The following is a 57,671-nucleotide window of genomic DNA, read 5'->3' as shown; positions in this document are numbered from 1 at the left end:
TCAGCAGGTTGCCATTGCCGTCGTAGGCGAAGGTTTCGACCTCCCACACCTTGCCGCCACGGGCACCGGCCCGGCGTTCCACCAGGCGGCCCATGGCATCGTAGGCGAAGCGGGTGATGCGGTCGCCGTCGAGGCGGCGGGTGGGCTGGTTGTCGCGGTTGTAGGTGTACTGGGTCTTGTGCTCCAGCGGATCGAGGGTTTAGAAAAGTTTGATGCAATGATCAAGACAACGCTTAGGCGAATTTTGTCTCGACAATCCGTCGACCCACTGAATCGTAAGTTTTTAAAGAGCTGTTAAGTTTTCAGAGTTTGGATGTCTGATCACTCGGCGTGAGTTAGTGTTGAGCGTTTTTTGTTAGTGCGAATAGTTGCAAAGGTTAAGAGTTGTGCAAGGATTAAGATCAGGTGTCGCGATTTTGGTTGAATATCTGGCTTATTGTTTTTGGATTTCCCAAGGCGATTGCGCCTCCTGCTAGATCATCAAATTCTCCAGTAGGTAGTATCAGAATGTTCTTGCTGTGCTCGCTTTTGGGTAGTAATTCAGATGGGTATCTATAGCCCCTATATTTCCAGCCATTCGCAAGAAGATTTTCTATCGATTTTTTATCGCGTGACATTAGCAGGTGAAATTTTGGCCTGAGCTTTAATATGTGTGCAATTTTTGAAAAATCAGGGTTGAGAATTTTTAAGGAACCAAAAAACTGTATGTTATTGCCTTCGCGTAATTGAAACTCCTCGGATCGTATTCCCTCCGGGAGGCTGATTCCATTTTTTTTAAGGCCTTTCCAAAGTCCATAGTATTCAATTATTCTGTTCGATTCCACCATGCCTCCGTTACTAATTAATAACCAAGCTTCGTATTTTGGGTGTGACTCAGTTATGCGATCATACAGCTTTTTCATGGCGGTGGCGTGAGCTAATGTTAAGGGTGTTGGATGGTGAAGTGAAAGCACTCCTGATAAAGCAGGGCTGGTGTGCTTTTGGTTTATCTTTAAATTAAATACTTCGTTTTCAATGAAAACATTTTTGGCTATTTCAAATTCTTTGTCAGTAGTCATAGTGGCCATTGTTCTCATCGTTGAAGTGAGGTCCACGGTTTTGTGAGTTATTCTTGCCAAAATAGTGACCGCCTGCGTCATCCCTAATTTTTACTGTCACGTCTTCCCCAGCAGAGTTTCGTCTGTCGAACTCATAATTTTTTCCTGCTTGTACATTTCCGCGTTTGTCGATGTTTTCTGAAGTTCTGCTAGGACATGTGCAGACCGGGATGTCGCTGTTACGTTTTGCTTCTCGAAATGCACCACGGCGTCCTGCTCCTGGAGGTGTCAAATTCGGAGGGCGCTTGCCGGTCAGGCCAAGTGGGTCGGTCCATTCGATAGGGTTGAGTGCATAAGCATAAACGTTCAGCCCATCCTCGAATCCAATTGGATCCTTCCCTATAAACCGTCCGATCTGCGGGTCGTAGTACCGATACCGGTTGTAATGCAGCCCCGTCTCAACATCGAAATATTGCCCCTGAAAGCGTAGCGGATTCCGGATATCGGCCCACATCGCCTTTTCGCTGCGCTTTTCCTCCGCCAACCCCCAGGCCTTGTACGTCCCGCTCCAGGCAATCTCCCTATCCTCACCCGTCAGCTCCATCGGCGTGCCCAGGTGGTCACACTGGTACCAGGCCAGCGCACCAAACGGCTTCGGTTTCGGCTTATGCAACCACACCGGATCCTTGTCGATGTCATACGGAAACACATACACCGGCTGCGGTATCAGCTCGACCACGTGGTTGGACACCGCCTGTGCCACCGGCACAAAGGTCCCTGGTTCAAACACGTAATGGGTACTGTGGCCTTTTCCGTCCCGGTCCCGGCACTCAAACGCCAGCGTGTCGCCTTCCCACACGTACCAGGTGAATCCGCAGCCCAGTTCCTCATCGCGTTGCCGCCGCGCGTTCTGGTTCCACACCGGCCCGGCCTGGGGCCGGTCGCGGTATTTGGAGCGGGAGTATTTGTACAGCCGGCGCCCCAGCGCATCGTAGTCAAAGCTGGCAGTCAGGCGGTCATCTTCGTACCGCCGCAGGCGGTTGAAGAGGTCCCAGACAAAGTGGCCGCGCTTGCCGTTCTCGCTCCGCTCCAGCAGGTTGCCGCGTTCGTCGTAGCGGTACTGCGTGCCGCAATAGCTGCGCAACACGTTGTCGTTCAGCCGTCGCGGCGAGTGCGGATTGGGACCGGGCGGGGCCTGTGGGTCCAGCAGGTTGCTGGCCGGGTCGAAGGCGAACAGCTCTTGCTTGCGGCGGTTGCCTGCTTCCAGCAGGCGGCCGAGGGGGTCGTAGCGGTAGAAGGTATTGTCTCGCTGCAGGTCCTTGATGTGGGTGAGCTGGCCGCTGGCGTCGTATGCATAGTCGCGTACCGCGATTCGGGTGGTGGCCCCATGCCGGGCCAGGGTTTGCTGCTGCAACTGGCCGTTAGGCGTCCAGCGCTGGCGTTGAATCAGGCCGTTGCCTTGCTCCCGGCCGATTTCCCGGTGCAGGTCGTCGCGCTGGTAGCTGAGCAGTTCGCGGTCGTCGAGCTTGAGGCTGAGCAGGTGGCCGCTGCCATAGGTCAGCCAGCTGACGCGGTGGCCGTCGGGGCGGGTGGTGGCGATGCGCAGGTTGAGGGCGTCGTACTCGTGGGTGAAGACCGCGACCGTTGGTTGCTTCGCGTACTTGAAGTGCTGGTGCTCGCGGGTGTTGTTGCCGGCCTTGTCGTAGAACCATTGCAGTTTGCAGGCCTGGTTTTCGGCGATCAGCAGGTTGCCATTGCCGTCGTAGGCGAAGGTTTCGACCTCCCACACCTTGCCGCCACGGGCACCGGCCCGGCGTTCCACCAGGCGGCCCATGGCATCGTAGGCGAAGCGGGTGATGCGGTCGCCGTCGAGGCGGCGGGTGGGCTGGTTGCTGCTGTGGTCGTAGAAGTAGTCGGTGGCCTGCTGGTCGAAGCCGGTTTCCCGGGTCAGGCGGCCTGCGGGGTCGTACTTGAAGCTGGCTTCGCTGTTGTTCTCGTTGCGCAGGCGTTCAAGCTGGCCGAGTTTGTCCCAGTGGTAGGTGAGGGTGGTGTCGTCGGGGTGGTGGCGCTGGCGGATCAGCCCGGCTTCGTTGTAGTCCCAGCGGGTGCGGCGGTGCAGGGCGTCGGTGTAGCTGAGCAGGCGGCCTTCGGCGTCGTGCTCGAAGCGATCTTCGGTCTTGTCGGGGTAGACCAGGCGGCTGAGGTGACCGGCGTTGTAGTGGTACTCGGTGGCTTCCCCGGCGCATTGACGGTTTTGCTCAGTTGGCCGAGCGCGTCGTACTTCAACAGCGTGGTCTTGCCCGAGCAGTCGGTATAGCTGGCCAGCTGGCCGTCGCGGGTGTAGCTGAGGGTTTTCTCGCCGCCGTTGGCGTCGAGGATGGCGGTGGGCAGGTTGTCGCGGTTGTAGGTGTACTGGGTTTTGTTCTCCAGCGGGTCGAGGGTTTCGATGATGTTGCCGCGTTGGTCGTAGTCGTACTTCCACAACCCGCCCTCGGCATCGAGGGTCTTGAAGCGCTGGTCGAGGTCGTCGTAGGCGTGGTGCACCATCGAGCCGTCGGGGCGGGTGTGTTGAAGCAGGTTGCCGCGCTCGTCATGGATGTAGCGGTCGATGCTGCCGTCGGTATGCACATGCTGGATGACGTTCTTGGCGTCGTCGCGCAGCAGCCATTCTTCGTTGCCGTCCGGGTGGATGATGCGATAGGTGTAGCCCAGGTAGTCGTAGTAGTGGCGGGTTTCCTGGCCGAGGGCGTCGGTGACGGTGGTCAAGCGGATATGCGGGTTCCATTTCAGGCGTGTGTCGAAGCTGCCGTCATCGGCCCATTCGCGTACGGCCTTGGCATCCGCGCCGTCGCCCAGCCATTCAAGGTTGATACCCCGTTCGGTGCGGTCGGTGTAGCGCGTCACCAGGTGGTGCTGGTACTGGTAGTTCCACTGCGCCCCGTGTTCATCGCGTGCTGTGCGCAGGTCGCCGTGCTCGTCGTGGTCGTAGCCGGCCAACTGGCGCGCCTGGCGGCCATCCTGCATTAACCAGAGGGCATGAATGCGGCCTTGCTCGTCGAGCTGGGTCTGCACATGCCGGTGCTGGTGTTCATCCTGATAGGTGATCAGGTCGGAGAGCACCGCCTTGCCCGCGTGCTGATGCTCGTAATGCAGGGCAATGCGTGCACCGCCGCGCTCGATGATGCCGACCAGGCGGAAACCATCACCCTCGCGCACGTAGTGTTCATGGCGTCGATGACCGTGGGCCAGGGCCAGGCGGTGTTCATCGACTCGGATCAGGAGTGTTTTTTCCACCGGGTCGTAGACGGGTTTGCCCTCCTTGGGCAGGGCGTAAAGGTGCGTGCGGCCATCGTCGGCGTGGTACAGCACACCCTCGTCGACAACATCGAAACGCATCGAGAACGGTGTGATCCAGCGCGCACCGAACTCGCCGCTGTCATAGGCGTCCAGGCTGGAGCGGTAGGTGCGCGCCCAGGTGATGGGAAACACGCCCGGCAGGTTGAAGTCGGTGTGCACGAGGGTTTCGGTACCGCGGGCATAACTGATGCTCTTGCTGGTGCCGGGGCAGGTGCCGTTGAGGTTGCAGCGCGGGTCGTTTTTGGGGCGGGCTTCGTGGTGAGTGGCCTCGATACGGCTTTCCGTGCCTGTGTGCCTGGCCACTACCGAGCCGTGTGCGGGGGTGTTGACCGAGATCCGGCGCGCGGGCCTTCGCTTGCTCAGGCCGGCATTGAGCTGAGCCAGCAGCCAGGCGATGCTGTTTTGTGTGGCCGGGTTGGCGAGTGCAGTGAGCATTTGCCGGATCAGTTGGGCAAGCCCCCTGAGCACGGCGGTATGCGGCTGAACCCGTCTCAGGACCCAGCCACCGCTGTTGCTCGCAGCGGCCTTGTAGGCCTCCGTAGCCCCGTACTGGATTGCACCGGCTGCGGTGCTGATGACGGCGCCCGCCCGCGTCAGCAGGTCCCAGGCGGACGGCTCTTGAATGGGGGCGTAAATGGCCTGGGCGCTGTTGACGATGGCCTTGCGTTGCTGGGTAGTGTCGATCTCACCCTTGGCGATGCGTTCGATCGTGTCCGCCAGGCTGTTGAGGGTCTGGAAGCCGGCGTTGGCGGCATTGTTGAGGATGCCGGGCAGTTCGGTTTCGGCCCGCGCGACGAAGGTTTCGATTTCGCCCATCAGCGTGGCGCTGAGGTGGCCGACCATGATGCTGATCACGGCCTCGGCGAAGTCGCCCTTGTTTTTCTTCAGCTGCTGGCGGGTGAGGAACAGCACCGGGCGCAGGGTCATCCGTGCGGCGGCCATGGTCGGCGGGACGGGCACCACGCCGATCAGGTTGATGCCCAGGCTGGCCCAGTCCAGCGGGTCGCGGGAGCCGGTTCTGCTCAGGTGAATGATGTCGCCCAGTGCGTCGAACAGGGCGACGATGTTGCCCACGATCGGCACGGCGCCGGCCCAGGCTTTGACGGTGGCCAGGTCGATCTGGTTGGCACTGAGGTCCAGTAGCCACTCGTTGACGATGTTTTCGCCTTGGCCCAGGTCTTGCGCGACCAGGTTGTTGAGGGGGACGAGGGCGACTTCGCGTTCTTCGATGGCTTTTTTGTCCTGTGCATTCATGGCATCAGCTCCCTTCCTGGATGGGTGTTTTGGCCAGGTGGCCGGCAGTGCCGAGCTGGGAGATGGGTGACGCAGAAAGGGCGGTGGTATCTAGCGAGGCGTTCAATAGCTGTGCCCCATGCTTGGCGAAGCCCTCGTTACCCTGGAATGCCCGGGGAGCTTCAGGTGCGGCAACTGAGCCTGAAAAATCCTTTTTCAGGTTGTCGAAGTAGCTGCCGGCGCCCCATGGGTCAGCTGGGTCTTTCTCCAGTTCAACAGCGGTGGGACCAGGGCTGACAGCGGCTACCGCCGCGAACCCGTTAGCGTCCAGCGTGCCTTTGAGGACTTGGCCCAGTGCGTCCTCTACCTGATAGGCCGCACCTTTCAAGGGGCGGTTGTTGGCGTAGTTTCGGAACAGGTCGAGATTGCCCTTGTCCGTTTTGAGTTCGGTCGGGAAGGTGGCTGTCTGACTTTGCGCAGTGGTGTAGATGAAATCGGTCGCATGCGCGGTGTATTGCCCGGCGGTGGCGTGCACTATCCCGCTGGCGTTGTAGGTCGTGCTGCTGCCACCGGCCTGGATCACCAACTCCTCCTTGGCACTGAGGGTGATGCGCTCTGCCGTGACGCTGACCTTGAGCTTGGCCAGCAGATTGATGTTGTCCTTCAGCGCCTTCAGGTCGATATCGCCCGTAGCCGCGACCAGCCGCCAGCCCATGCTCTGCACGAACTGCCGAACCCCGCGGCTGGCACTGATCAGCAAGCGCTTGCCGATGGCCATGCTGGTGTGGCCCCCGGTGCTCAGCCCCAGGTGCTCGCCACTGGCGATGTGGGTGGACTCCGGCGTGGTGGCGGCGATGCCGGTGGGGCTGGCCAGCACCAGCTGCGGGTCGACCAGTTCCGGAAAGTGGTTGCTTTGCGGGTTGCCACGATGCCCGCAGATGGCGTCGTGCTGCGCTTTCAGCGCTTCGCCCACTTCATCCTGATCGCCGCTTTCCTGGGCCTGGTGATCGCGGGCGACCCTGGCGAAGGTGGTGTGGTATTCCTGTGCGGTTTTCAGGCGTTCGGCGGTTTCGCCCAGGTCGGTGTGGTGCTGCACGGCGCGGGCGCGCAGTTCGGTGGTCAGCAGCAGGCCGCCACCGGCGCGGACCACGCCGTGGGTGTCGGTGCGCAGCTCGAAGCCTTGGCCACGGGGCTGGCCGCCGAAGTGGCGGGGGTGGGTGAGGTAGCCCAGGTGCAGCGCGGTGTGGTCATGGTCGCTCATCAGCGCCGCGCTGATCTGCCCGGTGGTGTCGTCCAGGCGCAGCTCGTTGTGGCGTTTACCGTGGTGCTCCTTGCTGCGGATCGGGCTGACTGCCTTGAACTCGGGCAGGCGATACGGCGTGCGGTTGACGATGTGGTAGCTGCGCCCGGTGATCATCGGCTGGTCGGGGTCGCCGTTGAGAAAGCTGACCACCACTTCCTGGCCGATGCGCGGAATGGCCACATGGCCCCAGCTGGCGCCGGCCCAGGCCTGCGTCACGCGTACCCAGCATGAACTTTTGTCGTCGTCCTGGCCCAGTCGGTCCCAGGGGAACTGCACGCGCACGCGGCCGTGCTCGTCGCAGTAGATTTCCTCGCCGGGCGGCCCGACCACCTTGGCCATCTGCGGGCCTTCGATCACCGGTTTGCGGCAGGCCGGTGCATGCCACTCGACCTCGGCGGGAATCAAGGTGGCGGTGAGCGTGTAGGAGGTGCCTGTTTCGGCCTCGGCGGCATCCTCTTCCAGCGCAGTGAACTGGCGCCCCACATGCTTGATGTGCAGCGGCCGCCAGAGGGTGTTCATGTCCTCGTGGGCATGGCCCGTCAGCTCGAAGGCAATGCCTGGCTGCAGCCGCGCATCGTCACCTTCGACTTCCGCCACGCGGGCATCCGCGAACAGGGCGTCGACGCGGGTCTGGGTGAACGGCTTGCCGGCGTTGTCGTGCTTGTAGCGGCCGGGGTAGTGGTAGCGCTCGTAGTCGTTACCCTGGTTGCCCATACGCTTGGGGTACATCGTGTGTTCAAGGTTGTAGCGCGGGTGGGTGAAGGTGTAGTCGCGCTGCACCTGCACGCTGGTGCGAACCTGCTCTCGGTAGGTGAACTGGTGCAGGCAGGGTTGCGGGGCCATGCCACCGCGGTTGGCGACGTACAGCACCGGCTCGCCGTCCAGGGCGCCGAACTGATTGACCTTGTCGGCTTGCACCACGGCATGGCTGCCTTCGCTGTGCTCGAAAATCGACACCAGGCCTTCCTCGGCGGACAGGCGCCAGAAGAAGTCCAGGTCCAGATCACCGGCCTGCACACAGTATTCGCGGCTTTGATGCGGATTCACCAGGTACTGGGTCAGGGTGCCCCACTGGCGTTCGCGGAACAGTTCCTCCAACAGTTGCGGGACCGGGCGGTGCTGGAAGATGCGCCAGTCCGATTGCAGCCCGGCGCGGGCCAGTTGCGGTTCGATCACGGCGCGGTAGCGGGTACGGCGGTGGCCGGTCTTGCCTTGTTCGAAGCTGCTGATCAGGCCGTGTACGTGACGCACCGGTTGTTCCTGTTGCCAGATCGTCAGCACGGCGGGCTGGTCGAGCAGGTTGGCGAAGTCGGCATTGTCGAAATCGCTGACCAGTTCAACTTTCAGGCAGTACAACTGGCAAATCCCTTCGGTCAGTTCGAATGACACCACATCGAACGGGGTTGTTTCGTCTGCCGGTGTACTGAAGGTAAAACGCACAGCGTTCAAGTTGCTCATGCGAACTCCTGTAAAGGCCTCCTAAGAACTTGTAGGAAGTTTCCGAAGATTCAGTTCCATGGCTTTAATGTGCAAAGCCGTACTTGCCGCGCTATTGAGCGCGGTGACTGTTGAGTCATATCAAAACAGCGTCGATTGATTTATTGCTGGAGCATGGTTTGCAGTGATGCCAATACCTGCTGGGTCATGCCGTTGAGTTTGGTGGCGAAGTACAGATAGATGCCCGTGCAGCAGACGCCCATGATCGCCCAGGGCGTCCACCAGGGCAGTTGACGGTTCATGCGGTAGTGCCGGGGCGCCACGTTGGTAAACGGATCGGTCAACCGTTCGGAGGTGGGCCGGGTGCCGCGCAGCTCAACGATGCGGTCGCGCAGGCGCTTGATCCAGATCTCCAACTCCTGATCGCCGTTGGTCTGGTTGGCGTACTTGCCGCGGTAGCCCAATGCCAGGCACCAGAACAGGAACACGAACAGGTCGTAGCGTTTTTCAGGGGCCTCCAGCAGGCGTTCGAGCACGCTGAAGAACTTCTCGCCGCCCCAGGTTTCCTGGTGGATGGCGCTGAGCAATGACTGCGCCTTCCAGGGCGAGTCGCGTCCCCACGGCGTGGCCATCACGGCTTCGTCGACCACGCAGCACAGGCAGTAGGAGAACACCACGCGGTCGCCTTCGTCGCAGTGCTCAAGTTGGCGCACTTCCTCGACCATCCCATGGATCATGGTTTTGACATGGGCGTACAGCTGCTCCATGTGGTCATACTGCTCGGTGCCCTCCAGGCGAATGACAAGACCGAGCAGCGGTGAGGCGATGTCGTGGAGGGGATTGCCTGTATTTGAGCGGGTGTCGAAGCCCAGGGCATCAACCCGTGGGAATAGCTCGCTCAATGAACGGGATTGACGGGCTTGGGTCTGGCTGTTTTCGTAATCACCGTCAGGTGTCTGATGCAAGGGTGGACCTCCTGGTCATATCAGTGGCTGGAAGTAAGCGACAGTTAGTACGGGGGCCAGGTTAGAGATCAGAGCCCAATGGCGCTCTCCCTAGGCACCTGGTTTTTCCATGGCTGAGATTTTGCGGAACGCAACGGTAGTCAGTGTTGATCCTAGAGGAACATGGCTGGCTTTTATCATTGAAATTATTCAAAAAGCTGATTTCGGCTAAATTTGGGAAAGTGATGTAGGAAGTTTCCTTTTTAAATTGCTTGGTCTTGTCATTTTCAAAAAGTCAGAACTTACAAAATCAGCAAATCTCTGAAGATTACGTCAGCGTCGAGACGGTTTTGTCAGTTCCCAAGCCCCCTGTCTTGGCGCGTGTTGCGCTGAACCTGCTATTCCTAAACAAACCCCACAACCCACCAAGGCCCCTCGATGCTCGCCATCGAACAGCTCCACAAATCATTCCGCACCCCCCAAGGCCCGCTGCCTGTGCTGCAGGGCGTCAACCTGCGCCTTGCCCGCGGCAGCAGCTTGGCATTGATGGGCGAATCGGGCAGCGGCAAGAGCACCTTGTTGCACCTGGTTGCCGGCCTGGACCGCGCCGACAGTGGCCGGATCCTGATTGATGGCACGCCGCTCGACAGCCGTTCAGAGTCATCGTTGGCGCAGTGGCGGCGGCAGGGCATTGGCCTGGTGTTCCAACAATACAATTTGATCAGCAGCCTGGACGTGGCGACGAACCTTGCATTCCAGGCAAGGCTCGCCGGCCGGCATGACCCGCAATGGGTGGCCTACCTGGCAGAACGCCTGGGCCTGGCAGGTTTGCTCGCGCGCTATCCGGAACAGTTGTCTGGCGGCCAGCAACAGCGGGTTGCCATTGGCCGTGCGCTGGCCGGGCGCCCGGCGTGGCTGCTGGCCGACGAGCCTACCGGCAGCCTTGACGAAGCCAGCAGCGATGAGGTGCTGAACCTGCTGCTGCAACTGGTCGCCGAGGCCGGCAGTGGTGTGCTGATGGTGACCCATAGCCCGCGGCTGGCGGCACGCTTGCAGCAGCGTTGCTACCTGCAGGCCGGCCGCGTTCAGCCAGAGCACGGGTGATGAGGCTCTTGTCGCTGGCCCTGTTGGCGTTGCTCAGCCATTGGCGGCGCCATCGGGTGCAGTTTGTCAGCATCTTCACCGGGCTGTGGCTGGCCACGGCCTTGTGGACGGGCGTACAGGCACTGAACAGCCAGGCACGTAGCGACTATGCCCGGGCCAGTGCCGTGCTGGCCGGGCCGATGCAGGCGCAGTTTGTACCGCGCAAGGGTGAGCATTTCGATCAGGGGCTGTACGTGCAGTTGCGCAAGCAGGGGTGGCAGGTGACACCCCTGCTGGAAGGGCGTTTGCGCTTGTCGGGTGAGCCTGTGCGCAGTGTGCGGCTGATCGGCATCGATCCTTTGAGCCTACCGCCGACCAGCAGCATTGCCGGCGTGCAGCCCCAAGCATTCGACCTGCAGGCATTTATCGGCACACCCGGGCAAGCCTGGGTAGGGCCGGATACGTTGCGCCAATGGGGCGAAGGTTCAATGCGCGACAGCGAAGGGCAACCGCTTCCCCCCGTGGTCCTGCAACCTGCGCTGGCGCCCGGCATAATGGTCGTCGACATCGGCCATGCCCAACGCCTGCTGCACGCACCCGGGCAGTTGTCGCGGTTGCTGGTGGCCGGCAAGCCAGGGCCGTTGCCTGCTGATATCGCGGCCCTGCTCGAACTGCAACCTCAGCAGGACGACGACGGATTGCAGCGGCTGACCGACAGTTTTCACCTTAACCTGACCGCCCTTGGCCTGCTGGCGTTCGTTGTTGGCCTGTTCATCGCCCACGCCGCCATCGGCCTGGCGCTGGAGCAGCGGCGAGGCCTGATACGTAACCTGCGCGCTTGTGGGGTCAGCTTGAACACGCTGCTGGGTGCATTGGTGTTGGAGCTGGGCCTGTTCGCACTGCTGGGCGGGCTGGCAGGTGTGGCCAGTGGGTATGTACTGGCCGCGTGGTTGTTGCCTGATGTGGCTGCCAGTTTGCGCGGCCTGTATGGCGCCCAGGTGGCCGGCACGCTGAGCCTGCCCGCAGGGTGGTGGCTGGCGGGGGTACTTGTGAGTGTGCTGGGGGCATTGCTGGCAGGGCTGGGTAGCGTGTTGCGTGCAGCCCGGCTGCCATTGCTGGCGCTGGCGCAGCCTCAGGCCTGGCGGCTGGCACAGGGGTTGTGGTCAAGGCGCCAGGCTTGCGCAGCAGGCTTGCTGTTGCTGCTGGCCTTGGGGTTTGGCGTGTTGGGTAACAGCCTGGCTTGCGCGTTTGCCATGCTGGCCGGGTTGTTGCTGGCGTCGGCACTCCTGTTGCCCGCCTTGCTCGACCAAGGGCTTGGCGGGTTGACGCGGTTTTGTCGGCGGCCCTTGGCGCAATGGTTCGTGGCCGACAGCCGCCAGCAACTGCCGGCCCTGAGCCTGGCGCTCATGGCGTTGTTGCTGGCGCTGGCGGCCAGTGTCGGCGTGGGCAGCATGACCGAAGGCTTTCGCAAGACGTTCGTTGGCTGGCTGGACATGCGTCTGTCTGCCGACCTGTATGTCACCCCCAGGGATACCGAACAAGGGTTGCAAATTGCCGAATGGCTTGGCCAGCAATCTGCGGTCATCGCAGTGCTGCCTGGCTGGCGTGTTGAAACCCGGTTGCAGGGGTGGCCAGTGCAGGTCCAGGGTATCGTCGATCACCCCCTCTACCTCAAACGTTGGCCGTTGCTTGAGCAGCAGCCGCGCGCCTGGGAGCAACTGTCCAGTGGGCAGGCCGTGATGCTCAGTGAACAATTGGCCAGGCGCTTGAAGCTGCACTTGGGTGACCGCCTTGCGCTGTCTTCGCAGGCCATGACGGTGGTCGGGGTCTATGCCGACTACGGCAACCCCAAGGGCCATGTGCTGGTGAATGCCGGCTGGTTGCGTTCGCATTGGCCACAGGCGACGCTGACGGGGTTGAGTGTTGACCTGCCCGCCAACCAAGTGCCTGTCACCAAGGCCGCGTTGCAACATCACTTCGCCCTGGACGACAGCCGCGTGGTGGAGCAGGTACGCCTGAAAAGCTGGTCTACCGAGGTGTTCAACCGCACCTTCGCCGCCACCGCCGCACTCAACAGCCTCACCCTGGGTGTGGCCGGGGTGGCGTTGTTCATCAACCTGCTGACGTTGGGCCAAACCCGGCTCGGCCAGTTGGCACCACTGTGGGCGCTGGGCGTGCAACGCAGGCAACTGGTTTGGCTGAGCCTGGGGCAAACGCTGATGCTAAGCAGTTTCACGGTATTGCTGGCCATTCCGCTGGGGGTGTTTCTGGCATGGTGCCTGGTGGCGGTCGTCAATGTGCAGGCGTTCGGCTGGCGTTTGCCGCTCTACGTGTTTCCTGCGCAACTGCTGCAACTGGCTGTGCTGGGCCTGTTGACCAGCCTGCTGGCCAGCGCCTGGCCGCTGTGGCAACTGGCGCGCCGCCAGCCCCGCGAACTGTTGAGGCCGTTTGCCGATGAAGCGTAGTGCGTGGTTGTTGCTGTGCGGCCTGCTGTGCGCTTGTGATCAACCGGCGCCACAAGGCTATGCCGGGCTTGGGCAGCAGGCAGTCGGGTTCAGCCAGGTAACCCGCGGGCATCACTTGGCGTTCCCTCGTGACCACGGGCCTCATGAGGGATTTCGCATCGAGTGGTGGTATGTCACCGCCAACCTCAAGGACGCCCAGGGGCGCGACTGGGGCGCGCAGTGGACGTTGTTCCGCTCGGCACTGCGCCCCGGCCCGGAAACCGCAGACTGGAACAGCCCGAACCTGTGGATGGGGCACGCGGCTTTGACCGGCCCGGGTGGGCATCAGTCTGGCGAAACCCTGGCGCGCGGTGGTATCGGCCAAGCCGGCGTGCAGGCCCAGCCGTTTCGGGCGTGGATCAATGACTGGGCGTTGCAGGGCAGGGGAGGTATCGAAAGCCTGCGAATGGTCGCAGGTGGCGAAGGTTTCCACTATGACTTGCACCTGCGCAGTGACCGGCCCTTGGTGCTGCACGGCGATCAGGGTTACAGCGAGAAATCCGGCAAGGGGCAAGCTTCCTATTATTACAGCCAGCCTTTTTACCGCGTGCAGGGGGAGGTGGAGCGTGACGGCCTGTGCATGGCTGTCACTGGCCAAGCCTGGCTGGACCGGGAATGGAGCAGCCAGCCGCTGGCTGCCGGGCAGACTGGGTGGGACTGGTTTTCCCTGCATCTGGACAGTGGTGCCAAGCTGATGCTGTTCCAGGTGCGCGAGGCGCAGGGTGAGGTGTATCGCGCCGGGACCTGGGTGGGGCCGCAGGGTGACGTCGTGGCGCTTCATGGGGAGCAGATCCAGATGCAGGCGCTTGCTTCGGTGACTCAGAAAAATGACAAGCAGGTGCCAACGCGCTGGCGGGTGCAGGTACCAGCGCACGGGGTAGATATACACGTGGATGCAGTGGAACCGCAGGCGTGGATGGATACGCGGTTTGGGTATTGGGAAGGGCCGGTGCGGTTGACGGGAAGTGCGGGTGGGCGTGGGTATCTGGAGATGACCGGATACTAGCCTCAGCCCATTCAATCCTTGATCAGGCCCCTTAACACGGTCCGCGCTTCCTCGGTACGCAAACAGTCGATAAACAACCGGCTCTCCCGCGCCACCGTCGCCTCCAGCTCGGCGCGCTGGCTGTCCTTGAGCAGCCGCTTGCTGATGCGCAGCGCCGCCTGCGGGTAGCCTTGCAGCTGCCGCGCCAGCGTGCGGGCTGCGGCCAGGCATTGTTCGCCATCCTCATGCAGCTCGTTGGCCAGCCCCCAAGCCACCATCTGTTCGCCATTGAGCCCTTCATTGCCCAGCAGCAAGCGGGCTGCACGGGCCTGGCCAAGCAAGCGAGGCAGCAGCAGGCTGGAGCCAAACTCCGGGCACACCCCCAGTGGCGCGAACGGCATGCGCAGCTTGGTCGAACGGCTGACAAGTACCTGGTCGCAATGCAACAGCAAGGTGGCACCAATGCCGATGGCCGCGCCACTGACTGCCGCGATCAGCGGCTTGTCCAGGCCCATCACGACCCGCATCAGGCGAAATACCGGGCTGTTCAGATCACCGGGCGGGTTGTCGAGAAAATCGCGCAGGTCGTTGCCCGCAGTGAAGCACTGCGGCCCACCGGTGATGATGATTGCCTCTACGTTCGGGTCTTCACTGGCCGCCAACAACAGATCGCCCAGCTGCTGGTACATGGCTGTATTCAGTGCGTTGAGCTTGTCGGGGCGGTTGAAGGCCAGGGTCAGCAGACCCTGGTCCAGGTCGCGTATGATCAGGTCGTTCATGGCAGCCGCTTTTGTTGTTGTAGGCAGGAGAGCCAAGGGTTTATCACGCACGCCGGCTTGTTGTACAGTCGTTCAGTCCAGCCCCCCGAACCGAGAGCCGCCCATGAACCAGGAAGCCCGCTACCACCGCATGCTGCCGGAATTGCGCAAAGCCAACCTGGTCGAGGCGACCTTGGTGTGCCTCAAGCGCCATGGCTTCCAGGGGGCTTCGATCCGCAAGATCTCGGCCGAGGCCGGGGTTTCGGTAGGGCTGATCAGCCACCACTACGCCGGCAAGGACGAACTGGTGGCCGAGGCCTACCTGGCGGTTACCGGGCGGGTGATGGGCCTGTTGCGTGAAGCCATGGCCCAGGCCGCGCCCAATGCCCGCGAGCGGTTGTCGGCGTTTTTCCGCGCTTCGTTCTGCGCAGAGTTGCTCGACCCGCAACTGCTTGACGCCTGGCTGGCGTTCTGGGGCGCGGTCAAGACAGCTGATGCAATCAACCAGGTGCACGACCATTCCTATGGCGAGTACCGCAAGGAGCTGAGCCAGCTGCTGGCCTCGCTCGCCAGAGACGAGGGCTGGCAGGGCTTCGATGCCGACCTCGCCGCCATCAGCCTCAGCGCCTTGCTGGACGGCCTGTGGCTGGAGTCGGGGCTCAACCCCGGCACCTTCACGCCCGAGCAGGGCGTGATTATCTGCGAAGCCTGGGTCGATGGCCTGCAAGCCGGTGGTCGGCGCCGTTTCAGCCTGCCCGAGGGCTGTTGATCGCCTGTTCAGTAACGAGTACGCTGCTGGCGCGAGTGTGTAGAACAACACCAATAAAAAGAGACGACACGCATGACGCCTCGGGTATTGATCGTCGATGACGATCCGCTTATTCGTGACTTGCTGCAGGCCTATCTTTCCCAGGAAGGCTACGACGTACACTGCGCTGATACGGCAGAAAAAGCCGAAGCCCTGCTCGGCAGCCAGGATGTCGACCTGGTGCTGCTGGATATCCGCCTGCCCGGCAAGGACGGCCTCACCCTGACCCGCGAGCTGCGGGTGCGCTCGGAGGTGGGCATCATCCTCATCACGGGGCGCAACGACGACATCGACCGCATCGTCGGCCTGGAATGCGGTGCCGATGACTACGTCATCAAACCGCTCAACCCCCGTGAGCTGGTGTCGCGCGCCAAAAACCTGATCCGCCGCGTGCGCCATGCTCGCGAAGTGCATCCCGTGCCGGCCTGTGCGCAGTCGCTAAAGCAGTTTGCCGACTGGGCGCTGGACACCGACCGTCGCCGCCTGATTGACGCGCGCGGGGGGCAAACCCTGCTCACCCACGGTGAATTCCAGTTGCTCAGCGTGTTTCTACGCAACAGCGGCCATACCCTCAGCCGTGACCAGTTGATGGACCAGATTCGCAACCGTGAGTGGGTGCCCAACGACCGCTCCATCGACGTGCTGGTCGGCCGCTTGCGGCGCAAGCTGCACGACGACCCGGCCGAGCCGCAACTGATCATCACCATCCACGGTACCGGCTACCTGTTCACCGCCAGCGTGGCCGCATGACCCCCCGCGCCCTGGGGGTGGCGCTGGTGATGCTCGCCGCGCACGCTGGTGCGGCCGAGACGGTGCGCTATTGTGACTACCCGGTGTACCCGCCGATCTCCTGGAGCGATGGCCACCAGGTGCGCGGCCTGGCGCCGACCGTGGTGCGCGAGCTGTTCACCCGCATGGGCTACGACGTGCAGACGGTGGTGCTGGGCAACTGGAAGCGCTGCCTGATGGACGCCGCCGCCGGGCGGGTGGACGTGGTACTGGCCTACAACAGCGACCAGCGTGACCAGCGCATGCGTTTTTCCACCGAGCCGGTGGTACGCGAAGAGGTGGCGGTGTTCTACAACCGCCTTCGGCCGGTTCGGTTCCAGCGCGTGGAGGACCTTGCGGGCTACCGTGGCGGCCTGCTGTACGGTGAAAGCTACGGCGCCGAATTCGATCGCTTTGTGGCCCGCCACCAGAACATCGAGCGGGTGTCTTCCAGCCAGCAGAACTTCGGCAAGCTGATCCGTGGGCGCATCGATTATGTGATCCAGGAGCGGCGCACCGGTCAACTGTTCATCGAGCACCTGCCTGGGGCGCAGGATATCCGCGTATTGCCCAGCGCCCTGAGCGTGGACTACCTGCGCGTTGCGGTATCGCGGCGATCACCCCTGAGCCGGCACATGGACGAAATCGACGCGCAGTTGCAGCGTATGAACCAGGCCGGAGAGATCGCGCGCTGGCTGGAGCAGAGCGAAGTCACCTACAGGGACATGATCAACCTGCCGGCGGATGCCCGATGATCCCGCTGCGCGCTGACGGCCTGCTGCGCCGCCTGCTGCTGTTCATCTTGTTGTTCAGCCTTTGCTTTACCGTGCTGGCCAGCGGGGCGCAGCTGTACTTCGAGTACCGCCGCGAGATGCGCGACATTGACGCACGCATGGCGCTGATCCGTGCCGGCTACCTGGCCAGCCTGGAGCGCAGCTTGTGGGACCTGGACGAAGCGCAACTGGACACCCAGCTGCGCGGCCTGGTGGACTTTTCCGATGTGGCCCGGGTGCGCCTGGTCAGCGACGACTTCCAACTGCAGCGAGGGGCGGCCGAGCCCAAAGGGCCGCTGCGTGTCGAGCGCTTCCCGCTCGACTTTCAGCCCCCTTCGGGGCCTGCCAGGCACCTGGGTGAGCTGGAAGTGACCATTGACTTGGGGGCAGTGCATCAGCGGCTGTATGCCACCGGCTTGACCAGCCTGCTGTGGATGGGTGTGTTTTTGTGCGGGTTGGCGGTGGCGCTGTCTGGGCTTTTCTACCGACTGGTCACCCGCCACCTGCAAGTGATGGCCGAGTTCGCTCGCCGTATTGGCGCCGGCCAGTGGCAAGAGCCGCTGCGCCTGGGCCGCCGCCCTTCATCGCGCCCGGATGAAATCGACACGGTGGCCAATGCCTTGGACGATATGCGCCGCGCCATCCTCAGCGATATCGAGCGCCGCGAGCGTGATCGGCTTGAACTGCAGGACAAGCGCGACGAACTGCAGGCTATGGTCGAGCGGCGCACGGCCAGCCTGGCTCGGGCCAAGGACGAGGCCGAGGCTGCCAACCTGGCCAAGTCGCGTTTTCTGGCGACCATGAGCCATGAGCTGCGTACGCCGCTTAACGGCATTCTGGGCATGGCTGAATTGTTGCGCGGCGGGCGGCTGGAGTTGCCTGACCGTCAGCGCGTCGAGGCCTTGTACAAGGCCGGCGAGGGGCTGCTGGCGATTCTCAACGAAGTGCTGTATTTCGCCCGGCTCGAAGAAGGCGAGAGCCGGGCCGAGCTGGTGGGTTTTTCCTTGCGCCAACTGTGCCAGGAAGTGTTGACGCTGCTTGAGCCCATGGCCAGGGACAACGGCGACACGTTGCACCTGCATATCGATGAGCCGTTGGCCGGGTATCAGCACGGTGCCGAGCAGTACCTGCGTCAGGTGCTCAGCAACCTGCTGGCCAATGCCATCAAGTTCACCGAGCACGGCCAGGTGCAGCTTGGGGTGCGGGTGCTTGCCAGTAGCGAGCACGCGCAGCGCTTGCGGCTGTCGGTCAGTGACAATGGCATCGGCATCGAGCCCGCCATGCAGGCGAGAATCTTCGACCGCTTCGTCCAGGCCAGCGAGGCCGTGGCCCGTCGCTATGGTGGCACCGGCCTGGGCCTGGCGATCTGCAAGCACCTGGTGGAAAAACTGGGCGGCAGCATCGGCCTGGACAGCGTGCCGGGGCAGGGCAGTTGCTTCTGGTTCGAGGTCGAAATGGCCCGTGGGCAACCCGTGCCGGGCCGGTCACCCGCCATGCCGCCCATGCCCAGCCTGGATATCCTGGTGGTCGAAGACGTGGCATTGAACCGCGAGGTGGCGAAAGGGTTGCTACTGCGCGATGGCCATCGGGTGAGCTTTGCCGAAGACGCCGGGCAGGCACTCCAAATTTGCGCGCAACGGCGCTTTGACCTGATCCTGCTGGACGTACACTTGCCGGGCATGAGTGGAGTGGAACTGTGTCAGAGGCTGCGTGCCTCGCCCGGACCGAACCGCACCAGCCGGATTCTGGCGCTGACGGCCGGTGTGCAACCGGGGCAGGTATCGGGTTATCTGGCGGCCGGCATGCAGGGGGTACTGGCCAAACCGTTGCGGTTGGAGACCCTGCGCAAAACGTTGGCCGAAGTGCCGCCCAGCGAAGTGATTGGCACTGACGCAGACATGGACTGGTCGCTGCTGGACACCCACCGTTCGCTGCTGGGTGAGCAGAAACTGCAGGGCTTGCTGAAGGTGCTGCGCCAGTCACTGGAACAGCACGCCACGGCACTGGCCGAGGCGCTGCTGGCCCAGGACGTTACCGAAGTGCTGCACCTGGCCCATCGTTTGGCCGGCAGTTGCGACTCCCTGGGCTTTTCTGGCCTGGCCGCGCTATTGCGCTGCATTGAAGAGGCGGCCCGGCAGCACGACGAACAGGCGTTGAAGGCGCTTGGTGAGCCATTGGCAAGCCAGCTCGGCCAGGCCCGCGCCACCCTGGAACAGCTGATCCAGGGCTGACGTACAAAAAACTTACGACTTTTTACATCTTCGATCCGTTCGTACAACGGCGTCTTACATCTGTTTCCAATAATCCATGGCAACCGTGCTGTACGCGGTCCATGAGGCTTACTGGAGACAAGAACAATGACATGCCCTAGTGCTCAGCCCTTCCTTCACACCACCCCGCGCACCGGCCGCAATGGCGAGGTGCACCATGACTGACACCCACGAGAAGATCCAGCTCACCCGCGCACTGAAAAGCCGTCACATCTTCATGTTGTCGCTGGGCGGGGTGATCGGCACCGGCCTGTTCATGGGCTCGGGCGTGACCATCAACCAGGGCGGCCCGGTGGGCGCCATCCTGGCCTACCTGGTGGCAGGCTTGCTGATGTATCTGGTGATGGTCTGCCTGGGCGAGCTGTCGGTGCAGATGCCGGTGTCCGGCTCGTTCCAAGCCCACGCCACCAAGTTCATCGGCCCCGCCACCGGCTTCATGATCGGCTGGGTGTACTGGATGAGCTGGGCCACTACTGTGGGCCTGGAGTTCACCGCCGCCGGCATGCTGATGACCCGTTGGTTCCCCGAGGTTCCGATCTGGTACTGGTCGGCGCTGTTCGTGGTCGTGCTGTTCGGCCTCAACGCCTTGGCCACCCGCGCTTTTGGCGAGGCGGAGTACTGGTTCTCGGGCATCAAGGTGGCGACCATCCTCGGTTTCATTGTCATTGGCCTGTTGGTGATTTTCGGCGCCATCCCGCTGAGCAGCGGGGCACCGGCACCGATGCTGGACAACCTGGTGGGCGAGTCGCTGTTCCCACACGGCCTGTCGGCAGTCTTCGCCGTGATGATGACCGTGGTCTATGCCTTCCAGGGGTGTGAAATCATGGGGGTGGCAGCCGGTGAGACCGAGCACCCGGAAAAGAGCATCCCACGGGCCGTGCGCAACGTGGTGTTCCGTGTGCTGATCTTCTATGTGCTGGCGATTGCCGTGCTGTCGGCCATCGTGCCGTACGAGCAGGCCGGCTTGATGGAAAGCCCGTTCGTGCAGGTGTTCGACATGGTCGGCATCCCTTACGCCGCCGACCTGATGAACTTCGTCATCCTTACCGCCATCCTGTCGGTGGGCAACTCCGGGCTGTATGCGTCCACACGCATTCTGTGGGCCATGTCCAAGAGTGGCATGGCGCCGAAAAGCCTGTCGCCGCTGAGCAAGCGTGGTGTACCGCTGCGGGCGCTGAGCATCACCCTGTGCTTTGCGTTGATCTCGTTGATGACCAGCTTCATTGCCGCCGACACCCTGTTCATGGTGCTGATGGCGGTGAGCGGCATGTCCGGCACCGTGACCTGGATCGTCATTGCCCTGGCGCAATACCGCTTCCGCAGAGCCTACCTGCGTGAAGGTGGGCAACTGCAAGGCTTGAAGTACAGGGCGCCGCTGTACCCGCTGGTGCCGCTGCTGTGCATCACCTTGTGCAGTTCGCTGTTCGTGTTCCTGGCGCTGGATGAAACCCAGCGGCCGTCGCTGTACTGGGGCTTTGGCTTCATTGCCCTGTGCTATGCGGCGTATTTCTTTGTAAATCGTCGTCGGCAAGGGGCCCTGGCACCCAGCGCGCCCGGCGTCTGAACCGACAGCCCATGCCGCACACCCCCTGCAATAGCAGGGGGTGTGTAACGTCGAAGACCAAGTTGTGCGAAGTTGTAACAGCCCATCCCGCCTTGTTGAACACTCGTTTAGTATCTCCCTCGTCAGCCCCTCAAATAGACACAACAATACCGAGGCCCACATGACCACCCCGTCGTCGTCTCTGTTGAGCAAGGTCGAAACCGGCGTTGCCTGGATCACCCTCAACCGCCCAGAGCAGCGCAACGCGCTGGATATCCCCACCCTCAAGCAGCTGCACGCCTTGCTCGACAGCCACAACGGCGACCCGGCCGTACGCGTGGTGGTATTGACTGGCAGCGGCCGCAGCTTCTGCGCCGGTGCCGACCTGGCCGAGTGGGCCGCCGCCGAGGCTGCAGGCACCCTGGAAACCTATGGCTGGACCGAAACCGCCCACGCCCTGATGTTGCGCTTGCACAGCCTCGACAAACCCACCCTCGCTGCCATCAACGGCACCGCCCTGGGCGGGGGCATGGACCTCAGCCTGTGCTGCGACCTGCGTATCGCCGCCGCCTCGGCGCGATTCAAGGCCGGTTACACCAGCATGGGCTACAGCCCCGATGCCGGCGCCAGCTGGCACCTGCCTCGGCTGATCGGCAGCGAACAGGCCAAGCGCCTGTTGTTCCTCGATGAACTGTGGGGCGCCGAACGCGCCCTGGCAGCCGGGCTGGTCAGCGAAGTGTGCCCTGACGAACAACTGCCCGCCGTAGCCGCCGAACTGGCCGGGCGCCTGGCCAACGGCCCGACATTCGCCTACGCGCAAACCAAGCGGCTTATACGCGATGGCGCCCGGCGCACCCTGGCCGAACAGCTGGAAGCCGAGCGCCACGCCGGCCTGCTGTGTGGCCGTAGCCAGGACGGCGCCGAGGCGCTGCAAGCTTCGGTTGAACGTCGCGCCCCCCGTTTCACCGGCCAGTAACCTGATACCGACCCTGACCAGGACTTTCGCAGATGAATTTCCAACTGACCCAAGAACAAGAAATGTTGGTGGAAGCGGTACGCAGCTTTGTTGCCAAAGAGCTGCTGCCCCATGAGGAAGCGGTGGACCGAGCCGATGCCGTGTCTCCGGAACTGGCCGCGCACATCCGTGGCAAGGCCATCGCCGCCGGGTTCTACGCGTTCAACATGCCGGAGGAGGTGGGCGGCGGCGGCCTGGACTACCTGTCCCAGGCGCTGATCGAACGCGAGTTGTCCAAGGTGTCCTGGGCGCTGCATGTGTTCGTTGCCCGGCCGTCGAAAATCCTCATGGCCTGCAAGGACGAGCAGATCAACGACTACCTGCTGCCCTGCGTACAGGGCGAGAAAACCGATTGCTTCGCCCTCACCGAGCCGGGGGCCGGCTCTGATGCCAACGCCATCAAGACCCGCGCCGTGCGCCAGGGCGATGACTTTGTCATCAATGGCAGCAAGCACTTCATCAGCCACGCGGGCCATGCCGACTTCGCCATTGTCTTTGCCGTCACCGACACCTACGAGCACAACGGGCGCAAGCGCAACGCGGTCACGGCCTTCCTGGTCGACCGTGGTACGCCGGGTATGACCATCCGTCGTGGCCCCAAGTGCGTGAGCAACCGCGGCTATCACACTTATGAGCTGTTCTTCGACGATTGCCGGGTACCGGCCAGCAAGGTGCTGGGTGAAGTCGACAAAGGCTGGGAAGTAGCCAACGCTTGGCTCACCGCCGGCCGGGTGATGGTTGCCGCCAACTGCGTAGGCCAGGCCCAGCGCGCCCTCGACCTGTCGCTGCAATGGGCCGCCGACCGCAAGCAGTTCGGCCAGGCCATTGGCAGCTATCAAGGTGTGTCGTTCAAGCTGGCCGACATGGCCACGCAGATCCGCGCTGCCGAAATGCTCACCCTGCACACTGCCTGGAAGATGGACCAGGGCAGCATGACCGATGGCGAGGCTGGCATGGCCAAATTGTTCGCCAGTGAAGTGCTGGGCAAGGTGGCCGACGAAGCCGTGCAGATCTTCGGTGGCATGGGCCTGATGGATGAAGGGCCGGTCGAGCGCATCTGGCGCAATGCGCGCATCGAGCGCATCTGGGAGGGCACCTCGGAAATCCAGCGGCACATCATCGCCCGTGAACTGCTGCGCCCGCTGCTGCGCTGACCGGCCTGGAGAACGCACATGTCGCAATCGATTCGTGACAACCTCAAGCGCCTGCTGGCGCCCCGGCACCTGGCCTTCGTTGGTGGGCGCAGCATGGCGCGGGCGCTCAAGCGCTGCGCGGAAGGGGGCTTTGGTGGCGAGCTGTGGCTGGTCAACCCGCAGCACGAAAGCCTGGAGGGCATCCCTTGCGTAGCGCGGGTGGCCGACTTGCCCTATGCCCCGGACGCGGTCTTCATCGCCACCAACCGCGAGCTGACCCTGCAGTGTGTGGCCGAGTTGGCTGCACGCGGGGCCGGTGGCGCCATCTGCTATGCCTCGGGCTTTGCCGAGTGTGGCGAGGAGGGCCGCCAGTTGCAGCAGTGCCTGCTTGACGCTGCTGGCGACATGGCCTTGCTCGGCCCCAACTGCTACGGCCTGCTCGACTACCTGCACGGGGCCGCCCTGTGGCCGGTGGCCCATGGCGGTAAACAGGTGGAGAAGGGCGTGGCGATTCTCACCCAAAGCGGTAACTTCGCCTACAACCTGTCCATGAGCGACCGCTCGCTGCCGGTGGCCTACATGGCCTCGGTCGGTAACCAGGCGCAACTGGGTGTGGCCGAGTTGATGGACGTGCTGCTTGACGACCCACGGGTAACGGCGATCGGCCTGCATCTGGAAGGCCTGAAAAACGTGCAGGGCTTCGCGCGCGCCGCTCACAAAGCGCTGCAACAGGGCACGCCGATCATTGCCTTGAAAACGGGCGTGTCGCAGATCGGTGCTGAACTGGCGCTCAGCCACACCAGCTCGTTGTCCGGCTCCGATGCCTTGTACGACAGCCTGTTCCAGCGCTTGGGGGTGATCCGTGTCAGTGGCCCGGTCAGCTTTGTCGAAACCCTCAAGGCCGCCGCTTGCGGGCACTTGCCGGCAGACGGTGAGCTGATCGCACTGGCTTGCTCAGGCGGTGATGCCGGGCTGATTGCCGACTATGCCGAGCGAAACCGGTTGAACCTTCCAACGCTTGAACCAGAGCAGGTGACGGCACTGACCCGCGTGCTGCCAGCCTATGCCAACCTGGTCAACCCGCTGGATTTCACCACAGCCATCTGGGGCGATGAAGCGGCCCTGCAGCGCATGCTCGATAGCACCCTGAGCGGGCCGGCCGGTGCTGCCATGCTGGTGCTGGATTACCCGGCGGCCTTTACCGGCGAGCGCAAGGAATGCGACCTGCTGCTAAGGCTTTACTGCGATGCGCTGGCGCGCCACGGCAAGATCGGCTTCGTCACCTCGGCCTTCCCCGAGCTGCTGCCCGCCAGCGCGCGTGAGCGCCTGCATGCGCGCGGCATCGCTGCCTTGCAGGGCGTGGAAGACGGCCTGGCTGCGTGGGGCTGCATCGTCGGTTACCAGCGCAACCGCCAGCGGCTGCTGGAGCAGGGCGAGGCCGCACGCGTACCGTTGTGCCCGCAGGCGCTCACGGGCGAAAACCGGTTGCTGGACGAATGGCAATCCAAGCAAGCGCTGCGCGCCTTTGGCTTGCCGGTGCCAGCGGGTGTACTGAGCACGCCCGAACGCGCCGTGGCAGACGCCGCACGTGTGGGTTACCCGCTGGTGCTGAAGGCCGTCAGCGCGCAGTTGCCACACAAGACCGAGGCCGGTGCGGTGGCGCTGAACCTGCGCGATGCTGCTGCCCTGGAAGCCGCACTGGTGCAGATGCGCCAGCGCATCGCCGCCTACGCCCCGCACGTAGCATTCGACCAGGTACTGCTCGAACCCATGGCCGAGCCGCCGCTGGCCGAGCTGATCGTCGGCATCAAGCGTGAACACGACTTCGCCCTGGCGCTGGTGATGGGGGCCGGAGGCGTGTTGGTCGAACTGCTCAAAGACAGCGTCAGCCTGTTGCTGCCCACCACCGACAGTGCCATCCGTGCCGCACTGCTGAGCCTGCGCAGCGCCAGCCTGCTGCAAGGCTTCCGTGGTCGCCCGGCCGCCGACCTCGACGCCCTGGTTGCAGCCATCCGCGCGGTGGCCGACTACGCCTGCGAAAACGCCGGGCACCTGCTGGAACTGGATGTGAACCCATTGATGGTGGGGGCCCGTGGCACCACTGCGGTCGACGCGTTGATCCGCCTCGGCCAGGCGCAAGGAGAACGACATGAATAACCACAGCATGACTGCCGGCCAGGCGCTGGTACGGCTGTTGGCCAATTACGGCGTGGAGACCGTGTTCGGCATCCCCGGCGTGCATACCCTGGAGCTTTACCGTGGCCTGCCGGGCAGTGGCATCCGCCATGTGCTGACCCGACACGAGCAGGGCGCCGGTTTCATGGCCGACGGCTACGCGCGGGTCAGTGGCAAGCCTGGGGTGTGCTTTGTCATCACCGGCCCGGGCGTGACCAACGCCGCCACCGCCATTGGCCAGGCCTATGCCGACTCTATCCCGATGCTGGTGATTTCCAGCGTCAACCACACCGCCAGCCTGGGTAAGGGCTGGGGTTGCCTGCACGAAACCCAGGACCAGCGCGCCATGACAGCGCCGATCACCGCGTTTTCTGCTGTGGCCCTGCGCGGCGAAGACCTGCCCGAGCTGATCGCCCGCGCCTGGGCAGTGTTCGACAGCGAACGGCCGCGCCCGGTGCACATTTCGGTGCCGCTGGACGTGCTGGCCGCGCCGGTAAGCCGCGACTGGAGCAATGAGGTGGTGCGTCGGCCCGGCCGTGGCCAGCCGTGCCGGGAAACCCTCGACCGGGCGGCCCTGAAGCTAGCGGCGGCCAAGCGGCCGATGATCATTGCCGGCGGGGGGGCGCTGCACGCTGCCGAGCCACTGGCGCAGCTGAGCACTCGCCTGGCGGCACCGGTGTTCACCAGCGTGGCCGGCAAGGGCCTGCTGCCACCGGACGCGCCACTCAATGCCGGCTCTAGCCTGTGCGTGGAGCCCGGTTGGCAACTCATCAGCGAGGCCGATGTGGTGCTGGCCGTGGGCACCGAAATGGCCGACACCGACTTCTGGCGCGAGCGCCTGCCGATCACGGGTGAACTGCTGCGCGTGGACATCGACCCGCGCAAGTTCAACGACTTCTACCCCTGTGCCATGGCCCTGCACGGCGATGCCCGGCAAACCCTGTGCGGCTTGCTCGACCACCTGCCGGAGCTCGCCCGCGAACCGGCTCAGGCCCACGAGGCTGTGGCCAACCTGCGCCAGGCCATCCGCAACGGGCATGCGCCACTGCAGGCCACGCACCAGGCCATTCTGGACCGCATTGCCGCCGTGCTGCCCGACAACGCGTTCATCAGCAGCGACATGACCCAGCTGGCCTACACCGGCAACTACGCCTTCGCCAGCCGGGCGCCACGCAGCTGGCTGCACCCCACCGGCTACGGCACCCTCGGCTACGGCCTGCCGGCCGGCATCGGCGGCATGCTCGCCACCGATCACCGCCCGGGCCTGGTGCTGGTGGGCGACGGCGGTTTTCTTTACACCGCCCAGGAACTGGCCACTGCGGTCGAAGAACTGGACCGCCCGCTGGTCGTACTGCTGTGGAACAATGACGCCCTCGGTCAGATCCGTGACGACATGCTCGGCCTGGACATCGAACCGGTCGGCGTACTGCCGCGCAATCCGGACTTCGTCGGCCTGGCCCGCGCCTTTGGTTGCGCGGTGCGCCAGCCGCGAGACCTGGACGCGCTGCAGGCCGACCTGGCCATTGGCTTCGCCACACCCGGCGTGACCTTTATCGAACTCAAACACACCTGTGTGCGCTAAACCGCGCACAACACCCATAACAAGAGAAACCACCATGCCATTTCGCCGTACCCTTCTGGCCGCCTCCCTGGCCCTGCTGATCACTGGCCAGGCTCCGCTGTACGCTGCGCCGCCGCTGTCGATGGACAACGGCACCACCGCCTTGACCGTGCAAAACAGCAACGCCTGGGTCGAAATCAGCGCCAGCGCCCTGCAACACAACATCCGCACCTTGCAGGCCGAACTGGCCGGCAAGTCCAAGCTGTGTGCCGTGCTCAAGGCCGATGCCTATGGCCACGGTGTCGGCCTGGTGATGCCGTCGATCATTGCCCAGGGCGTGCCCTGCGTGGCGGTGGCCAGCAACGAGGAGGCCCGCGTGGTCCGCGCCAGTGGCTTCACCGGGCAACTGGTGCGGGTACGCCTGGCCAGCCTCAGCGAAGTGGAAGACGCCTTGCAGTACGACATGGAAGAACTGGTGGGCAGTGCCGAATTCGCCCGCCAACTCGACGCCATCGCCGAGCGCAATGGCAAGCCGTTGCGCATCCACCTGGCCCTCAATTCCAGCGGCATGAGCCGCAACGGGGTAGAGATGACCACTTGGTCCGGCCGTGGCGAAGCGCTGCAGGTAACCGACCAGAAGCACCTCAAGCTGGTCGCGCTGATGACCCACTTCGCCGTGGAAGACAAAGACGATGTGCGCAAGGGCCTGGCAGCGTTCAACGAGCAAACCGACTGGCTGATCAAGCACGCCAAGCTGGACCGCAGCAAGCTCACCCTGCACGCCGCCAACTCGTTCGCTACGCTGGAGGTGCCGGAAGCGCGCCTGGACATGGTGCGCACCGGTGGCGCGCTGTTCGGTGACACCGTGCCGAGCCACACCGAGTACCAGCGGGCCATGCAGTTCAAGTCGCGTGTGGCTGCCGTGCACAGCTACCCGGCCGGCAATACCGTCGGTTACGACCGTACCTTTACTTTGGCTCGTGACGCTCGGCTGGCCAATATCACTGTCGGCTATTCCGACGGTTACCGCCGGGCGTTTACCAACAAGGGCCATGTGCTGATCAACGGCCACCGTGTGCCGGTCGTGGGCAAGGTGTCGATGAACACGCTGATGGTGGACGTTACCGACTTCCCGGATGTGAAGGGGGGCAACGAAGTGGTGCTGTTCGGCAAGCAGGCCGGGGGCGAAATCACCCAGGCCGAAATGGAAGACATCAATGGCGCGTTGCTCGCCGACCTGTACACCGTGTGGGGCAGTTCCAACCCGAAGATCCTCGTCGACTGAAACCGCCATTGAAGGGAGATTGCCATGCGCTACGCCACGCTCACCCAACGCATCGCCGGCGACGGGGCTGCGGCCTGGGACATCCACTACCGCGCCCTGGCGTTGCAGGCCGAGGGCAAGGACATCCTGCTGCTCTCGGTAGGTGACCCGGACTTCGACACGCCCGCGCCGATCGTTGACGCGGCCATCGCCAGCCTGCGTGCGGGCCACACCCATTACGCCGATGTGCGCGGCAAGCTGGCCCTGCGCCAGGCCATTGCCAACCGCCACCGGCAGCGCAGCGGCCAGGCGGTCAGCGCAGACCAGGTGACCGTGTTGGCGGGTGCCCAGTGCGCGTTGTACTGCGTGGCCCAGTGCGTGCTGGATCCGGGCGACGAGGTGATCGTTGCCGAGCCCATGTATGTCACGTACGAGGCCGTGTTCGGTGCTTGTGGTGCCAAGGTGGTACCGGTGCCGGTGAAGCCGGAGAACGGCTTTCGTGTTTGCCCGCGAGACGTGGCCGAGCGCATCACGCCGCGCACCCGCGCGCTGGCCCTGAACAGCCCGCACAATCCCTCGGGTGCAAGCCTGCCCCGTGCGACCTGGGAAGCACTCGCCGAATTGTGCATCGCCCGTGACCTGTGGCTGATTTCCGACGAGGTGTACAGCGAGCTGCTGTACGAGGGTGAACATGTGAGCCCAGCCAGCCTGCCGGGTATGGCCGAACGCACCGCCACCCTCAACAGCCTGTCGAAGTCGCATGCCATGACGGGCTGGCGGGTGGGCTGGGTAGTCGGTTCGGCTGAACTGGCCACGCACCTGGAGAACCTCGCCTTGTGCATGCTGTATGGCTCGCCAGACTTCATTCAGGACGCTGCGGTGGTGGCGCTGGAGCAGCAGTTGCCCGAACTGGACGCCATGCGCGAGGCCTATCGCCAGCGCCGTGACCTGGTGTGCGAGCAACTGGCTGGCTGCCCGGGCCTCAAGGCGTTGAAGCCCGATGGTGGCATGTTCGTGATGGTTGATATCCGCGAAACCGGCCTCAGTGCCCAGGCCTTTGCCGACCGCCTGCTGGACAGCCAGGGCGTGTCGGTATTGGCCGGCGAAGCCTTTGGCCCCAGCGCCGCCGGGCATATTCGCCTGGGGCTGGTGCTGGGCAACGAGGCGCTCGTCGATGCCTGCCAGCGCATCGCCCGCTGTGCCGGCGAGCTGATGCAAGGCTAAGCGACGGCGGCAAAACAACCTGTTTTGTGCAAGGAGAACACGAGTGAATGTACTGATCGTCCACGCTCACCCCGAGCCACAATCATTTACCGCCGCACTGCGCGACCAGGCCGTGGAAACCTTTCGTGCCCAGGGCCACCAGGTGCAGGTCAGCGACTTGTACGCCATGGGCTGGAACCCGGTGGCCAGTGCCGAAGACTTCACCCAGCGCGAGAACCCGCAATACCTGGTGTATGCACTGGAGCAACGCCAGGGGGTCAAGCGCGGTGCCATCGCTGCGGATATCCAGCAGGAACTGGACAAGCTGCTGTGGGCTGACCTGCTGGTGCTTAACTTCCCGATTTTCTGGTTCTCGGCGCCGGCCATGCTCAAGGGCTGGATCGACCGGGTGCTGGTGTCGGGGGTGTGCTATGGCGGCAAGCGCTTCTACGACCAAGGTGGTTTGGCGGGCAAGAAGGCGCTGGTGACCGTGACCCTGGGCGGGCGCGAGCACATGTTTGGCGAAGGGGCGATTCATGGGCCGCTGGAAGACATGTTGCGGCCGATTCTGCGGGGTACGCTGGCCTACGTGGGGTTCGAGGTGTTGCCGCCGTTCGTGGCGTGGCATGTGCCGTACATCAGCGACGAAGCGCGGCAGGGTTTCTTGCAGCAGTATCGGCAGCGCCTGGAGCAACTCTCGGACGACCAGCCATTGGTGTTCCCGCGGTTGGCGCAGTTTGATGAGGCTTTGTACCCCCTGCCTTAAGTTGTGCGCAGCACTAAAAACGACCACCCACACATTCGGGGTATGTCCCCCCTCTGCAAATCCCCCGATAGTGAACCCATCGGCTCGATCCGGAGCATTCACACGATGGAGTTGCCATGCGCAAGGTACTGAAGGTGATGGGTGGTCTGCTGCTGGTGTCTGGCGCAAGCCTCGCCCAGGCGGCAGAGGTGGACAGCGGTAACACGCTGCGGTTGTACAACTGGACCGACTACATCGGCGAAACCACCCTGGCCGACTTCGAGAAGGCCACCGGCATCAAGGTCATCTACGACACCTTCGACGGCTACGAAACGGTACAGACCAAACTGCTCACCGGCCGCTCCGGCTACGACCTGGTCATGCTCAACGCATCCCTGGTACCCCCGCTGATCAGTGCTGGGGTGTTCCAGGCGCTGGACAAGCAGCAACTGCCCAGCTGGCACAACCTCGACCCGCAAGTGGTTGACAACCTGCAGGGCTACGACCCAGGCCTCAAGTACTCGGCGCCCTACACCTGGGGCAGTTCGGGAGTCACTTACAACGTCGACAAGATCACCGCGCGCATGCCCGACGCCCCCATCGGCTCGCTGGCCATGCTGTTCGACCCCAAGATCGTCTCGCGCTTCGCCGACTGTGGCGTCACCCTGATGGACGCGCCCACCGAAGTCATCCCGCTGGCCCTGCAATACTTGGGCAAGGACCCGCGCAGCGCATCTGCGGCCGATCTCAAGGCCGCCGAACAACTGCTGCTGAGCATCCGCCCCTATATTCGCAAGTTCGACTCGGTCAACTACCTCACCAGCCTGCCCAACGGCGATGTCTGCCTGGCACTGACCTGGTCCGGTGACTACGCCACCGCCCAGGCCCGCGCGGTGGAAGCGAAGAAGGACATCAAGCTGTCGTTCTTCATCCCCCAGGAGGGCTCGTTGATCTGGTTCGACAACCTGTACATCCCCAAGGATGCGCCCCATGCAGCCAACGCTCACCGCTTCATCGAGTTTTTGCTGCAGCCGCAGACCATGGCCAAGGTCACCGACTACATCCACTACGCCAACAGCAACGCTGCTGCCACTGCGCTGGTGCGTGACGACATCCGCCAGGACCCAGCCATCTACCCCGATTCATCCACCCGCGAACGCCTGTTCGCGCAGAAAACCCAGAGCCCCAAGGACATGCGTGCCATCACCCGGGTCTGGAACACGGTCAAGACCGGTTTCTGAACACTGCCCAACGATTCCCGCCAAGGAGCTGCCCATGGCCACCCCAAGCAAAGCGTTCGCCATCGCCCACGACCCGCTGGTGGAAGCCGATAAGGCCCACTACATGCACGGCTACCATGTGTTCGACGAGCACCGCGAGCAAGGCGCACTGAACATCGTCGCCGGCGAGGGCGCGTACATTCGCGACACCCACGGCAACCGCTTCCTCGATGCCGTTGGCGGCATGTGGTGCACCAACATCGGCCTGGGCCGTGAGGAGATGGCCCTGGCTATCGCCGACCAGGTGCGCCAACTGGCCTATTCCAACCCGTTCTCCGACATGGCCAACGACGTGGCCATCGAGCTGTGCCAGAAACTTGCGCAGCTGGCCCCCGGCGACCTGAACCATGTGTTCCTCACCACCGGCGGATCGACCGCTGTCGACACCGCCTACCGGCTGATCCAGTACTACCAGAACTGCCGCGGCAAGCCACACAAGAAACATATCATTGCCCGCTACAACGCTTACCACGGCTCTACCACCCTTACCATGTCGATCGGCAACAAGGCCGCCGACCGGGTGCCGGAGTTCGATTATCACCATGACCTGATCCACCACGTCTCCAACCCCAACCCGTACCGCGCGCCGGACGACATGGACGAGGCCGAGTTCCTCGACTTCCTCGTGGCCGAGTTCGAGGACAAGGTCCTCTCGTTGGGCGCTGACAACGTGGCAGCGTTCTTCGCCGAGCCGATCATGGGTTCGGGCGGGGTGATCATTCCGCCCAAGGGCTATTTCGAACGCATGTGGCAGCTGTGCCAGACCTACGACATCCTGTTCGTCGCCGACGAGGTGGTGACCTCGTTCGGGCGCCTGGGCACATTCTTCGCCAGCGAAGAACTGTTTGGCGTAACCCCCGACATCATCACCACCGCCAAGGGCCTGACCTCTGCCTACCTGCCGCTGGGCGCGTGCATTTTCTCCGCGCGCATCTGGCAGGTTATCGCCGAGCCGGGCAAGGGCCGTTGCTTCACCCATGGTTTCACTTACACCGGTCACCCGGTGTGCTGCACGGCGGCGCTGAAGAACATCGAGATCATCGAGCGCGAGCAGTTGCTGGAGCACGTCAAGGACGTTGGCAGCTATCTGGAACAACGCCTGCAAAGCCTGCGCGACTTGCCGCTGGTGGGGGATGTGCGCTGCATGAAGCTGATGGCCTGCGTCGAGTTCGTGGCCGACAAGGCCAGCAAGGCGCTGTTCCCGGATGAGGTGAACATTGGTGAACGCATCCATAGCAAGGCCCAGGCCAAGGGGCTGCTGGTACGCCCGATCATGCACCTGAACGTGATGTCGCCGCCGTTGATCATCACCCATGCGCAGGTGGATGAAATCGTCGAGACCCTGCGCCAGTGCATCATCGAGACCGCGCGCGAACTCACCGCGCTTGGCCTGTACCGGGGCCGATGAACCTGGCGCAAAGGGCTGTGCGGGGGCGTGCCTGGCAGGCTAGACTGCCGGGCATGACCCAGGCCACCCCCGACACCCCGCTTACCCTCACCATGGGCGCGCTGCAGCAATGGCATGCGGCGTTGCAGCGTGCGCTGGCCAATAGCGAAACGCCTGAGGCGCTGGAGCATGTAGCCGCTGCCATCGGCCAGCTGGTGCAGGTGGAATCGATGATGATCAGCCTGGAGTGCCAGGGGCGGGCGCCGCAGCTTTTATACCAGCAAGGCATTCCCGAACGGCACCGCGCCGCGGTGCTGGAACGCTACTTCAGTGCCGGTTACTTGCTCGACCCGTTCTGCCTGGCCGTGCAAGGCGGCCTGGCCGAAGGCTTTTACCACCTACAGGAAATCGCCCCCGACAACTTCTTCGACAGCGACTACTACAAGGCCTATTACCTGGGCACCGGTTGCAGCGAAGACAGCTACTACATCGTCGACCTCTGCGCGGGCCGCAAGCTATCGCTGAGCCTGTTCCAGGGTTGCAGCGGTACGCCCCTGAGTGCCGGGCAGATCAACCTGCTGCGGGCGCTGGAGCCTATGGTGCGCGAACTGCTGGGGCGCTATGCCCGACACAACCTGGAGCCTGGCACTGCATCGGTTGAGCGCGGCGGCTTGCAGGCGGCGTTCGACAGCTTTGGCTGCCAGGTGCTGACCGACCGCGAGCGCGAGGTGGCACACATGATCTTGCGAGGGCATTCGGTGAAGTCGACCGCGCTGGAGCTGGGTATCTCGCCTGAGACGGTGCGCATGCACCGCAAGAACCTGTACCTGAAGCTGGAGATCAACTCCCAGTCCGAGTTGTTTGCACGGTTCATCGACTGGTTGCGCGGCGACCCCCTCGAAAATTAGAGACTGATCTTGGCCAGTCGAGTTTCCAGCGCGGCAATATATGCCTGCAGCCGTTCATGTTCCTGACGCTCGGCGCTGATGTCCTCGAACACGCTGATCAGGTGTTCAGGCTCGCCATTGGCATGGCGCTGCATCAAGATCGTCGCCATCGTGCTACTCATCATCACGGCGGCGGTGATGATCGCCACGTCCTATACCTCGCCCAATGGCGTGATGCCGTTGTGGTTCGTGTTCTTGCTGGTGGCCTACCGACGGCGCACTCAACCACCTATCTGAGCCGATCACATACCCTGTGGCTTACCTACAGTGCCTGCCGTTCGATCAATGTCAGGCACCGTTGCACGACCGGGCTAACATCCCCCTTGCGGCGGCTAAGAATGATCGGGCTGACCGCGCCGCTATCCAGCAACCCGACATACTCGATATCGGTACGGTGCTGCTGTTGCACCGACGCCGGCACCAGGGTCACCCCCACGCCCACCGCCACCAGGCCGATGGCGGTTTGCAGTTCGTTGGCCCACTGGCTGACGCGGATGCTCATGCCGTGCTGGGCGAACAGCGCCAGTACGTGGTCGGCATAACTGGGCCGGGGGTTGGCCGGGTAGAGGATGAAGGCCTCGCTCGCCAGCTGGGCAAGGCTAAGCGGGCTGCCCGCCAGCGGGTGGCCCTTGGGCAGCACGGCCACCAGCGGGTCTTCGCGCAATACCTGTTGCGCAATGGCCGCGTCATCGATGCGAATACGCCCGAAGGCGATGTCGATGCGCCCGCTCTTCAGCGCTTCTACCTGCTGCAGCGTGGTCATCTCGCTCAGGCCCAGTTCCAGCTCGCTGTCCTGGCGCAGCTCGCGGATCAGCTCCGGCAGCACGTTGTACAGGGTCGAGGGGGCAAAGCCGATGCCCAGCCACTGGCGCTGGCCCTGGCCAATACGCCGGGTGTTGTCGCTGATATTCTGCAATTGCTGCAACACGGTGCAGGTCTGCTCATAGAAGAAGCGACCCGCCTCGGTCAGCCGCAGCGGGCGTTCGCGTACCACCAGCAGGGTACCGAGCTGGTCCTCCAGTTGGCTGATCTGCCGGCTCAGTGGTGGCTGGGCAATGTGCAGCAGCTCGGCGGCGCGGGTGAAATTGAGGGTTTCGGCCAGGACTTTGAAGTAACGCAGGTGGCGCAGCTCCACAAGACCTCCAGGGTATGGTGGGAGATTCATTTGATATTGGACGGTCACCAGGGTCTCGCGCAATCCTTGAACACGCAAGTAAATGCACCATTCGGGATTGCCACTGGCAGCCCGACCTGACGGGACCTGGCTACAATGACAAGCGCGCTGATTGAACGCATAGAAGCAATTATCGTCGACCTGCCGACCATTCGCCCGCACAAGCTGGCAATGCACACCATGCAGCAACAGACCCTGGTGGTATTGCGCGTGCACTGCAGCGATGGCGTGGAAGGTATCGGCGAGGCCACCACCATCGGTGGCCTGGCCTATGGCTACGAAAGCCCCGAGGGCATCAAGGCCAATATCGATGCGCACCTGGCGCCTGCGCTGATCGGCTTGGCGGCAGACAACATCAACGCTGCCATGCTCAGGCTGGACAAGCTGGCCAAGGGCAATACGTTTGCCAAGTCGGGTATCGAAAGCGCGTTGCTCGACGCCCAGGGCAAGCGCCTGGGCCTGCCGGTCAGCGAGCTTCTGGGCGGCCGTGTGCGTGACAGCCTGGAAGTGGCCTGGACCCTGGCCAGTGGCGACACTGCCCGCGACATCGCCGAAGCTCAGCACATGCTGGAAATTCGCCGTCACCGCGTGTTCAAGCTGAAGATCGGTGCCAACCCGGTGGAGCAAGACCTCAAGCACGTGGTGGCCATCAAGCGTGAGCTGGGCGACAGCGCCAGCGTGCGCGTCGACGTCAACCAGTACTGGGACGAATCCCAGGCCATTCGCGCCTGCCAGGTGTTGGGCGACAACGGTATCGACCTGATCGAACAACCGATTTCACGCATCAACCGGGGTGGCCAGGTGCGCCTGAACCAGCGCAGCCCGGCGCCGATCATGGCCGATGAGTCGATCGAAAGCGTCGAGGACGCCTTCAGCCTGGCCGCCGACGGCGCGGCCAGCATCTTCGCCCTGAAAATCGCCAAGAACGGCGGCCCGCGTGCCGTATTGCGCACCGCGCAAATCGCCGAGGCCGCCGGTATCGCCCTGTATGGCGGCACCATGCTCGAAGGTTCGATCGGCACTTTGGCGTCGGCCCATGCCTTCCTTACCCTGCGCCAACTCACCTGGGGAACCGAGCTGTTCGGCCCGCTGCTGCTGACCGAAGAAATCGTCAACGAGCCGCCGCAGTACCGCGACTTCCAGCTGCATATTCCCCGTACCCCAGGCCTGGGCCTGACCCTGGACGAACAGCGCCTGGCGCGCTTCGCCCGTCGCTGATCAGCAAGCAAGGAGAAAATCATGCTGTTCCACGTGAAGATGACCGTGAAACTGCCGGTCGACATGGACCCGGCCAAGGCAGCCAAGCTCAAGGCCGATGAAAAAGAACTGGCTCAGCGCCTGCAGCGCGAGGGCACCTGGCGCCACCTGTGGCGCATTGCCGGGCACTATGCCAACTACAGCGTGTTCGATGTGCCCAGCGTCGAAGCGCTGCACGATACCCTGATGCAACTGCCGCTGTTCCCGTACATGGACATCGAGGTGAACGGCCTGTGCCGGCACCCTTCGTCGATCCACAGCGACGACCGCTGATTCGCACCTGACTACCCGACAAGAACAATACGAGGTAAGCACGATGACCGTGAAAATTTCCCACACTGCCGATGTTCAAGCCTTCTTCAACAAGGTAGCTGGCCTTGACCATGCCGAGGGCAACCCACGCTTCAAGCAGATCATCCTGCGCGTCCTGCAGGACACCGCGCGCCTGGTCGAAGACCTGGAAATCACCGAAGACGAATTCTGGCACGCCATTGACTACCTCAACCGCCTGGGCGGCCGTAACGAGGCGGGCCTGCTGGCCGCAGGCCTGGGTATCGAGCACTTCCTCGACCTGCTGCAAGACGCCAAGGACGCCGAAGCCGGCTTGGGTGGCGGCACACCGCGCACCATCGAAGGCCCGCTGTACGTGGCCGGTGCGCCGCTGGCGCAAGGCGAAGCGCGCATGGATGACGGCACCGATCCGGGTGTGGTGATGTTCCTTCAGGGCCAGGTGTTCGATGCCGACGGCAAGCCGCTGGCCGGTGCCACCGTCGATCTCTGGCACGCCAACACCCAGGGCACTTATTCGTACTTCGATTCGACTCAGTCCGAATACAACCTGCGCCGCCGCATCATCACCGATGCCGAGGGCCGCTACCGTGCGCGCTCCATCGTGCCGTCGGGGTACGGCTGCGACCCGCATGGCCCGACCCAGGAATGCCTGGACCTGCTCGGCCGCCACGGCCAGCGCCCGGCGCACGTGCACTTCTTCATCTCGGCACCTGGGTACCGCCACCTGACCACGCAGATCAACTTCGAGGGCGACAAGTACCTGTGGGATGACTTCGCCTACGCCACCCGTGACGGGTTGATTGGCGAGCTGCGCTTTGTCGAAGATGCCGCTGCCGCGCGTGATCGCGGTGTTCAGGGCGAGCGCTTTGCCGAACTGGCGTTCGACTTCCACCTGCAGGCGGCTGCAGCGCCGGAGGCCGAAGCGCGCAGCCATCGGCCGCGTGCGTTGCAGGAGGGCTGAGTTCTAGCCTGGATTCACAGTGTTTTGGCCTGGGCCTTTCCGTGCGGGGAGGGCCTGGGCTTTTTGCTGTCGGCCGCTTGTCATCTAGAATCGGCCTTTTACCCCGAGCCCGCACCATGCTCCCGATTGCACTGTTACCGACTACCGCCGACCAGGCCCCGCTCATCCGTAACCTTTACCAGTTCTACTCTTACGAGTCCTCCGACTGGGAGCAGGAAGATGTCGAAGTGGATGGCCGCTTCTACATCCACGACGAGCACCTGCAGCGCTACTGGCAGGACGACGGTTGGGGCGCCTACCTGGTGCTGGCGGACGGCTTCATCGCCGGTTTCGTACTGGTGGAACGCAGCGAGCTGCCGGGCCTCGATGCCCTCGAACTGGCCGACCTGTTCATCCTGAAGAAATACCGCCGCCAGGGTATTGGGCAGGCGGTGGCGTTGCAGCTGTTGAGCGGTGAGGGCGACTGGTTGCTGCGCTGCTACGCACAGGATCCGCCCGCTGTGGCGTTCTGCAAGGCTGTGCTGGCGAACCTGTCGCGCCCGGCACAGGCGATTGCCTTGGACGATGAGCCTGACTTGCTGAATTTCCTGGTGAGTGGCGCCCGCCATTGAGGCTTTATCTGTCTTCGTTCGTCCTTGAAGGGGAATAGCGAGATTTTTGTGAACCGCTTCACAAAATCGTCATGAGCGGCATAATGCCATCAACGCATACCAAGACCCGGCCACAGTGTGCCGGGGTCCCTTCTCATGCCCCTCGAGGGTTCAGGTAAAGTTCATGTCGCTAGCTGCAAACCCCGACATCATGTACCGGCTGTTGATCCAGAGCGTGGTGGACTATGCCATCTACCTGCTCACCCCCGAGGGTATTGTCGCCAACTGGAACCCCGGTGCCCAACGTGCCAAGGGCTACCATGCCGATGAAATTGTCGGCCAGCATTACTCGTTGTTTTACACCGATGCCGAGCGTGCAGCCGGGCTGCCGGCGCTGAACCTGGAGCAGGCGCGCAGCACCGGGCGCTTTGAAGAAGTGGGTTCGCGCCTGCGTAAGGATGGCACTGCCTTTCACGCCCATGTGGTCATCGAAGCGGTGCATGACGATGCCGGGCAACTGGTGGGGTTCGCCAAGGTCACCCGCGACATTTCCGAGCGCCACCACCAGGAGCAGGAGCTGCTGAAGGCCAAGGAACTGGCCGAGCAGTACAGCCAGGAAATGACCAAGCTGTCTCAGTTTCTGGATTCGGTGATTGCCAACATTCCTGCCAGCGTCATCGTCCAGGACCTGGAAAGCCAGCGCATCCTGTTGGCCAACCAGCAGGCCGAGCGCCTGTTCGGCGGGCCGGGGCGCAGCATGATCGGTCAGTTGCCCGGTGACTGCCTTGCCCCCGCAGCGGCCGGCTACCTTGAGCAGCAACTGGCGCGTGGTGCCCGCAGTACCAAGGGCCATGCCGCCGAAACCCGCGTCGACACGGCCCGCGGCCCGCGCACCCTTCGCAGCCGCACCTTGCTCAGCCAGAACCGCGAGGGCCAGGCTGACTACGTGCTGTTCGTCGCCGAGGACGCCACTGAAGAGTTGGCCGCCCATGCGCAGATCCACCACATGGCGCACCATGATGCGCTCACCGGGTTGCCCAACCGAACGCTGTTCAACGAACGCCTGCGACAGGCCCTGGTGCGCGGCAGCGAAAACGCCAAGCTGACCGCTGCCTTGTGCCTGGACCTGGACAATTTCAAGAACATCAACGACTCGTTGGGCCATGCCTTTGGCGACAAGCTGCTGCGCGAGCTGGGCAAACGCCTGCGCCGCGAGTTGCGCGAGCACGACACTCTGGCGCGTCTGGGTGGTGACGAGTTTGCCGTGGTGCTGACCGGCCTGGATGGCCGAGATGCCGCATGCAACACCGCGCAGCGGTTGATCAACGCCATCTGCCCGCCGTTCCAGATCGAGGGGCACCAGTTCACTGTGGGGGTCAGCATCGGCATTGCCATCGCCCCCGATGACAACGACCAGGCCGAGCAATTGCTCGGTTATGCCGACATGGCGCTGTACGAGGCCAAGCGCAATGGCCGCAACCGCTACGAGTGTTTCGACGTCGAGCTGGACGTCGCGGCCCGCCAGCGCCGCCTAGTGGAAACCGACCTTCGTACCGCGCTGCATCTGGGCCAGCTGCAGCTGCACTACCAGCCGGTGGTCGACCAGCAGACCAGCAGCGTTACCGGTTACGAGGCGTTGCTGCGCTGGGAGCACCCGACCCGTGGCATGGTCATGCCCATGGACTTCATCCCCATCGCTGAAGAAACCGGGCTGATCCACGAACTGGGCACGCGTGCACTGAACCTGGCTTGCCAGGAGGCGGCCAGCTGGGACAGCGAACAGACCGTGTCGGTCAACCTGTCGGCCGTGCAGTTCAAAAATGGCAACCTTGTCCATATCGTCGCCCTGGCGCTGGCCGACTCAGGCCTGCCGCCGCAGCGGCTGGAGCTGGAAATTACCGAATCGGTACTGCTGGGCAACAGCGAAGAAAACGTGCGCACCTTGCGTGCGCTGAAAGACCTGGGTGTGTCCATCTCGCTGGACGACTTCGGGACCGGCTACTCATCGTTGGGGTACCTGCGGTCGTTTCCGTTCGACCGGATCAAGATCGACAAGTCGTTCGTGCACGACATGTGCGACAGCCGCGAAGCAATGTCGATCATTCGCGCCATTACCGACCTGTCCAACAGCCTGATGATCAAGACCACGGCCGAGGGGGTGGAGTCGGAAGAGCAGATGCGTCGGTTGGCGGCGGAAGGGTGTTCGCACTTTCAGGGTTACCTGTACGGGCGGCCGGCACCGGCGAGCGAGCGGTTGAAGCAGGTCATTACGCCAGGCTGACGGCTTACGCGGTCTTACTCAAAATCTAAAAACTTGTGCAATCCTTGTGGGAGCGGGCGTGCCCGCTCCCACAAGGCCTGTGTCGCGCTTATGAATTTCAGCTATTCCAGTCCGGCGCAAACGCCGGGCTCACTACGCGCTGATCCTTCGGCAACCCGGCAATCGCCGCACGGTCTTCGTCATCCAGTTGCACGTCCAGCGCTGCCAGGTTGGCCAGTTGGTTTTCGCGGCTACTGGCCTTGGGGATCGCCGCTACGCCGTCCTGGTCCAGCAGCCATTTCAGTGCCACCTGGCCAGGCAGCACACCATGCTTACGGGCAACTTCCTGGATGACCGGCTGCGCCGCTGCCTGGCCACGGGCCAGTGGGGTGTAGGCGGTGAGCAGCAGGTCATGGCGGCGCGCGTAATCAAGCAGCGGTTGCTGGCCAAGTAGTACATGGTATTCCACCTGAATCGCCGACAACGGTGCGCCCAGGGTTTCCATCACCTGGCGCAGCAGCCCAAGCGGGAAGTTGGCCACGCCGATGTGCCGCGCCTTGCCTTCGTCACGCAGCGCTACCAACGTTTCGATGCTGCGGGCCAGGTCCCAGTCCTGGCCGGGCCAGTGAATGTGGAACAGGTCGACGTGCTCGGTGCCCAGCGCGCGCAGGCTGTCTTCCAGTGACTGACGCATGGCCTTGGGTTCCAGGCGGTCCCACCACACCTTGGTGGTCAGGTGGATCTGCTCGCGCGGCACGTCGCTGTCGCGCAGGGCCTGGCCGACAGCCGCTTCGTTGTCGTAAGCGGTGGCGGTATCGATGTGCCGGTAACCCACGTCCAGCGCCTGGCGCACGGCCTGGGTGCACTCGGTGCCAGTCATCGGCCAGGTGCCCAGGCCGATTGCGGGCAGGGCCAGGCCGTTACGGGTGGTGAGCCTTTGCATGTAAATTCCTTGTAGGGTGTGCAGGGTTCGCCGTCGATGGTCGGCGATCAGCACGGCACGGGCCATGCGTGCGGGGCACAAAGTGGTCGATCAGCGAACAGAATTTGCAGTCGTCCTGGACAAGCGGCAATTGAACTTCCTTATGCTGCGCCATCTCTTCTAGAATCCGAACTGTTGCATCCGCCAGGCCATGCCTGTGCGGCCTTCCCTGGGCGCTGCCTGCTGGCGCGCCGTCATCGAGAGAGCCATGAGTTCCAGCACACCGCTGTCCGGCGTCAACCAACCTCTGCGTGGCATCACCCTCGTCGTGGTGGCGACGTTTCTGTTTGCCAGCCACGATGCCTTGTCCAAGTTTCTTGGCGGCCTGTACCCGATCATCATGGTGGTGTGGGCACGCTATTTAGTGCATACGCTGCTGATGGCCGGCATCTTTCTGCCCAAGTCGGGTATGAACGTGCTGCGCACCCGTCGGCCGCTGTTGCAGACGCTACGTGCATTGAGCCTGCTCAGCACCAGCCTGTTGTTTACCGCTGGCCTGCAATACCTGCCGCTGGCCGAGGCCACGGCAGTCAACTTTCTTGCCCCGGTGCTGGTCACCGCGCTGTCGGCGCCGCTGCTCAAAGAGCGGGTGACGGTGGGGCAGTGGGTGGCGGTGGTGTTGGGCTTTATCGGCGTGCTGGTGGTGGTACACCCGGGGGGAGCAATGTTCACCCCTGCCATTCTGTACCCGTTCGGTTCGGCGCTGGGGTTCTGCTTCTACCAACTGCTGACGCGCATCCTGGCGGCGCACGACAGCCCGACCACCAGCAACTTCTATGCGGGGCTGTGCAACACCTTGGCGTTGAGTGCGCTGGTGCCGTTCTTCTGGGAAATGCCGCGTTGGGACCATGCGCTGCTGATGCTGGCGTTGGGGGGCTTTGGCATGACGGCGCACCTGCTGCTGACCCAGGCCTTCCGCCATGCGGCGCCAGCGTTGCTGGCACCGTTCAGCTACTGCCAGATCGTGTTTGCCGGGTTGCTCGGGTTCGTGATCTACAGCCAGGTGCCGGATACCTTGAGTCTGGTGGGTATTTCGGTGATTTGCCTCAGTGGGCTGGGGGCGGCGTGGATGCAGCGGCGTAAATGAGGCGCTCGATCTCACAAACGCCAAACTTCTTCAGCCAAGCACCTACCGAGCCATAAACTGCAAAATACGCTCGCGCAACCAGCGCTCGGCGGGGTCGTTGTCCTGGGCACCGCTCCACACCATCGACAGCTCTGCCTCGGTGATATCGAACGGCGCCGGGTCGGCGCGTAAGCTGCCGTCGTCGGCCAGGGCGCAGGCGGCGTAGTCCGGCACCGTGGCGATCATCTCGGTATTGCGTAGCAGGGCGCGCAGGCTGCCGAACTGCGGCACTGCCAGCACCACCTTGCGGCAACGACCGATGCGCGCCAGGTCCAGGTCGATATTGCCGCTCATGTCGCCGGAGAACGACACCATCACATGCGGGCGGGCGCAGTATTCGTCGAGGGTCAGCGGGCCTGGGCGGTCGTCGGCGCGCAGCACCCGCACGCCGATGTTACGCAGCTTGCGGCGCTTGGCGGTGGCCGGCAGGTCGGTGGTGTAGCTCACACCGACCGAAATTTCACCGCTGGCCAGCAAGCCGGGCATCAGCAGGAAGTTGGCACGCCGTACCACCACGCTGATATCCGGGGCCTCTTCGCGAAGGGCCTGCAGAAGCGCTGGGAACAGGCCGAACTCGGCATCGTCCGACAGGCCCAGGCGGAACACGTTGCAACTGCTGGCCGGGTCGAACTCGCGGGCTCGGCTGATGGCGGCGGAAATCACGTCCATGGCCGGGCCCAGCTCCCTGAAGATCTGCATGGCCCTTGGCGTGGGCTCCATGGCCCGGCCGCTACGGATCAGCAGTGGGTCGTCAAACAGCTCGCGCAGGCGGGCGAGGGCGGCGCTGACGGTGGACTGGGTGATGAACAGCTTTTCACCCACGCGGGTCAGGTTGCGTTCGATCATCAGGGCTTCGAACAGCACCAGCAGGTTCATGTCGACGCGGCGCAGGTCGTTGCGGTTCATTGGGCTCGGGTTCCGGGGGTAAGGGCTTGGCGGTGTATTGAAGCATGTGGGCGGCCTGCTTGCCTTGTATGGATGTGCCTGCCAACGCCTGACAGAGCCAGCCTATCACCCCCTAACAGCCACTCTATTAGAAGTCTGCCCAAGCTCGGCTAGTCTTTCCCCTGGCCCCGCGAATTCCGCGAGCGGGCGGTGTGTCAGCACCTGCATGCAAGACCGCACCTGCCCGCCGTGACAGCTTCGCAAGCCCCGTGTAGACCTGATGAGGGGTAGCACGAGCCCACACGCTCGGCTGAAAGAACACCTGGCATAGACCGGAAATCTGGATAACCGACCCAAAGGTACCCGCAGATGTCGAACGAATCGAAATGCCCGTTCCATCAAACCGCAGGTGGCGGCACCACCAACCGTGACTGGTGGCCTGACCAGCTCAACCTGAGAATTCTTCACCAACATTCGTCCAAGTCCAGCCCTGACCCGGACTTCGATTACGCCAAGGCGTTCAAGAGCCTGGACTTCCAGGCCCTGAAAAAAGACCTGACCGCCTTGATGACCGATTCGCAGGACTGGTGGCCCGCCGACTTCGGCCACTACGGCCCGCTGTTCATCCGCATGGCCTGGCACAGCGCCGGTACCTACCGCATTGGCGATGGCCGGGGTGGCGCAGGCTCCGGTCAGCAGCGTTTCGCCCCACTCAACAGCTGGCCGGACAACGTCAGCCTGGACAAGGCCCGGCGCCTGCTGTGGCCGATCAAGCAAAAGTACGGCAACAAGATTTCCTGGGCCGACCTGATCGTGCTTACCGGCAACGTCGCCCTCGAATCCATGGGCTTCAAGACGTTCGGGTTCTCGGGCGGGCGTGCCGATGTGTGGGAGCCCGATGAAGATGTGTACTGGGGTTCGGAAAAGGTCTGGTTGGGGGGCGATACCCGCTACGGCAAGGACCAGGTCAAGGCGCAGCCGCCAGGCCAGGGTGACCTGGTGGCCGAGCCGGCCAAACATGGCGAAGAGCAGAACCGCGACTTGTCGGCCGAGCGCAACCTGGAAAACCCACTGGCCGCCGTGCAGATGGGCCTGATCTACGTGAACCCGGAAGGGCCGGAAGGTAACCCCGACCCGGTGGCTTCGGGCAAGGATATCCGCGAGACCTTCGGCCGCATGGCCATGAACGACGAAGAAACCGTGGCACTGATTGCAGGTGGCCACGCCTTCGGCAAGACCCACGGTGCCGGCCCTGCCGACAACGTCGGCCCGGAGCCGGAAGCTGCAGGCCTGGAGCTGCAGGGGTTGGGTTGGGCCAACAAGTTCGGAAGCGGCAAGGGTGGCGATACCATCACCAGCGGCCTGGAAGTGACCTGGACCTCGACCCCCACCCGATGGAGCAACGAGTACCTCAACAACCTGTTCAACTTCGACTGGGAACTGACCAAGAGCCCGGCCGGTGCCCACCAGTGGCGGCCGAAGGAGGGCAAGGGGGCAGGCACCGTGCCGGATGCCCATGACCCGGCCAAGCGCCACGCGCCTTCCATGCTCACCTCCGACCTGGCGCTGCGCTTCGACCCGATCTACGAACCGATCGCTCGCCGCTTCAAGGACAACCCTGAGCAGTTGGCGGATGCTTTCGCCCGCGCCTGGTACAAGCTGATCCACCGCGACATGGGCCCGCTTGCGCGTTACCTGGGCCCGGAAATGCCCAATGAAGAGCTGCTGTGGCAGGACCCGTTGCCCAAAACTGAGGCATCCACTGTCAGTGAACAAGACATCGCGGCCCTCAAGGCCAAGGTTTTAGCTTCGGGCTTGAGCGTGGGCGAGCTGGTTTCCACCGCCTGGGCATCGGCCTCGACCTTCCGTGGCTCCGACAAGCGCGGTGGTGCCAATGGCGCCCGCTTGCGCCTGGCGCCGCAGAAGGACTGGGCTGCAAACCAGGGTGTAGACAAGGTGCTGGCGGCGCTGGAGAAGATTCAGGCCGACTTCAACAATGGCGGTAAAAAGGTCTCGATGGCCGACCTGATCGTGCTGGCGGGTACCGCCGCCGTTGAAAAGGCCGCCAAGGATGCCGGCTACAGTGGCAGCGTGGGGTTCCGCCCGGGCCGTGTCGATGCGTCGCAAGCGCAGACCGATGTCGAATCGTTTGCCGTGTTGGAACCGTTGGCCGATGGTTTCCGCAATTTCACCAAGGCTCGCTATAGCGTCAAGGCCGAGAAGCTGTTGCTGGACAAGGCCCAGTTGCTGACCCTGACCGCGCCGGAGCTGACCGTGCTGATCGGTGGCCTGCGCGTGCTGGGCGCCAACCATGGCGGCAGCAAGCAGGGCGTGTTCACCGACAAGCCCGGCACCTTGAGCAATGACTTCTTCCGCAACCTGTTGGACATGGGCGTGGAATGGAAGGCGACTTCGGCAGACAACGAAAGCTTCGAAGGCCGCGATCGCAAGACCGGGCAGGTGAAGTGGACCGGTAGCCGGGTTGACCTGGTGTTTGGTTCGCATGCCCAGTTGCGGGCGCTGAGTGAGGTGTATGGCAGCAGTGATGGGGGTGACAAGTTCGTCCGGGACTTTGTGGCCGCGTGGCAGAAGGTCATGGAGCTGGATCGCTTTGACCTGAAGTAGCAGTGTTTCCGGGGGCGCATCGCGCCCCCTTTGCAGTGGCCATCCCGCCAATTCCAGGTCGGATAGATACAAAAGCGTCCTCGTCGGTTCTGTTGCAATGCTTCTCAGGCGGCAAGCCTGAACAGCGTGCTCACAACGACAAGGAACCCCGACCATGCAAATGCCCAAGACCCTGAAAATCCGCAATGGCGACAAGGTGCAGCCAACCTTCTCGGCCCAGGAATATGCGGCCCGCCATGCCCGGCTGCGGGCCTACATGGACGAGCAGGACATCGAAGCGGCGATCTTCACGTCGTACCACAACGTCAACTACTACAGCGATTTTCTCTACTGCTCGTTCGGCCGCCCCTATGCGCTGGTGATCACCCAGGACAAGGTGGTCTCGATCAGTGCCAACATCGACGGCGGGCAACCCTGGCGGCGCACGGTGGGCACTGACAACATCGTCTACACCGACTGGCAGCGCGACAACTTCTTCGTCGCCATCCAGCAGGCCCTGCCGCTGGCCTCGCGCATTGGCGTGGAGCATGACCACCTCAACCTGCAGAACCACGGCAAGCTCGCCGCCTGCTACCCCAAGGCTGAGCTGGTAGACATCGGTGCACCCTGCATGCGCATGCGCATGATCAAGTCGGCCGAGGAACAAGCGCTGATTCGCCATGGCGCGCAGGTAGCCGATATCGGCGGTGCGGCGGTGGTAGAGGCGCTGCGCGATCAAGTGCCTGAATATGAAGTGGCATTGCATGCCACCCAGGCGATGGTACGGGAAATTGCCAGGCGCTTCCCCGATGCCGAGCTGATGGACACCTGGACCTGGTTCCAGTCCGGGCTCAACACCGACGGTGCGCACAACCCGGTAACCAGCCGCCGCGTGGGCAAGGGTGAAATCCTCAGCCTCAACTGCTTCCCGATGATCGCTGGCTACTACACCGCGCTGGAGCGCACACTGTTCCTCGACCATTGCCCGGACGAGTACCTGCGCCTGTGGCAGGCCAACGTCGAGGTACACGAGGCCGGGTTGAAGCTGGTACGTCCAGGCATGCGCTGCAGCGATATCGCCCGCGAACTGAACGAGATTTTCCTGCGCCACGACCTGCTGCAATACCGCACCTTCGGTTATGGCCACTCGTTCGGCACCTTGAGCCACTACTACGGCCGCGAAGCCGGGCTGGAGCTGCGCGAAGACATCGATACGGTGCTGGAGCCGGGCATGGTGGTGTCGATCGAACCGATGATCATGCTGCCTGAAGGGCGACCGGGGGCGGGCGGGTATCGCGAGCATGACATCCTGATCGTCAATGACCACGGCGCTGAGAACATCACCCGATTCCCGTATGGGCCGGAGCACAACATCATTCGCAAGTAAGCATCGGTGGTGCCTCGTCGCGGCTTCAGCCGCGATGAGGCCAGCCCAGACAACAAAAAAATCACTGTATGACCACCAGACCCTGCCTCCAATTAAAAGAACCAGAGGGTACCCGTCATGTCCAGCACCACACTTGACCCATCCACCGTCGACGGCCCCGCGCTCAGTGCCGAACGCCAGGCCCTGCGCAAGGCCGCCCGGGCCAGTTTCATGGGCAACTTCGTCGAGTGGTTCGACTACGCCGCCTACGGCTACCTGGCCACCATCATCGCCGCCACCTTCTTCCCGCAAACCGATAAGACCACCGGCTTGCTGGCCACCTTTGCAGTGTTTGCCCTGTCGTTCCTGGTGCGGCCACTGGGCGGCATTGTCTGGGGCCATTTCGGCGACCGCCATGGCCGGCGCAACGCACTGTCGTGGTCGATCCTGATCATGTCGGTATCCACCTTTTGCATTGGCCTGTTGCCCGGTTATGCGCAAATCGGCCTGTGGGCACCCTGCCTGCTGTTGCTGATCCGGCTGGTGCAGGGCTTTTCGGCTTCGGGCGAGTACGCCGGTGCCGCCGCGTTTTTGGCTGAATACGCACCGCCTGGACGGCGCGGCTTGTACACCAGCATCGTGCCGGCCAGCACCGCAGCGGGGTTGCTGTTTGGTGCGGCATTCGTGGCGGTACTGCACGAGCTGCTCAGCAGCGAAGCCCTGCATGAATGGGGCTGGCGGCTGCCGTTCCTGCTGGCGGCGCCGTTTGGCCTGGTAGGGCGTTATATCCGTATGAGCCTGCAGGACACCCCCAAATTTCTGGAGATGGAGCAGCGCCTGGAAAACAAAGCCTGCATGGCGCGGGCGCCAATACGCGAACTGATGAGCCAGCACCGCCGCAGCCTGGGTATCGGCATTGGCGTTACCTGCCTGAACGCCGTGGCGTTCTACCTGCTGCTTAGCTACATGCCGACCTACCTGTCCACTGAAATGGGCATGAGCGAGCGGGATTCGTTCATTGCCTCGACGGTGTCGCTGGCCACCTATATCGGCTTGATTTTCCTGATGGGGCGTTTGTCCGACCAGTTTGGCCGCAAGACCATGCTGGTGGTGGCGTCGCTGTTGTTCCTGGGGCTGACCGTGCCGTTGTTCCGCCTGCTCGATGGGCAGCCGCTGGTGGTGATTCTGGCGATCCAGATTTGCTTCGGGGCGATACTGGCGATGAACGACGGGACCTTGCCGTGCCTGCTGGCGGAGATTTTCCCGACCCGGGTGCGTTTCAGTGGCTTTGCCCTGAGCTTCAATCTGGCCAACGCGCTGTTTGGCGGGACTGCGCCGTTCATTGCCACCTGGCTGATCCAGGTGACCGGCAGCAAGCTGGCGCCGGCGGGGTATTTGCTGGCGGCGGCACTGGTCGCGCTGGTGGCCATGCTGATGTGTCGGGAAACGGCGCACTCGGCTCTTGAAGATTAGTTGACCTGTACCGGCCTCTTCGCGGGTAAACCCGCGAAGAGGCCGGTAAAAGCAATACAAAAACTTGAATTAATGCAGCGAAGCCTGCCGCCGCTCCCCCAGCGGCGACAACCCGAAGAATCGGCTATAGCTCTTGGAAAAATGCGCCGGCGAACTGAACCCGCAAGCCAGTGCCACCTCTCGCACCTGCACATCGCTGCGCAGCAGCAACTCCCGCGCCCTCGACAGCCGTAACTCCAGGTAATACTGGCTGGGCGTACGCTGCAGGTACTTGTGAAACAGCCGCTCCAACTGGCGCACGGTCACTTCATTGAGGCTGGCCAGCTCTTCCAGCCCTAGCGGTTCTTCCAGGTTGGCTTCCATGATCGCCACCACCTGGCTCAGCTTGGGTTGGGCGCTGCCCAACAGGGTGCGCAGCGGCACCCGCTGGCGCTCGCGCTCGCCACGCATGCGGTCGCACAGCAACAGCTCGGCCGCCTTGGCCGCGATGTCCTGGCCGCCAGCCTCGCGGGCTACCAGTTGCAACATCATGTCCATGGCCGCCACACCCCCCGAGCAGGTGTAGCGGTCGCGGTCCAGCTCGAACAGCTGGCTGGAGATCACGATGCCGGGAAAGTGTGCCTGCAATGTCGGCAAGTCTTCCCAGTGGATGGTGCAGCGGTAGCCCTTTAGCAGTTCGGCCTTGGCCAGCAGGTAGCTGCCGGTACAGATACCGCCCAACGGCATGTGTTGGCGGGCCAGCTGGCGCAACCAGTCGATCAACGGACGGTTACCACGACTACGGTCGATGGGGTTGGCACCCACCACCAGCAGGGCATCCAGTGCGGGCGCGTTGGCGATGCTGTAGTCGGGTAAGACGCGCATGCCGTTGCTGGCCGTCACTGGCGCATCGTCTGCTGCGATGAGCACACTGCGAAACAGTGGCTTGCGCGCGGCCAGATTGGCCATGCGCAAGGTTTCTACCGCCGAGGCCAGGCCGATGGTGGTGAAATTGGGCAAAATCAGAAAGCCGAAGGTCTTCGCGGAACAACTCTTTACAATAGACGGCGATGGGGTTGCAGAAGCGGGGTGGACCATTGCGCTGTTCCTGTGCAAGCTGAGGCATAGTTCGTCAGGGGCAGTGAGAAAATACAGCCTCGCGTGGTTCTTGTTTTTATAGGTCGTTGCCGGGTCGATCTTACACCCCCGGCGCAGCGACCAGGAATGGCCCCGCCGGCTGGCAGGGCCGACAGTGATTGCACAGAGAAGGTGATCGTTCGTGAACCCCGAATCCATGCTGGCGGCATTGCCAGGCTACGCCATGTCGCCCGAGTCGATCCAGGTGCTGCCCGATGCCAAGGCCTACCGCGCCTGCCTGTTCGAGCGCATCCGCGCTGCAACCCGGCGCATCGTCATCGTTGCGTTGTACTTGCAGGAAGACGAGGCTGGCCAGGAAGTGCTGGATGCCTTGTACCAGGCCAAGGCCGAGCGGCCTGGCCTGGAAATTACTATCGTGGTCGACTGGTTCCGTGCCCGCCGTGGCCTGCTCGGGGCCGGTCGCCAGCCGGGTAACGCCGCCTGGTACCAGGCCCAGCGCCAGTTGCGCGGGCTGGATATCGTCATTCACGGGGTGCCAGTGCAGACCCGTGAGTTGTTTGGTGTGTTGCACCTGAAGGGCAGCATCATCGACGACTGTGTGATCTACACCGGCGCCAGCCTGAACAACGTGTACCTGCACCGCTTCGACCGTTATCGCCTGGACCGCTATCACCTGTTCCAGTCGCCAGCGCTGGCCGACGCCATGGTCGGCCTGGTAGGGCGCCTGCTGCACCACACCGCCACACCGCGCCTAGACTTGCCCGCACCACCCGCCACCCGTAGCCTGCGCGGCGACATCCGGCGCTTGCGTGTGCGGTTGCGGCGCATGGCGTACGAGGCACCGGCCGCCGTGCCTGGGGAGGGGTTGCGGGTGGTGCCACTGTTGGGCGTGGGCCGTGGCAACCCGTTGAACCGGGCGCTGTGCGCCCTGCTAGCGGCGGCGCGCACGCACATCATCATCAGCACGCCGTATTTCAACCCGCCACGGGTGGTGATGCGCGAGCTCGATCATGCGCTGGAGCGGGGCGTGCACGTTGAGCTGATCGTGGGTGACCGCACGGCCAACGACTTCTACATCGCCCCCGGTGAGCCGTTCAGTGCCAGTGGCGCTTTGCCTTATCTGTATGAAGACAACCTGCGAGGCTTCGCCCGGCGCCGCCACGCGGCCATTACACGTGGCCAGTTGGAAGTGCGGATCTGGAACGATCCCGGGCATACCTTTCACGCCAAGGGCGTGTGGGTCGACCAGCGCTATTCGCTGCTGACCGGCAACAACCTGAATCCGCGCGGGTTCAACCTGGACCTTGAGAACGGCCTGCTCATCGATGACCCGCAGGGGCAGTGGCTGGCGCCACGAGAGGCGGAGCTGGCCGAGTTGCGCCGGTTTGCGCCGAAAATCGGCTCGGCCGACGCGTTGGGGGTCAAGGCCGAGCACCCCAAGGAAGTGCGCAAGTTCCTGCGGCGGTTGCGTTATAGCCGGTTGGAGCCGTTGATCAAGCGGGTGCTCTGAGCCCTTGCACCCTTCCAAAAGCCATGCCCGCGCCTACAGGGACCGTGCCGGCTCGGCGACCTTAGCTAAGCCTGTGCTTGTCTGAGTGCTCACGGGCGGGCAACGGGTGCGTTTTATCGGGTGAATGCATCGCGATTTGAGTGGTGAACACGACCGCTTGATGTCAATATGATATTGCTTGCGCACGACCATGGACAGGGGCTGGGCTATCATTTGCAGGCAACCGTGCAAGGCCCCTCTGAAAAGTCATCACGAGTGCATACAATCGGGCCTTTTCTTCGTTAACCAGATAGGCCAATGCGTATATGGCGCTAGATCCACCCACGATGCTGACCATCTCGGTCGCCCTGGCAGCAGCAGCTGCGTTGTACCTGGCGATTGAGTGGCGCAGCGTCCGCGAAACCTCTTTGCTGTTCTGGAGTGCAGGTTTTGCCACCATTACTGTCGGCTGTGTTCTGGCCTTGCTACGTGGGATCGGCTTGCTGTTCATCGGCATCTGGTTCGCCAATGGCTTGCTGGTGGTTGCGCACTGGTTTTTCCTGATGGGCGTGTTGCGTTTTACCCAAGACCGTTTGTCTCGGGCCTGGTTATTGGTTGTGGTCGTGTGGTTCGCCTTGCTTTTGCTGCCCGTGGGGGCGCAGTGGTCGAAGGTGATGTTGATGGTCAACTCGCTGCTGGTGGCCGCGCTGACGTTGAAGGCCAGCTTCCTGTTACGGCCGCACGGCAAGTCGCTGAGCGTGGGGGCGGTGCAGCTGCGTTATGTGTTGCTGCTCCACGGGCTGTTCTACGTGGCCAAGGCGGTCATTGCGATCACGCCGGGCACCTTGATTGATCTGGCCACCTTTGGCGGGCTGATCATCCAGATTTCCCTGGTCGAAGGGGCGATGGCGATCATGCTGATTGCCTTGTCGATGACCGGCACCGTGCGTTATAGACGCGAGGAGCGGATTGCCCGGCTGGCCGCGCGCGACCCGTTGACTGCGCTCTACAACCGGCGCGCGCTGGAAGTGCGGGCCGGGCATTTCTTCAAGGAAGTGAGCCCGGCTCAACCCGGGGCCTTGATGCTGATCGACATCGACAACTTCAAGCTGGTCAACGACCTGCATGGGCACATAGCGGGTGATCGCTTGCTGATTGCCCTGAGCGAACTCATTCGCACGGTGCTGCCCGAGCGCTCGCTGGCAGCGCGTTTGGGCGGAGATGAGTTCGTCATCTTGCTGTGCGGGGCGAGCAGTGAGCGGGTCATGGAGTTGGGTGGGCTGTTGCGTGAACAGTTCCAGCAGTACGCCAGCAAGACCGTACCTACACCGCAGGCCGTCACCTTGAGTATCGGTGCCAACCTGTTCGACCAGCCACCGGCCAGCCTGGCGGCGTTGATCGAGCAGGGGGATGTGGCGTTGTACCAGTCCAAACGCAGTGGGCGGGACAGTATCCGGTTTGTAGAGCGGCCGATGGCAGACCTTAGCCAATAGACGATCGGTGCCGCCAAGCGGCCCCGATGGTATGGGCTATCAGGTCACCACCTGGTAGCACGGTACATATGCCGCGCCGCCGGGCAGCTTCATCCGGTGCTGGTCGACGAAGGCCTGCAACAGCCGGCCCAGTGGGTCCAGCACGGCGCTGTCGCCACGGATCTGGTACGGCCCGTGCTCCTCGATCAGGCGGATGCCCTTGTCTTTCACGTTACCCGCAACAATGCCGGAAAACGCCCGGCGCAGGTTGGCTGCCAGTTCATGGGGCGGCAGCTCGCGGCGCAGGTCCAGCTCGGCCATGGCCTGGTGAGTCGGGTCGAACGGGCGCTGGAAGCTCTCCTCGATCTTCAGCAGCCAGTTGAAGTGGAAGGCATCGTTACGCTCGCGGCGGAACTGCTTGACCTCTTTGAGCCCTTCGACCATGTGCCGGGCAACTTCCGCCGGGTCGTCGATGATGATTTCGTACAGCCGGTGCGCCGCTTCACCCAAGGTTGCGCCGACAAAGGCATGCAACTGCTGCAGGTAAGGCTCGGCACTGCGCGGGCCGGTGAGTACCACCGGGAACGGCAGGTTGTGGTTGTCCGGGTGCATGAGGATGCCGAGCAGGTACAGGAACTCCTCGGCCGTGCCGGCACCGCCTGGGAAGATGATGATGCCGTGGCCGACACGTACGAAGGCTTCCAGGCGCTTCTCGATGTCCGGCAGGATCACCAGTTCGTTGACGATAGGGTTGGGCGCTTCGGCGGCGATGATGCCCGGTTCGGTCAGGCCCAGGTAACGGCTGCCGTGCATGCGCTGCTTGGCGTGGGCGATGGTGGCGCCCTTCATCGGCCCCTTCATCACGCCAGGGCCGCAGCCGGTGCAGACGTCCAGTTTACGCAGGCCAAGCTCGTGGCCGACCTTCTTGGTGTACTGGTATTCCTCGGTGCTGATCGAGTGGCCGCCCCAGCACACCACCATTTTCGGCTCCACGCCCGGGCGCAGGGTGCGCGCGTTGCGCAGCAGGTGGAAGACGTAGTCGGTGATGCCCTGGGAGCTTTCCAGGTCGATGCGCTGGCTGGCCAGTTCGCTTTCGGTGTAGACGATATCGCGCAGGGCGCTGAACAGCATTTCACGGGTGCTGGCGATCATTTCGCCATCGACGAAAGCGTCGGCCGGGGCATTCAAGAGCTCCAGGCGAACACCGCGGTCTTGTTGGTGGATTTTTACCTCGAAGTCCTTGTAGGCCTCGAGAATGGTCTTGGCATTGTCGACATGGGCGCCGGTGTTGAGGATGGCCAGGGCGCACTGGCGGAACAGGGTGTAAAGGCTACCGGTACCGACTTCACTCAGTTGCTGCACTTCACGTTGTGACAGCGTTTCCAGGCTGCCTTTGGGGCTGACGGATGCATTGATGACATTGCGTTGAGGCATCTAAGTCTTTCCTGTGCGGGTAAAACATCCTTCTTTGACAACACCATACCGAGAAATGTGGGCGGCAACGAGAGGGCTAGTGAAAAAGCTTGAGGCCGGGTTGGCTTCTTCGCGTTTTTACCCGCGAAAAAGCCAACCCGGCCTCAAGTCAGCCCAACAGCTTCTGCACGCCGAGTGTAATCGCCAAACCACCCCCGACCAGCCACAGGTTGAGAATCGCCCCGGTCGCCAGCGCCTTCGGCCCAGCCTGGCGGATCTGGCTGAAGCGGGTTTCCATCCCCAGTGCCGTCATGGCCATGGTCAGGGCAAAGGTGTCCAGGCTGTTCACCGCCTGGGTCACGCTACCAGGCAGCACCTGCAACGAGTTCACCAACACCAGCGCGAGGAAGCCGAAGGCGAACCAGGGCATGGCGATACGCCCATTGCCCTGCGCTTGGCCGGCTTTGCGCGAACGGCTGATCCACAGGCCTACCACCAACAATACCGGCACCAGCAACATGACCCGGGTCATCTTGACGATGGTTGCGATATGGGTGGCTTCAGGGCTTACGTTACTGGCGGCGCCAACCACCTGGGCCACTTCATGAACAGTGCCGCCCAGGAACAACCCGGCCCCCATCGTGTCGAGGTGCAGCCAGCCGGCGTTGATGGCCAGCGGGTACAGGAACATCGACAAGGTGCCGAACAGCACCACGCTACCGACTGCCATGGCGCTCTTGTGCGGGGCACTGCGCAGTGCCGATTCGAAGGCCAGCACCGCAGCGGCGCCGCAGATGGCGCTACCGGCGGCCGTCAGCAAGGCGGTATCGCGGTCCAGCTTGAACAGTTTCATGCCGCACCACAGGCCGATCAACAGCGTGCTAGATACCACCAGCAGCGACACGATAAGCCCCGACCAGCCGACTTCGGCGATCTCCTGCAGGCTAACGCGCAGGCCAAAGAAGGCCACGGCGATGCGCAACAGGCCGCGCGCAGAAAAGTTGATACCCGCCGCCCAGCTAGCCGGTACGCCGTCACGCAGCGCGTTGCCATACAGCGCACCGGCGACAATACCGACGATCAGCGGGCTGATGCCCAGGTTGGCGATGGCGGGCATGGCGGCCAGCTGAGTGACCGCGAGCGCGAACAACGCCACGAACAGGATGCCATTGAGCCGCCCTCGGGTAGAGAGGGTAGGTGCAAAAGCAGGGTTGGACGGAACCGTGGCCATGTGAGTCCTCCGGAAAGGTGTTTCGACAAGGCCTACGTTAATCTGGTTATAAGCTTATAAAAAATCGTAATTTAGGATGGCAAATATCCGAATAGCTGATATTTTTTATTCATGACCCCAGAACAGCTGATAACGTTCGCCACCGTTGCCGAGCATGGCAACATCAGCCATGCGGCCCAGGCCCTGCATCTGTCGCAGCCGGCGGTGTCCGGCCAGCTCAAGCTGTTGCAGGAGGCGTTTGGCGAGCCGCTCTATCAACGTGCCGGCCGTGGTGTACGGTTGACGGCGGCTGGCGAGCAACTGCTGGCCCATGCCGAGCGCCTGCGTGAAACCTTTCGTCAGGCGCAGGCGCTGCGCGAAGCCATGCGCGGGCTGGAGCGCGGGACCTTGCGCATCGGTGCCAGCACCACGCCGGCCAGCTACCTGCTGCCTTACTTGATTGCCGATTTCCACGGGCGCTATCCAGACGTGCTGGTCAGCACTTCACATGGCAACACGGCGGAAATTGTTGCCGCCCTGGACAGTGTCGATATCGCCCTGATCGAAGGACCGCCGGGACAGGAGCTGCCGCTGGGCACGGAAGTGACGGCATGGCGTGAGGACGAGATCGTAGCCATCGTGCCACGGGGTCACCCCTTGGCTGGCAGTGATCAGCAGACGCTCGCGTCACTGGGAGCCTGCCCATTGGTGCTGCGCGAAAGCGGCTCGGGTGTGCGGCAAATCGTCGAGCGGGCGTTTGCCCGTGAGGGTGTGGCGATGCGCGTGGCGCTGGAGATTGCCGGGGTAGAAGGGGTAAAGGAGGCGGTGCGGGCCGGGATGGGGGTTGGCTTTGTGTCGGCGATGTCCATTCGCCATGAAGATGGGGCGCTGCACCGGCTGCAGGTTACGCCGCAGGCGCTGGTGCGGCGGTTTTCCATTCTGGTGCCGCATGCGGCCACCCCGTCACGGGCGGCCGCGCGGTTTCTTGAGTTGTGTGTTGATCTGTGAGGGACCGAAACGGGTGAAGTCTATTCACCTTGAAGATCTTTCTGTATTAGGTGGGGGACGTGCTGCCAGGTCCCGAAGTCCGCTACCTGATAGCACCATCACGAGGGTCGATGCCACCAGGTAGCCTGTCAAAAATGTCAGTGTTCACAGCACCCGTATCTATTTAAGGTGAAGGCATACGGTGCTTGAAATCTGGAGTAGTTTACGATGGAGTGCAGTCTTCTAAAGGCTGGGTTACAGAATCTCCCGAGTCATGGTCAACCCTACGCGCCTTACGGTTTTTCCAGTGAGTCATACCATTCGCCCATTGTCGGATTCGTCGGCCAGTGCCGTGACGCGGTAAGTGGCTTGATTCGTTTAGGAAATGGTCGGCGTATGTACAGTCCCTCCGTCTGTCGTTTTACCAGTCCTGATAGCTTGAGCCCGTTTGGAGGCGGCGGAGTCAATGCGTACGCCTATTGCGCTGGCGATCCAGTGAATTATGTCGATCCTTCTGGACAAAGCAGGTACGGTGCTTCGGCGCAAGCACGCATAGATCGTCATATTCTGGATGGTCGAGCCTTGGGGGCTGCAAAGCTCCCGAAGAGTTTGCGCCCTCAGCTTGAGCATTTCAGGCTAGCGGCTAGAAAAATGAACGGAGGCAACGTTCCGGGTGACGCTGTTGTTGCGCGGTTATATAAGAAACAAAATCCACACAATGCGTACAATCGTTGGGACCTCAAGTACTCGTTTGAGACGAGTAGCTTCACTGCGGATTTTGTGTATGGGAATGCTATTGTATCTTTGCCGGCTGGTAAGTATGCGGTGAGCAGGGATGTCTTTATCTTGGGTGTTGGGGGTTACCAGCCTGCTCGCGGGCTCAAAAATTATAAAACTTATGAGGTTGGTAAAGAAAGTCTGGAGGTTTTTTATCTTCCCGCCGCTCAGCACGAAAGACCGTCTCTTGCAAACTCTGCATGGCCAGAAGTCTGGAAAGAAATGTGGGACATACGTTGTCTAAGGGAAATTGACAAGTTTGATAGTGTGCTTGAAAGGTACAGTCCACCAGCAGCTCCATCGCCTCCCCCTCGACGTCCTTAACCAGAAACGCTTGCCTTCTCGCCTACATGGAAGAAGCGCGGCATGCGTTGAGCCGCGCTAAAAAGTTGTTCAATGCGCGCATCGGCTGGTATTCGCTTGCTCAGCAGATGCCTTGCGCGCTTCCAACCCTTCCAGGCTCTTGACGAACAGGAACTGCGACAGCCAGGTTGACCCAGTCGCTGCCTGCCAGGCGGGTGCTGCCCAGGTGGGTGAAGGCAAACGGCGCCACCAACGCGGCCACCCCAACGTTCTGCCAGAAGGCCACCTGCGTGGCGTTCATGCTCGAACCGTTGCGACGGTTGGCCACGGTCAGCAGGGCGAACGCCAAGCCCCAGTGCAGGCCGATGGTGCCTTTGTCCAGCAGGTCGAAAGTCGGTACCACCAACACAAGGCCGGCGGTAACCATCTTGCGGGCGACGTGTGCTTGCTTGCTCGCGATA

46 protein-coding genes and 3 pseudogenes (1 of these 49 cut by a window edge) are annotated in these 57,671 nt (G+C 62.9%); 32 read left to right on the top strand and 17 right to left on the bottom strand.

Annotation, left to right across the window (positions count from 1 at the left end; all coding sequences use genetic code 11):
* The 8 genes and pseudogenes from D8767_RS17575 to icmH form a co-directional block, all read right to left on the bottom strand.
* Positions 1-94 carry the 5' portion of a polymorphic toxin type 47 domain-containing protein gene (locus tag D8767_RS17575; RefSeq protein WP_121757641.1) on the bottom strand. It extends 1,742 nt beyond the left edge of the window, so 94 of the gene's 1,836 nt are visible here — the first part of the coding sequence; its start codon is at positions 92-94; its stop codon lies off the left edge, out of view.
* A gap of 18 nt (positions 95-112) precedes the next feature.
* Positions 113-187 (bottom strand): annotated as a pseudogene (locus D8767_RS29690) (hypothetical protein); the annotation flags it as partial.
* Positions 188-401: 214 nt separating this feature from the next.
* Positions 402-1,067 (bottom strand): hypothetical protein, encoded by a 666-nt coding sequence (locus D8767_RS28795; protein WP_162998266.1) that lies wholly within the window; start codon positions 1,065-1,067, stop codon positions 402-404.
* Positions 1,048-2,871, bottom strand: a complete 1,824-nt coding sequence (locus D8767_RS29275; RefSeq protein ID WP_372237805.1) for an RHS repeat-associated core domain-containing protein — start codon at positions 2,869-2,871, stop codon at positions 1,048-1,050. The genes D8767_RS28795 and D8767_RS29275 overlap by 20 nt, the downstream gene beginning before the upstream one ends.
* A 12-nt stretch (positions 2,872-2,883) precedes the next feature.
* Positions 2,884-3,156, bottom strand: a pseudogene (locus D8767_RS29685) (hypothetical protein); the annotation flags it as partial.
* A complete protein-coding gene (locus tag D8767_RS28945) occupies positions 3,114-5,648 on the bottom strand; it encodes a DUF6531 domain-containing protein (RefSeq protein ID WP_177412726.1) in 2,535 nt (844 codons plus the stop codon). The pseudogene D8767_RS29685 and the gene D8767_RS28945, both read right to left, overlap by 43 nt.
* 4 nt (positions 5,649-5,652) lie before the next feature.
* Positions 5,653-8,388 (bottom strand): type VI secretion system Vgr family protein, encoded by a 2,736-nt coding sequence (locus tag D8767_RS17565; protein WP_122048346.1) that lies wholly within the window; start codon positions 8,386-8,388, stop codon positions 5,653-5,655.
* Between the two features lie 140 nt (positions 8,389-8,528).
* Positions 8,529-9,332: a type IVB secretion system protein IcmH/DotU gene (icmH, locus tag D8767_RS17560; protein ID WP_121757644.1), complete on the bottom strand. Its 804-nt coding sequence runs from the start codon at positions 9,330-9,332 to the stop codon at positions 8,529-8,531.
* 417 nt (positions 9,333-9,749) lie between these two features.
* On the opposite strand from icmH, the gene D8767_RS17555 reads away from it, so the two are divergent.
* Genes D8767_RS17555 through D8767_RS17545 form a run of 3 tightly spaced genes read left to right on the top strand, consistent with a single transcriptional unit; the run spans position 9,750 to position 13,904 of the window.
* Positions 9,750-10,415, top strand: a complete 666-nt coding sequence (locus D8767_RS17555; RefSeq protein ID WP_016715653.1) for an ABC transporter ATP-binding protein — start codon at positions 9,750-9,752, stop codon at positions 10,413-10,415.
* Positions 10,415-12,859, top strand: coding sequence for an FtsX-like permease family protein (locus D8767_RS17550; RefSeq protein ID WP_016715654.1), 2,445 nt, complete (start codon positions 10,415-10,417; stop codon positions 12,857-12,859). The genes D8767_RS17555 and D8767_RS17550 overlap by 1 nt, the downstream gene beginning before the upstream one ends.
* Entirely contained in the window at positions 12,849-13,904 is a 1,056-nt protein-coding gene (locus D8767_RS17545) for a lipocalin-like domain-containing protein (RefSeq protein WP_016715655.1), read from the top strand. The genes D8767_RS17550 and D8767_RS17545 overlap by 11 nt, the downstream gene beginning before the upstream one ends.
* 11 nt (positions 13,905-13,915) lie before the next feature.
* On the opposite strand, the gene D8767_RS17540 is transcribed toward D8767_RS17545, so the two are convergent.
* The gene (locus tag D8767_RS17540; RefSeq protein WP_016715656.1) at positions 13,916-14,662 is read right to left on the bottom strand and encodes an enoyl-CoA hydratase-related protein; all 747 of its coding nucleotides are present in this window, start codon (positions 14,660-14,662) and stop codon (positions 13,916-13,918) included.
* A 103-nt stretch (positions 14,663-14,765) separates the two neighbouring features.
* On the opposite strand from D8767_RS17540, the gene D8767_RS17535 reads away from it, so the two are divergent.
* From D8767_RS17535 to D8767_RS17465, 15 genes are all read left to right on the top strand, one after another.
* Positions 14,766-15,410, top strand: a complete 645-nt coding sequence (locus D8767_RS17535) for a TetR family transcriptional regulator C-terminal domain-containing protein (RefSeq protein WP_016715657.1) — start codon at positions 14,766-14,768, stop codon at positions 15,408-15,410.
* Between the two features lie 72 nt (positions 15,411-15,482).
* Positions 15,483-16,199, top strand: a complete 717-nt coding sequence (locus tag D8767_RS17530; protein ID WP_016715658.1) for a response regulator — start codon at positions 15,483-15,485, stop codon at positions 16,197-16,199.
* Positions 16,196-16,972: an ABC transporter substrate-binding protein gene (locus D8767_RS17525; protein WP_016715659.1), complete on the top strand. Its 777-nt coding sequence runs from the start codon at positions 16,196-16,198 to the stop codon at positions 16,970-16,972. Before D8767_RS17530 ends, D8767_RS17525 begins: the two co-directional genes overlap by 4 nt.
* Positions 16,969-19,221 (top strand): hybrid sensor histidine kinase/response regulator, encoded by a 2,253-nt coding sequence (locus tag D8767_RS17520; protein WP_016715660.1) that lies wholly within the window; start codon positions 16,969-16,971, stop codon positions 19,219-19,221. The genes D8767_RS17525 and D8767_RS17520 overlap by 4 nt, the downstream gene beginning before the upstream one ends.
* A 196-nt stretch (positions 19,222-19,417) precedes the next feature.
* The gene (locus D8767_RS17515) at positions 19,418-20,824 is read left to right on the top strand and encodes an amino acid permease (RefSeq protein WP_016715661.1); all 1,407 of its coding nucleotides are present in this window, start codon (positions 19,418-19,420) and stop codon (positions 20,822-20,824) included.
* A gap of 160 nt (positions 20,825-20,984) precedes the next feature.
* Positions 20,985-21,779, top strand: a complete 795-nt coding sequence (locus D8767_RS17510; protein WP_016715662.1) for an enoyl-CoA hydratase/isomerase family protein — start codon at positions 20,985-20,987, stop codon at positions 21,777-21,779.
* A 32-nt stretch (positions 21,780-21,811) separates the two neighbouring features.
* Positions 21,812-22,972, top strand: coding sequence for an acyl-CoA dehydrogenase family protein (locus D8767_RS17505; protein ID WP_016715663.1), 1,161 nt, complete (start codon positions 21,812-21,814; stop codon positions 22,970-22,972).
* A gap of 18 nt (positions 22,973-22,990) precedes the next feature.
* The gene (locus D8767_RS17500) at positions 22,991-25,108 is read left to right on the top strand and encodes an acetate--CoA ligase family protein (protein ID WP_016715664.1); all 2,118 of its coding nucleotides are present in this window, start codon (positions 22,991-22,993) and stop codon (positions 25,106-25,108) included.
* Positions 25,101-26,708 carry a 5-guanidino-2-oxopentanoate decarboxylase gene (locus D8767_RS17495; protein ID WP_028699623.1) on the top strand — a complete coding sequence of 536 codons (1,608 nt, stop codon included), beginning with the start codon at positions 25,101-25,103 and terminating at the stop codon, positions 26,706-26,708. Before D8767_RS17500 ends, D8767_RS17495 begins: the two co-directional genes overlap by 8 nt.
* Positions 26,709-26,742: 34 nt before the next feature.
* Positions 26,743-27,972, top strand: a complete 1,230-nt coding sequence (alr, locus tag D8767_RS17490; RefSeq protein ID WP_016715667.1) for an alanine racemase — start codon at positions 26,743-26,745, stop codon at positions 27,970-27,972.
* 24 nt (positions 27,973-27,996) lie between these two features.
* A complete protein-coding gene (locus D8767_RS17485) occupies positions 27,997-29,175 on the top strand; it encodes a pyridoxal phosphate-dependent aminotransferase (RefSeq protein ID WP_016715668.1) in 1,179 nt (392 codons plus the stop codon).
* A gap of 43 nt (positions 29,176-29,218) precedes the next feature.
* Positions 29,219-29,920 carry an NAD(P)H-dependent oxidoreductase gene (locus D8767_RS17480; protein ID WP_016715669.1) on the top strand — a complete coding sequence of 234 codons (702 nt, stop codon included), beginning with the start codon at positions 29,219-29,221 and terminating at the stop codon, positions 29,918-29,920.
* A 116-nt stretch (positions 29,921-30,036) separates the two neighbouring features.
* Positions 30,037-31,140, top strand: coding sequence for a polyamine ABC transporter substrate-binding protein (locus D8767_RS17475; protein WP_016715670.1), 1,104 nt, complete (start codon positions 30,037-30,039; stop codon positions 31,138-31,140).
* A 34-nt stretch (positions 31,141-31,174) separates the two neighbouring features.
* The gene (locus D8767_RS17470; protein ID WP_016715671.1) at positions 31,175-32,587 is read left to right on the top strand and encodes an aminotransferase; all 1,413 of its coding nucleotides are present in this window, start codon (positions 31,175-31,177) and stop codon (positions 32,585-32,587) included.
* Between the two features lie 53 nt (positions 32,588-32,640).
* Positions 32,641-33,474, top strand: a complete 834-nt coding sequence (locus tag D8767_RS17465) for a helix-turn-helix transcriptional regulator (protein ID WP_016715672.1) — start codon at positions 32,641-32,643, stop codon at positions 33,472-33,474.
* On the opposite strand, the gene D8767_RS17460 is transcribed toward D8767_RS17465, so the two are convergent.
* Together D8767_RS17460 and catR are read right to left on the bottom strand one after the other, a co-directional pair.
* Positions 33,471-33,662, bottom strand: coding sequence for a hypothetical protein (locus D8767_RS17460; protein ID WP_028699620.1), 192 nt, complete (start codon positions 33,660-33,662; stop codon positions 33,471-33,473). The two genes, D8767_RS17465 and D8767_RS17460, sit on opposite strands and share 4 nt — an antisense overlap.
* 113 nt (positions 33,663-33,775) lie before the next feature.
* On the bottom strand, positions 33,776-34,648 hold the full coding sequence (catR, locus tag D8767_RS17455; protein WP_016715675.1) for an HTH-type transcriptional regulator CatR: 873 nt from the start codon (positions 34,646-34,648) through the stop codon (positions 33,776-33,778).
* A gap of 135 nt (positions 34,649-34,783) precedes the next feature.
* On the opposite strand from catR, the gene D8767_RS17450 reads away from it, so the two are divergent.
* From D8767_RS17450 to D8767_RS17430, 5 genes are all read left to right on the top strand, one after another.
* Positions 34,784-35,905: a muconate cycloisomerase family protein gene (locus D8767_RS17450; RefSeq protein WP_016715676.1), complete on the top strand. Its 1,122-nt coding sequence runs from the start codon at positions 34,784-34,786 to the stop codon at positions 35,903-35,905.
* 21 nt (positions 35,906-35,926) lie between these two features.
* Complete coding sequence (gene catC / locus D8767_RS17445) at positions 35,927-36,217, top strand: muconolactone Delta-isomerase (RefSeq protein ID WP_016715677.1); 291 nt, start codon at positions 35,927-35,929, stop codon at positions 36,215-36,217.
* A gap of 43 nt (positions 36,218-36,260) precedes the next feature.
* On the top strand, positions 36,261-37,196 hold the full coding sequence (gene catA / locus D8767_RS17440) for a catechol 1,2-dioxygenase (protein ID WP_016715678.1): 936 nt from the start codon (positions 36,261-36,263) through the stop codon (positions 37,194-37,196).
* A gap of 116 nt (positions 37,197-37,312) precedes the next feature.
* Entirely contained in the window at positions 37,313-37,807 is a 495-nt protein-coding gene (locus D8767_RS17435; RefSeq protein ID WP_016715679.1) for a GNAT family N-acetyltransferase, read from the top strand.
* Between the two features lie 163 nt (positions 37,808-37,970).
* Entirely contained in the window at positions 37,971-40,067 is a 2,097-nt protein-coding gene (locus D8767_RS17430; RefSeq protein WP_016715680.1) for a bifunctional diguanylate cyclase/phosphodiesterase, read from the top strand.
* A gap of 97 nt (positions 40,068-40,164) precedes the next feature.
* Here D8767_RS17430 and D8767_RS17425 read toward each other — a convergent pair whose 3' ends face one another.
* Complete coding sequence (locus D8767_RS17425) at positions 40,165-40,989, bottom strand: aldo/keto reductase (RefSeq protein WP_016715681.1); 825 nt, start codon at positions 40,987-40,989, stop codon at positions 40,165-40,167.
* 247 nt (positions 40,990-41,236) lie between these two features.
* Between D8767_RS17425 and D8767_RS17420 the strand changes: the two genes are divergently transcribed.
* On the top strand, positions 41,237-42,115 hold the full coding sequence (locus tag D8767_RS17420) for a DMT family transporter (protein ID WP_016715684.1): 879 nt from the start codon (positions 41,237-41,239) through the stop codon (positions 42,113-42,115).
* Positions 42,116-42,157: 42 nt separating this feature from the next.
* On the opposite strand, the gene D8767_RS17415 is transcribed toward D8767_RS17420, so the two are convergent.
* Positions 42,158-43,060: a LysR family transcriptional regulator gene (locus D8767_RS17415; protein WP_016715685.1), complete on the bottom strand. Its 903-nt coding sequence runs from the start codon at positions 43,058-43,060 to the stop codon at positions 42,158-42,160.
* 348 nt (positions 43,061-43,408) lie between these two features.
* On the opposite strand from D8767_RS17415, the gene katG reads away from it, so the two are divergent.
* The 3 genes from katG (at position 43,409) to D8767_RS17400 (ending at position 48,482) form a co-directional block, all read left to right on the top strand.
* Positions 43,409-45,664: a catalase/peroxidase HPI gene (gene katG, locus D8767_RS17410; RefSeq protein WP_016715686.1), complete on the top strand. Its 2,256-nt coding sequence runs from the start codon at positions 43,409-43,411 to the stop codon at positions 45,662-45,664.
* A gap of 154 nt (positions 45,665-45,818) precedes the next feature.
* Positions 45,819-47,030: a M24 family metallopeptidase gene (locus D8767_RS17405; protein WP_016715687.1), complete on the top strand. Its 1,212-nt coding sequence runs from the start codon at positions 45,819-45,821 to the stop codon at positions 47,028-47,030.
* Positions 47,031-47,147: 117 nt separating this feature from the next.
* A complete protein-coding gene (locus tag D8767_RS17400) occupies positions 47,148-48,482 on the top strand; it encodes an MFS transporter (protein ID WP_016715688.1) in 1,335 nt (444 codons plus the stop codon).
* A 69-nt stretch (positions 48,483-48,551) separates the two neighbouring features.
* Here the strand turns inward: D8767_RS17400 and D8767_RS17395 are convergent, their stop codons facing one another.
* The gene (locus tag D8767_RS17395; RefSeq protein WP_016715689.1) at positions 48,552-49,559 is read right to left on the bottom strand and encodes a GlxA family transcriptional regulator; all 1,008 of its coding nucleotides are present in this window, start codon (positions 49,557-49,559) and stop codon (positions 48,552-48,554) included.
* 181 nt (positions 49,560-49,740) lie between these two features.
* On the opposite strand from D8767_RS17395, the gene pssA reads away from it, so the two are divergent.
* Both pssA and D8767_RS17385 read left to right on the top strand, forming a co-directional pair.
* A complete protein-coding gene (gene pssA / locus D8767_RS17390) occupies positions 49,741-51,069 on the top strand; it encodes a CDP-diacylglycerol--serine O-phosphatidyltransferase (RefSeq protein ID WP_016715690.1) in 1,329 nt (442 codons plus the stop codon).
* A 326-nt stretch (positions 51,070-51,395) separates the two neighbouring features.
* Positions 51,396-52,541 (top strand): GGDEF domain-containing protein, encoded by a 1,146-nt coding sequence (locus tag D8767_RS17385; RefSeq protein WP_028699617.1) that lies wholly within the window; start codon positions 51,396-51,398, stop codon positions 52,539-52,541.
* Positions 52,542-52,580: 39 nt separating this feature from the next.
* On the opposite strand, the gene ppnN is transcribed toward D8767_RS17385, so the two are convergent.
* Together ppnN and D8767_RS17375 are read right to left on the bottom strand one after the other, a co-directional pair.
* A complete protein-coding gene (gene ppnN, locus D8767_RS17380) occupies positions 52,581-53,954 on the bottom strand; it encodes a nucleotide 5'-monophosphate nucleosidase PpnN (RefSeq protein ID WP_016715692.1) in 1,374 nt (457 codons plus the stop codon).
* Positions 53,955-54,102: 148 nt separating this feature from the next.
* Positions 54,103-55,164, bottom strand: a complete 1,062-nt coding sequence (locus D8767_RS17375) for a YeiH family protein (protein ID WP_016715693.1) — start codon at positions 55,162-55,164, stop codon at positions 54,103-54,105.
* A 111-nt stretch (positions 55,165-55,275) separates the two neighbouring features.
* On the opposite strand from D8767_RS17375, the gene D8767_RS17370 reads away from it, so the two are divergent.
* From D8767_RS17370 to D8767_RS17365, 3 genes and pseudogenes are all read left to right on the top strand, one after another.
* A complete protein-coding gene (locus tag D8767_RS17370) occupies positions 55,276-56,151 on the top strand; it encodes a LysR family transcriptional regulator (RefSeq protein WP_028699616.1) in 876 nt (291 codons plus the stop codon).
* 207 nt (positions 56,152-56,358) lie between these two features.
* Positions 56,359-56,592 (top strand): annotated as a pseudogene (locus D8767_RS29680) (RHS repeat-associated core domain-containing protein); the annotation flags it as partial.
* A gap of 33 nt (positions 56,593-56,625) precedes the next feature.
* Positions 56,626-57,231: a hypothetical protein gene (locus D8767_RS17365; protein WP_230852993.1), complete on the top strand. Its 606-nt coding sequence runs from the start codon at positions 56,626-56,628 to the stop codon at positions 57,229-57,231.
* A 100-nt stretch (positions 57,232-57,331) separates the two neighbouring features.
* Here D8767_RS17365 and D8767_RS17360 read toward each other — a convergent pair whose 3' ends face one another.
* Entirely contained in the window at positions 57,332-57,637 is a 306-nt protein-coding gene (locus tag D8767_RS17360; RefSeq protein WP_028699614.1) for a hypothetical protein, read from the bottom strand.
* Positions 57,638-57,671 lie beyond the last annotated feature (34 nt).

The sequence above is a fragment of the Pseudomonas sp. LTGT-11-2Z genome (assembly GCF_003691445.1).
Taxonomy (GTDB): Bacteria; Pseudomonadota; Gammaproteobacteria; order Pseudomonadales; family Pseudomonadaceae; genus Aquipseudomonas; species Aquipseudomonas monteilii.
This window is presented reverse-complemented; position numbering and strand designations above follow the sequence as displayed.

Coding starts and splice junctions, on each gene's coding strand:
- D8767_RS28795 (WP_162998266.1), bottom strand. CDS start 1,067: ATGGCCACTATGACTACTGACAAAGAATTTGAAATAGCCAAAAATGTT.
- D8767_RS29275 (WP_372237805.1), bottom strand. CDS start 2,871: ATGGGCCGCCTGGTGGAACGCCGGGCCGGTGCCCGTGGCGGCAAGGTG.
- D8767_RS28945 (WP_177412726.1), bottom strand. CDS start 5,648: ATGAATGCACAGGACAAAAAAGCCATCGAAGAACGCGAAGTCGCCCTC.
- D8767_RS17565 (WP_122048346.1), bottom strand. CDS start 8,388: ATGAGCAACTTGAACGCTGTGCGTTTTACCTTCAGTACACCGGCAGAC.
- D8767_RS17555 (WP_016715653.1), top strand. CDS start 9,750: ATGCTCGCCATCGAACAGCTCCACAAATCATTCCGCACCCCCCAAGGC.
- D8767_RS17550 (WP_016715654.1), top strand. CDS start 10,415: ATGAGGCTCTTGTCGCTGGCCCTGTTGGCGTTGCTCAGCCATTGGCGG.
- D8767_RS17545 (WP_016715655.1), top strand. CDS start 12,849: ATGAAGCGTAGTGCGTGGTTGTTGCTGTGCGGCCTGCTGTGCGCTTGT.
- D8767_RS17540 (WP_016715656.1), bottom strand. CDS start 14,662: ATGAACGACCTGATCATACGCGACCTGGACCAGGGTCTGCTGACCCTG.
- D8767_RS17535 (WP_016715657.1), top strand. CDS start 14,766: ATGAACCAGGAAGCCCGCTACCACCGCATGCTGCCGGAATTGCGCAAA.
- D8767_RS17530 (WP_016715658.1), top strand. CDS start 15,483: ATGACGCCTCGGGTATTGATCGTCGATGACGATCCGCTTATTCGTGAC.
- D8767_RS17525 (WP_016715659.1), top strand. CDS start 16,196: ATGACCCCCCGCGCCCTGGGGGTGGCGCTGGTGATGCTCGCCGCGCAC.
- D8767_RS17520 (WP_016715660.1), top strand. CDS start 16,969: ATGATCCCGCTGCGCGCTGACGGCCTGCTGCGCCGCCTGCTGCTGTTC.
- D8767_RS17515 (WP_016715661.1), top strand. CDS start 19,418: ATGACTGACACCCACGAGAAGATCCAGCTCACCCGCGCACTGAAAAGC.
- D8767_RS17510 (WP_016715662.1), top strand. CDS start 20,985: ATGACCACCCCGTCGTCGTCTCTGTTGAGCAAGGTCGAAACCGGCGTT.
- D8767_RS17505 (WP_016715663.1), top strand. CDS start 21,812: ATGAATTTCCAACTGACCCAAGAACAAGAAATGTTGGTGGAAGCGGTA.
- D8767_RS17500 (WP_016715664.1), top strand. CDS start 22,991: ATGTCGCAATCGATTCGTGACAACCTCAAGCGCCTGCTGGCGCCCCGG.
- D8767_RS17495 (WP_028699623.1), top strand. CDS start 25,101: ATGAATAACCACAGCATGACTGCCGGCCAGGCGCTGGTACGGCTGTTG.
- alr (WP_016715667.1), top strand. CDS start 26,743: ATGCCATTTCGCCGTACCCTTCTGGCCGCCTCCCTGGCCCTGCTGATC.
- D8767_RS17485 (WP_016715668.1), top strand. CDS start 27,997: ATGCGCTACGCCACGCTCACCCAACGCATCGCCGGCGACGGGGCTGCG.
- D8767_RS17475 (WP_016715670.1), top strand. CDS start 30,037: ATGCGCAAGGTACTGAAGGTGATGGGTGGTCTGCTGCTGGTGTCTGGC.
- D8767_RS17470 (WP_016715671.1), top strand. CDS start 31,175: ATGGCCACCCCAAGCAAAGCGTTCGCCATCGCCCACGACCCGCTGGTG.
- D8767_RS17465 (WP_016715672.1), top strand. CDS start 32,641: ATGACCCAGGCCACCCCCGACACCCCGCTTACCCTCACCATGGGCGCG.
- D8767_RS17450 (WP_016715676.1), top strand. CDS start 34,784: ATGACAAGCGCGCTGATTGAACGCATAGAAGCAATTATCGTCGACCTG.
- catC (WP_016715677.1), top strand. CDS start 35,927: ATGCTGTTCCACGTGAAGATGACCGTGAAACTGCCGGTCGACATGGAC.
- catA (WP_016715678.1), top strand. CDS start 36,261: ATGACCGTGAAAATTTCCCACACTGCCGATGTTCAAGCCTTCTTCAAC.
- D8767_RS17435 (WP_016715679.1), top strand. CDS start 37,313: ATGCTCCCGATTGCACTGTTACCGACTACCGCCGACCAGGCCCCGCTC.
- D8767_RS17430 (WP_016715680.1), top strand. CDS start 37,971: ATGTCGCTAGCTGCAAACCCCGACATCATGTACCGGCTGTTGATCCAG.
- D8767_RS17425 (WP_016715681.1), bottom strand. CDS start 40,989: ATGCAAAGGCTCACCACCCGTAACGGCCTGGCCCTGCCCGCAATCGGC.
- D8767_RS17420 (WP_016715684.1), top strand. CDS start 41,237: ATGAGTTCCAGCACACCGCTGTCCGGCGTCAACCAACCTCTGCGTGGC.
- D8767_RS17415 (WP_016715685.1), bottom strand. CDS start 43,060: ATGAACCGCAACGACCTGCGCCGCGTCGACATGAACCTGCTGGTGCTG.
- katG (WP_016715686.1), top strand. CDS start 43,409: ATGTCGAACGAATCGAAATGCCCGTTCCATCAAACCGCAGGTGGCGGC.
- D8767_RS17405 (WP_016715687.1), top strand. CDS start 45,819: ATGCAAATGCCCAAGACCCTGAAAATCCGCAATGGCGACAAGGTGCAG.
- D8767_RS17400 (WP_016715688.1), top strand. CDS start 47,148: ATGTCCAGCACCACACTTGACCCATCCACCGTCGACGGCCCCGCGCTC.
- D8767_RS17395 (WP_016715689.1), bottom strand. CDS start 49,559: ATGGTCCACCCCGCTTCTGCAACCCCATCGCCGTCTATTGTAAAGAGT.
- D8767_RS17385 (WP_028699617.1), top strand. CDS start 51,396: ATGCTGACCATCTCGGTCGCCCTGGCAGCAGCAGCTGCGTTGTACCTG.
- ppnN (WP_016715692.1), bottom strand. CDS start 53,954: ATGCCTCAACGCAATGTCATCAATGCATCCGTCAGCCCCAAAGGCAGC.
- D8767_RS17375 (WP_016715693.1), bottom strand. CDS start 55,164: ATGGCCACGGTTCCGTCCAACCCTGCTTTTGCACCTACCCTCTCTACC.
- D8767_RS17370 (WP_028699616.1), top strand. CDS start 55,276: ATGACCCCAGAACAGCTGATAACGTTCGCCACCGTTGCCGAGCATGGC.
- D8767_RS17360 (WP_028699614.1), bottom strand. CDS start 57,637: ATGGTTACCGCCGGCCTTGTGTTGGTGGTACCGACTTTCGACCTGCTG.